The organism is Cellulomonas iranensis NBRC 101100 = JCM 18110 (genome assembly GCF_001552375.1).
GTDB lineage: Bacteria > Actinomycetota > Actinomycetes > Actinomycetales > Cellulomonadaceae > Cellulomonas > Cellulomonas iranensis.
In genome coordinates this window covers 1-42,210 of sequence record NZ_BCRB01000027.1, presented here as the reverse complement: position 1 = coordinate 42,210, position 42,210 = coordinate 1, and the positions used below count along the sequence as shown (strand labels likewise).

At 76.0% G+C, this 42,210-nt stretch carries 35 protein-coding genes; 25 read left to right on the top strand and 10 right to left on the bottom strand.

The window, feature by feature from the left end:
- Both CS2_RS07980 and CS2_RS07975 read right to left on the bottom strand, forming a co-directional pair.
- The coding region (locus tag CS2_RS07980; protein WP_070319560.1) for an MFS transporter at nucleotides 1-1,507 on the bottom strand (1,507 nt) is incomplete at its 3' end.
- The gene (locus CS2_RS07975) at nucleotides 1,504-2,121 is read right to left on the bottom strand and encodes a class I SAM-dependent methyltransferase (protein ID WP_070319559.1); all 618 of its coding nucleotides are present in this window, start codon (nucleotides 2,119-2,121) and stop codon (nucleotides 1,504-1,506) included. The genes CS2_RS07975 and CS2_RS07980, both read right to left, overlap by 4 nt.
- 110 nt (nucleotides 2,122-2,231) lie before the next feature.
- Here CS2_RS07975 and hflX point away from each other — a divergent pair, with 110 nt between their 5' ends.
- The 4 genes from hflX to CS2_RS07955 all read left to right on the top strand — a co-directional run bounded on the left by hflX (nucleotide 2,232) and on the right by CS2_RS07955 (nucleotide 9,254).
- Entirely contained in the window at nucleotides 2,232-3,749 is a 1,518-nt protein-coding gene (gene hflX / locus CS2_RS07970) for a GTPase HflX (protein ID WP_046528160.1), read from the top strand.
- Between the two features lie 80 nt (nucleotides 3,750-3,829).
- Complete coding sequence (locus CS2_RS07965; protein WP_070319558.1) at nucleotides 3,830-5,857, top strand: S9 family peptidase; 2,028 nt, start codon at nucleotides 3,830-3,832, stop codon at nucleotides 5,855-5,857.
- Nucleotides 5,858-5,926: 69 nt separating this feature from the next.
- The gene (locus CS2_RS07960; RefSeq protein WP_082739965.1) at nucleotides 5,927-8,173 is read left to right on the top strand and encodes an ATP-dependent DNA helicase; all 2,247 of its coding nucleotides are present in this window, start codon (nucleotides 5,927-5,929) and stop codon (nucleotides 8,171-8,173) included.
- Nucleotides 8,174-8,252: 79 nt separating this feature from the next.
- Nucleotides 8,253-9,254, top strand: coding sequence for an L-lactate dehydrogenase (locus tag CS2_RS07955; protein WP_046528162.1), 1,002 nt, complete (start codon nucleotides 8,253-8,255; stop codon nucleotides 9,252-9,254).
- A 73-nt stretch (nucleotides 9,255-9,327) separates the two neighbouring features.
- On the opposite strand, the gene CS2_RS07950 is transcribed toward CS2_RS07955, so the two are convergent.
- Together CS2_RS07950 and lexA are read right to left on the bottom strand one after the other, a co-directional pair.
- On the bottom strand, nucleotides 9,328-9,600 hold the full coding sequence (locus CS2_RS07950; protein WP_070319557.1) for a Rho termination factor N-terminal domain-containing protein: 273 nt from the start codon (nucleotides 9,598-9,600) through the stop codon (nucleotides 9,328-9,330).
- Nucleotides 9,601-9,689: 89 nt separating this feature from the next.
- The gene (gene lexA, locus CS2_RS07945) at nucleotides 9,690-10,448 is read right to left on the bottom strand and encodes a transcriptional repressor LexA (RefSeq protein WP_046528164.1); all 759 of its coding nucleotides are present in this window, start codon (nucleotides 10,446-10,448) and stop codon (nucleotides 9,690-9,692) included.
- Nucleotides 10,449-10,772: 324 nt separating this feature from the next.
- On the opposite strand from lexA, the gene CS2_RS07940 reads away from it, so the two are divergent.
- From CS2_RS07940 to CS2_RS07930, 3 genes are all read left to right on the top strand, one after another.
- The gene (locus CS2_RS07940) at nucleotides 10,773-11,156 is read left to right on the top strand and encodes a LysM peptidoglycan-binding domain-containing protein (protein ID WP_070319556.1); all 384 of its coding nucleotides are present in this window, start codon (nucleotides 10,773-10,775) and stop codon (nucleotides 11,154-11,156) included.
- Nucleotides 11,157-11,483: 327 nt separating this feature from the next.
- Nucleotides 11,484-11,984 carry a transcriptional regulator NrdR gene (nrdR, locus tag CS2_RS07935; protein WP_046528166.1) on the top strand — a complete coding sequence of 167 codons (501 nt, stop codon included), beginning with the start codon at nucleotides 11,484-11,486 and terminating at the stop codon, nucleotides 11,982-11,984.
- 116 nt (nucleotides 11,985-12,100) lie between these two features.
- Nucleotides 12,101-12,289, top strand: coding sequence for a DUF5302 domain-containing protein (locus CS2_RS07930; protein ID WP_046528167.1), 189 nt, complete (start codon nucleotides 12,101-12,103; stop codon nucleotides 12,287-12,289).
- An 89-nt stretch (nucleotides 12,290-12,378) separates the two neighbouring features.
- On the opposite strand, the gene serA is transcribed toward CS2_RS07930, so the two are convergent.
- Both serA and CS2_RS07920 read right to left on the bottom strand, forming a co-directional pair.
- Complete coding sequence (gene serA, locus CS2_RS07925) at nucleotides 12,379-13,578, bottom strand: phosphoglycerate dehydrogenase (protein ID WP_070319555.1); 1,200 nt, start codon at nucleotides 13,576-13,578, stop codon at nucleotides 12,379-12,381.
- A 107-nt stretch (nucleotides 13,579-13,685) separates the two neighbouring features.
- The gene (locus CS2_RS07920) at nucleotides 13,686-15,935 is read right to left on the bottom strand and encodes a HelD family protein (protein ID WP_070319564.1); all 2,250 of its coding nucleotides are present in this window, start codon (nucleotides 15,933-15,935) and stop codon (nucleotides 13,686-13,688) included.
- Nucleotides 15,936-16,150: 215 nt separating this feature from the next.
- Between CS2_RS07920 and CS2_RS07915 the strand changes: the two genes are divergently transcribed.
- The 5 genes from CS2_RS07915 to CS2_RS07895 all read left to right on the top strand — a co-directional run bounded on the left by CS2_RS07915 (nucleotide 16,151) and on the right by CS2_RS07895 (nucleotide 20,974).
- Nucleotides 16,151-17,365 carry a PP2C family protein-serine/threonine phosphatase gene (locus tag CS2_RS07915; RefSeq protein ID WP_070319563.1) on the top strand — a complete coding sequence of 405 codons (1,215 nt, stop codon included), beginning with the start codon at nucleotides 16,151-16,153 and terminating at the stop codon, nucleotides 17,363-17,365.
- Entirely contained in the window at nucleotides 17,362-18,960 is a 1,599-nt protein-coding gene (locus CS2_RS07910; protein ID WP_233421111.1) for a sensor histidine kinase, read from the top strand. The genes CS2_RS07915 and CS2_RS07910 overlap by 4 nt, the downstream gene beginning before the upstream one ends.
- The gene (locus CS2_RS07905) at nucleotides 18,961-19,398 is read left to right on the top strand and encodes a response regulator (RefSeq protein ID WP_046528170.1); all 438 of its coding nucleotides are present in this window, start codon (nucleotides 18,961-18,963) and stop codon (nucleotides 19,396-19,398) included. It begins immediately after the preceding gene.
- Between the two features lie 119 nt (nucleotides 19,399-19,517).
- Nucleotides 19,518-20,456 carry a proteasome assembly chaperone family protein gene (locus tag CS2_RS07900; RefSeq protein WP_070319553.1) on the top strand — a complete coding sequence of 313 codons (939 nt, stop codon included), beginning with the start codon at nucleotides 19,518-19,520 and terminating at the stop codon, nucleotides 20,454-20,456.
- A 314-nt stretch (nucleotides 20,457-20,770) separates the two neighbouring features.
- Nucleotides 20,771-20,974, top strand: coding sequence for a cold-shock protein (locus CS2_RS07895; RefSeq protein WP_046528172.1), 204 nt, complete (start codon nucleotides 20,771-20,773; stop codon nucleotides 20,972-20,974).
- 67 nt (nucleotides 20,975-21,041) lie between these two features.
- Here the strand turns inward: CS2_RS07895 and CS2_RS07890 are convergent, their stop codons facing one another.
- Nucleotides 21,042-21,896, bottom strand: coding sequence for a spermidine synthase (locus tag CS2_RS07890; protein ID WP_226235841.1), 855 nt, complete (start codon nucleotides 21,894-21,896; stop codon nucleotides 21,042-21,044).
- 195 nt (nucleotides 21,897-22,091) lie between these two features.
- Here CS2_RS07890 and CS2_RS07885 point away from each other — a divergent pair, with 195 nt between their 5' ends.
- The 3 genes from CS2_RS07885 to CS2_RS07875 all read left to right on the top strand — a co-directional run bounded on the left by CS2_RS07885 (nucleotide 22,092) and on the right by CS2_RS07875 (nucleotide 23,478).
- Nucleotides 22,092-22,532 (top strand): SAV_6107 family HEPN domain-containing protein, encoded by a 441-nt coding sequence (locus tag CS2_RS07885; RefSeq protein WP_226235839.1) that lies wholly within the window; start codon nucleotides 22,092-22,094, stop codon nucleotides 22,530-22,532.
- Between the two features lie 151 nt (nucleotides 22,533-22,683).
- Nucleotides 22,684-23,088: an SCO2097 family morphological protein gene (locus tag CS2_RS07880; RefSeq protein ID WP_046528173.1), complete on the top strand. Its 405-nt coding sequence runs from the start codon at nucleotides 22,684-22,686 to the stop codon at nucleotides 23,086-23,088.
- Between the two features lie 81 nt (nucleotides 23,089-23,169).
- Nucleotides 23,170-23,478 carry a putative quinol monooxygenase gene (locus CS2_RS07875; protein ID WP_046530468.1) on the top strand — a complete coding sequence of 103 codons (309 nt, stop codon included), beginning with the start codon at nucleotides 23,170-23,172 and terminating at the stop codon, nucleotides 23,476-23,478.
- Here the strand turns inward: CS2_RS07875 and CS2_RS07870 are convergent.
- Genes CS2_RS07870 through CS2_RS07860 form a run of 3 tightly spaced genes read right to left on the bottom strand, consistent with a single transcriptional unit; the run spans nucleotide 23,465 to nucleotide 28,079 of the window.
- Nucleotides 23,465-25,828 (bottom strand): transglutaminase domain-containing protein, encoded by a 2,364-nt coding sequence (locus CS2_RS07870; protein ID WP_070319552.1) that lies wholly within the window; start codon nucleotides 25,826-25,828, stop codon nucleotides 23,465-23,467. The genes CS2_RS07875 and CS2_RS07870 overlap by 14 nt on opposite strands.
- Nucleotides 25,825-27,081: a DUF58 domain-containing protein gene (locus CS2_RS07865; protein ID WP_070319551.1), complete on the bottom strand. Its 1,257-nt coding sequence runs from the start codon at nucleotides 27,079-27,081 to the stop codon at nucleotides 25,825-25,827. Before CS2_RS07865 ends, CS2_RS07870 begins: the two co-directional genes overlap by 4 nt.
- Nucleotides 27,081-28,079, bottom strand: a complete 999-nt coding sequence (locus CS2_RS07860) for an AAA family ATPase (RefSeq protein WP_046528176.1) — start codon at nucleotides 28,077-28,079, stop codon at nucleotides 27,081-27,083. The genes CS2_RS07865 and CS2_RS07860 overlap by 1 nt, the downstream gene beginning before the upstream one ends.
- A 497-nt stretch (nucleotides 28,080-28,576) precedes the next feature.
- Here CS2_RS07860 and mraZ point away from each other — a divergent pair, with 497 nt between their 5' ends.
- The 10 genes from mraZ to murC all read left to right on the top strand — a co-directional run bounded on the left by mraZ (nucleotide 28,577) and on the right by murC (nucleotide 42,172).
- Entirely contained in the window at nucleotides 28,577-29,050 is a 474-nt protein-coding gene (gene mraZ, locus CS2_RS07855) for a division/cell wall cluster transcriptional repressor MraZ (protein ID WP_046528177.1), read from the top strand.
- Nucleotides 29,051-29,280: 230 nt separating this feature from the next.
- The gene (rsmH, locus tag CS2_RS07850; RefSeq protein WP_070319550.1) at nucleotides 29,281-30,279 is read left to right on the top strand and encodes a 16S rRNA (cytosine(1402)-N(4))-methyltransferase RsmH; all 999 of its coding nucleotides are present in this window, start codon (nucleotides 29,281-29,283) and stop codon (nucleotides 30,277-30,279) included.
- Nucleotides 30,276-30,695 carry a cell division protein FtsL gene (ftsL, locus tag CS2_RS07845; RefSeq protein WP_070319549.1) on the top strand — a complete coding sequence of 140 codons (420 nt, stop codon included), beginning with the start codon at nucleotides 30,276-30,278 and terminating at the stop codon, nucleotides 30,693-30,695. Before rsmH ends, ftsL begins: the two co-directional genes overlap by 4 nt.
- 116 nt (nucleotides 30,696-30,811) lie before the next feature.
- Complete coding sequence (locus tag CS2_RS07840) at nucleotides 30,812-32,677, top strand: peptidoglycan D,D-transpeptidase FtsI family protein (protein WP_233421110.1); 1,866 nt, start codon at nucleotides 30,812-30,814, stop codon at nucleotides 32,675-32,677.
- 23 nt (nucleotides 32,678-32,700) lie between these two features.
- Complete coding sequence (locus tag CS2_RS07835; RefSeq protein ID WP_070319547.1) at nucleotides 32,701-34,263, top strand: UDP-N-acetylmuramoyl-L-alanyl-D-glutamate--2,6-diaminopimelate ligase; 1,563 nt, start codon at nucleotides 32,701-32,703, stop codon at nucleotides 34,261-34,263.
- A complete protein-coding gene (locus CS2_RS07830; protein WP_070319546.1) occupies nucleotides 34,260-35,690 on the top strand; it encodes a UDP-N-acetylmuramoyl-tripeptide--D-alanyl-D-alanine ligase in 1,431 nt (476 codons plus the stop codon). Before CS2_RS07835 ends, CS2_RS07830 begins: the two co-directional genes overlap by 4 nt.
- Nucleotides 35,687-36,769, top strand: coding sequence for a phospho-N-acetylmuramoyl-pentapeptide-transferase (mraY, locus tag CS2_RS07825; protein WP_070319545.1), 1,083 nt, complete (start codon nucleotides 35,687-35,689; stop codon nucleotides 36,767-36,769). The genes CS2_RS07830 and mraY overlap by 4 nt, the downstream gene beginning before the upstream one ends.
- Nucleotides 36,770-38,239, top strand: coding sequence for a UDP-N-acetylmuramoyl-L-alanine--D-glutamate ligase (murD, locus tag CS2_RS07820; protein ID WP_070319544.1), 1,470 nt, complete (start codon nucleotides 36,770-36,772; stop codon nucleotides 38,237-38,239). It abuts the gene before it with no gap.
- Nucleotides 38,236-39,504 carry a putative lipid II flippase FtsW gene (gene ftsW, locus CS2_RS07815; protein ID WP_082131333.1) on the top strand — a complete coding sequence of 423 codons (1,269 nt, stop codon included), beginning with the start codon at nucleotides 38,236-38,238 and terminating at the stop codon, nucleotides 39,502-39,504. The genes murD and ftsW overlap by 4 nt, the downstream gene beginning before the upstream one ends.
- Entirely contained in the window at nucleotides 39,497-42,172 is a 2,676-nt protein-coding gene (gene murC / locus CS2_RS19720) for a UDP-N-acetylmuramate--L-alanine ligase (protein WP_070319543.1), read from the top strand. Before ftsW ends, murC begins: the two co-directional genes overlap by 8 nt.
- Nucleotides 42,173-42,210: the final 38 nt, after the last annotated feature.

Below are 42,210 nucleotides of genomic sequence, written 5' to 3'. Positions count from 1 at the left end.
CCGGCGGGGTGGCCGCACCGGGTGTCGGCCGGCGCTCGGTCGGCGGCACGCCGACGCGCGGCGCGACGGCCGCGGCGCCGAGCGCGAGCAGCGCCGTCAGGGCGAACGCCGCGACGAACGGCCCAGGCCCGACGTAGCCGTCGCCGCCGCCCACCGACACGACGACGACACCCGTCAGCGCGAGCGCGAGCGACGCACCCACGGAGTCGCCGATGTTGTGGGCGGCGGAGTTGCGGCCCTGGTCCTGCGGGGCCGACCAGCCCAGCACGAGGACGTTGAGCCGCGACGACGCCATGCCCATGCCGGCGCCCGCGGCGGTCCACACCGCGACGACCGCCCACGCGGGCAGGCCCAGCACGGTGACGACCGTCGCCCCGACCACGGCGACCGCCACGAGCGCCGTGCCGATCCGCACCGCGGTGCGGCTGGGCAGGCGGTGCCCGAGGCGCCCCTGGACGATCGACGACGCCGACCAGGCGAGCGCGGCGGTCGAGAGCCCGAGCCCGCTCGCGGACGTCGACCACCCGTCCCGGTCGACCAGCAGGTACGGCACGTACACCTGGGCGCCGAAGAACGCGCCCGACACCAGCACGCGCGTCGTGATCACGGACGGCAGGCCGGCCCGCGCGCGCAGCGTGCCGCGCGGCAGCAGCGGGCGGGCCGCGGCGAGCGCTGCGACGGCCGCGACCACGGCGACCGGCGCGGACCACGCGCGCGGCAGCTGTGCGGCGACGTTGAGGGCCAGCACGGCGGCCGCGACGAGCACGGCCCACAGGACGCGCCGGGCGGCGTCGTCACGGCCTGCGGGCGGGGCCTCGCGCGTCGCCGGCGACCCCTCGGCCGGGTCGGCGCGGGCGGGGTCGTGCCGTGCCGGGCCCAGGCCGCGGACGGCGCCCAGCAGCGGCACGGTCGCCGGCACGACGAGCAGCGCGACGCCGAGGAACACCCAGCGCCAGCCGGCGAGCTCGGCGAGGAACCCGGCGACCGCGGGCCCGACGATCGACGGCAGCACCCACGCGGTCGAGAACCACGCGAACACGCGCGGGTGCAGCACCGCGGGGTAGGCGCGCGCGACCGCCACCAGCAGCGTGACGTTGACGACGCCGCCGCCGAGGCCCTGCGCGAGCCGCCCGGCGACGAGCACGGGCATGCTCGTCGCGGCGCCCGCGACCACGAGCCCGGCGACGAACACGAGCGTGCCCGCGGCGAACGGCGCGGCCGGTCCGCGACGGTCCGCCCACGCACCCGCGACGACCATGCCCACGACCCCGGTCGCGAGCGGGCCGGCGAACGCGAACGCGTACAGCGCGCGCCCGTCGAGGACGGCCGCGACCTCGGGCATCACGGTCGTCACCGCGAACGACTCGAACGCGACCAGCACGACGAGCGCGAACATCGCGAGCGACGTCGTGCGGCGGGCGCGCCAGAGCGCGTCGGGCGAGGCCGGCGCGTCGGGCGAGGCCGGCCCGTCGGTCGCCGTCCCGCTGCCGTCGACGCTCCCGCTCACGGCGCGACCCGCAGCACGCGGTAGCCCTTGGCGCTCGCCTCGCGGGACGTGGGCAGGCCGGCCTCCTGCGTGAGCCAGCGCTGCAGCGGGTCGGCGCCGAGGTTCTTGCCGACCACGAGCCACGCGTCGCCGCCCGGCGCCAGCCGGGGCAGCCAGCGGCGCAGCAGGTCGTGCAGCGCGGGCTTGCCGACGCGCACGGGCGGGTTCGACCAGCACGTCGCGAAGCGCACGTCGTCCGGCACGTCGTCGGGCAGCGCCGCGACCACGTTGCCGAGGCCGAGGCGCGCGGCGTTGCGGCGCACGAGGTCGAGCGCGCGCTCGTTGACGTCGACCGCCCACACGCGCGCGTCGGGCGACGTGAGCGCGAGCGTCAGCGCGATCGGCCCCCAGCCGCACCCGAGGTCCAGCAGGTCGCCCGCGGCGGGCGGCTGCGGCACGGTGCGCAGCAGCACCTGCGTGCCGAGGTCGACGTGGTCGGGGGAGAAGACGCCGCCCGCGGTCTCGACCTCGACGTCGCGGCCGGCCAGGCGGACGTGCCGCGTGCGGCGCTGCTCGGCGGAGGCCGGACGGGCCGTGAAGTAGTGCTCACCCTGCGGGTCGTCGGTGCCGGTCACCCGCCGAGGCTAGCGGCCGGGCCGCGCTGTGCCCGCAGCGAAATCCCGTCGCGGCGCTCGTACGTGCGTGCGATCCTGGACACACCCCGATCCCGGACGAGAGGCCCCGCGTGGACGACCGAGAGCACACCACCGACGTGACGCCGCAGGCGTCGGCGCGCAGCGCGCAGGAGGTGGCCGACGACGTCGTCGCACGGGTGCTCGCACGGGCCGGGACCGCTCTGCAGGCGGGCGGCACCGACCACACGACGTTCGACGGCGACCAGCTGGACCTCGAGGAGCGCACGTCGCTGCGGCGCGTGGCGAACCTGTCGACCGAGCTCGAGGACGTCACCGAGGTCGAGTACCGCCAGCTGCGCCTCGAGAAGGTCGTGCTCGTGGGCCTGTGGGGCGCCGGCACGGCCGAGGAGGCCGAGATCTCGCTGCGCGAGCTCGCGGCGCTCGCCGAGACGGCGGGCTCGCAGGTGCTCGACGGCCTGCTGCAGCGCCGTCGGACGCCCGACCCGGGCACGTTCCTCGGCTCGGGCAAGGCCGCCGAGCTCGCGACCGTGGTCGCGGCGGTCGGCGCCGACACGGTCGTCGTCGACGGCGAGCTCGCGCCCTCGCAGCGGCGCGCGCTCGAGGACGTCGTCAAGGTCAAGGTCGTCGACCGGACCGCGCTGATCCTCGACATCTTCGCGCAGCACGCGAAGTCCCGTGAGGGCAAGGCGCAGGTCGAGCTCGCGCAGCTCGAGTACCTGCTGCCGCGCCTGCGCGGCTGGGGCGAGTCCATGAGCCGGCAGGCGGGCGGCCAGGTCGGCGGCGCGGGCGCGGGCATGGGCTCGCGCGGCCCGGGCGAGACGAAGATCGAGCTCGACCGTCGGCGCATCCGCAACCGCATGGCCAAGCTGCGCCGCGAGATCGCGGCGATGGCGCCCGCGCGCGAGACCAAGCGCGCGTCGCGGCGGCGCAACGCGATACCGTCGGTCGCGATCGCCGGGTACACCAACGCCGGCAAGTCGTCGCTGCTGAACCGGCTGACGCACGCGGGCGTGCTCGTCGAGAACGCGCTCTTCGCGACCCTGGACCCGACCGTGCGCCGGGCGGAGACCACCGACGGGCGCGTCTACACGCTGGCCGACACGGTCGGGTTCGTGCGCGCGCTGCCGCACCAGCTGGTCGAGGCGTTCCGCTCGACGCTCGAGGAGGTCGCCGACGCCGACCTCATCCTGCACGTCGTCGACGCGGCGCACCCCGACCCCGAGGGCCAGATCGCGGCCGTGCGCCACGTGTTCGCCGACATCCCGGGCGCGATGGACGTGCCCGAGATCATCGTGCTCAACAAGGCGGACCTCGCGACGCCCGAGGCGGTCGCGCGGCTGCGCTCGCGCGAGGTGCACTCGGTCGTGGTGTCCGCGCACACGGGCGAGGGCGTGGCCGAGCTGCAGGAGCTCATCGCCGACCAGCTGCCGCGCCCGGGCGTGAGCGTCGACCTGGTCGTGCCGTACTCGCGCGGCGACCTCGTCAGCCGCGTGCACGAGCACGGCGACATCGACCACGAGGAGCACACGCCCGACGGCACGCTGCTGCGGGCACGCGTCGACGAGAGCCTCGCGGCCGAGCTCGAGGCGGCGTCCCGCACGGCGTGAGCCCCGCGGTGCACCGACGTGACGCGACCCCGGCACGTCGGTGCGTCGCGACGCCCGCGCGGGACGCCTAGGGTCGAGGGGTGCTGCCCACCGACCTGGACCTGCTGACCACCCCCGGCGCGCCCGCGCTGCTGCCTGACGGCTCGGCGGCCGTCGTCGCCGTGACCCGGCCCGACCTGGCCGCGGACGCCTACCGCGGCGAGCTGTGGCTCGTGCCGCTCGCCGCGCACGACGACGCCGCGGGCACGGGCTCCGCGCGTCGCCTCACGCACGGCCACCGCGACGCCGAGCCCGAGGTCTCGCCCGACGGCCTGTGGGTCGCGTTCACGCGCGCGCCCCTGACCGGCGGGCCGGGTCAGGTGCACGTGCTGCCGCTCGCGGGCGGTGAGCCCGCGCGACTCACCGACGCGCCCCTGGGCGCCGCGTCGCCGCGCTGGTCGCCCGACGGCACCCGCCTCGCCTTCACGGCGCGCGTGCCCGAGGCCGGGCGCTACCTGCCCGGCGGCGACCCGTCCGCCGAGGCACCCCGGCACATCACGACGTTCTCCTACCGCGAGGACGGCGCCGGGTTCGTGTCCGACCGCCCGCGGCACGTGCACGTGCTCGACGTGCCCGCCGACCCGGGCGGGGCGCCCGACGTGCCCGCGGCCGTGGCGCTCACCTCGGGTCCGCTCGAGGTCACGGACGCCGCCTGGGCCCCGGACGGCCTGGCGCTCGTCGCGACGTGCGCGCGGCACGCGACGCGCGAGCGCGACGTGCGCCGGGACGCGGTGCTCGTCGCCGCGCCGCGCGGCGCGACGGGGCCGGCGGCGGTCGTGCCGCTGACCGACGCCGACGCGGGCAGCACGCTGCGCGTCGACGCCGTGCGGGTCGACGGCGACACGCTGTGGCTGCTCGCCGCGGACCTCGGGCCGGACGGGACGGACACGGTCGCGGCCCTCACGGGCCTCTTCCGGGCGCCCCTGACGGGCACCGGCGCCGCGCTGCGGACGGCCGCGACGCCCGAGCGGCTCACCGACGCCGAGCGCACCGACCTCGGCGGCGTCCTCCACCCGACGCGCGGCGGCGTGCTCGTGACGCTCGAGGACCGTGGCGCCGTCGTCCTCGCGCACGTGGCCGCGGACGGCACCACGACGCGCCTGCTGGACGCGCCGCACGTCGTGCTCGGCGCCGCGGCCGTCGTCCACGACGGCGACCTGCGCGTCGTCGCGAGCGCCGCGACCCCGACGAGCGCGGGAGCCCTGCTGCGCGTCGACGACGACGGCCGGGTCCTCGCCGACTGGTCCGGCCCGCTGCGCGCGACCGGCCGCACGGTGCTGCCGACGCCCCTGACGGCCACGTCGCCCGACGGCTACGAGGTGCACGGCTGGCTCGCGCTGCCCGACCCCGCGCGCCACGGCGCGGGTCCGCACCCGACGCTGCTGATGATCCACGGCGGCCCGTTCGCGCAGTACACGCACGCGCTGTTCGACGAGGTGCAGGTGCTCACGGGCGCGGGCTACGCGGTCGTGCTCGGCAACCCCCGCGGGTCCTCCGGCCGGGGGCGCGCGCACGGCCGCGCGATCCGGCGGGCGATGGGCACGGTCGACACCGACGACGTGCTCGCGCTGCTCGACGCCGCGCTCGAGGCCCACCCGCAGGAGCTCGACGCGGCACGTGTCGGCGTCCTCGGCGGGTCGTACGGCGGCTACCTCACGGCGTGGCTGACGACGCGCACCGACCGGTTCGCCGCCGCCGTCGTCGAGCGCGGGTTCCTCGACCCCGTGAGCTTCACCGGGTCGGCCGACATCGGATGGTGGTTCGGGCTGGAGTACGTCGGCGACCACGCGGTCGACCCGGCCGCGGTCGAGGCGCAGTCGCCCATGGCGCACGTCGGGCAGGTCACGACCCCCACGCTCGTCGTCCACTCGGAGCAGGACTGGCGCTGCCCCGTCGAGCAGGGGCAGCGCTGGTACGTCGAGCTGCGACGCCGCGGCGTCGAGGCCGAGCTGCTGCTGTTCCCCGGCGAGGGGCACGAGCTGTCCCGCTCGGGGCGGCCGACGCACCGGCGCGCGCGGTTCGAGCACCTGCTCGACTGGTGGGCGCGGCACCTGCCCGTCGGCGGCTGAGCCCGGGGCGTGCCGACCCGCCAGGTCGCGGGTGCCGGGGGTGTCGGGGGGCGCGACTACGCTGTCGCGGTGCCCGACCCCGACCCGACCCCTCGCCCGGCCGACCCGGCGCAGGGCGCGTCGACCGTGACCGCACCCGGCCGCGACGCGCAGGAGGTCGCCGAGGTCGGCGAGCTGCTCGACCTCGCGGTCGGTGCGCTGGGCGGCGGTCGCCGCGAGGGTCAGCACACCATGGCCGTCGCGGTCGCCGAGTCGCTGCGCACGGGTGAGCACCTGCTCGTCCAGGCGGGCACCGGCACGGGCAAGTCGCTGGGCTACCTCGTGCCGGCGGTGCGGCACGCGGTCCGCGCGGACGAGCGCGTCGTCGTCTCGACCGCGACGCTCGCGCTGCAGCGGCAGGTGCTGACGCGCGACCTCCCGCTCGTCACCACCGCGCTGGCGTCCCACCTGCCGCGGCAGGCGCAGATCGCGCTGCTCAAGGGCTGGCACAACTACCTGTGCGTCCACAAGGTCGCGGGGGGCTACCCGTCCGACGAGCAGGGCACGCTGTTCGACGTCCCCGAGCGGCCGGGCGCCGCGGAGCACCCGCCCGAGGAGACCGAGTCCGGGCGCGAGTCCCTCGGCGACCAGGTCGTGCGCCTGCGCGAGTGGGCCGAGGAGACGACCACGGGCGACCGCGACGACCTCGTCCCCGGCGTCTCCGACCGCGCGTGGCGGCAGGTCTCCGTGACCGCCATGGAGTGCCTCGGCGGGCAGTGCCCGATGCTCGCGCAGTGCTTCCCGGAGGCCGCACGTGCGCGGTCGCGCGAGGCCGACGTCGTCGTCACGAACCACGCGATGCTCGGCATCGCGGCCTCGGGGTCGCCGAACGTGCTGCCCGAGCACCAGGTGATCGTCGTCGACGAGGCGCACGAGCTCGCCGACCGCGTGACCGCGCAGGCCACCGCGGAGCTGTCGCTGCCGACCATCGAGCACGCCGCGCGGCTGGCCCGCCGGCACGGCGGCGTGCCCACCACCGACCTCGACACCGCCGGCCAGCACCTCGCGAGCGTCATCGTCCCGCTGCCCGAGGGGCGCTTCCCCCAGGGGCTCCCCGAGGACGTCCGCACCGCTGTCGCGACCGTCCGCGACGCCGCGCGCACCATGCTCACGGCGCTCAAGCCCGAGGGCGGGTCGCGCGACGCGGCCGACGGCGGCCGCAAGATGGCGACCTCGGCCATGCTCGCGCTGTTCGAGGTGGCCGAGCGCATGGCCGCCGACCCCGAGCAGAACGCCGCGACCGTGCTGTGGTGCGCGCGCGGCGAGGACCGCCGCGGCGTCCCGACGACCCGCCTGCACGCCGCCCCCCTCGCGGTCGCCGGTCTGGTCCGCACGCACCTCCTGGCCGGCCGGTCCGGGGTGCTGACGTCCGCGACCCTGACGCTCGGCGGCTCGTTCGACGCGACCGCGCGCGCCGTCGGCCTGGTGCAGCGCCCCGACGCCGCACCCGTCGGCCCGACGACGCTCGAGGGCGCGCACGACGAGCCCGACGCCGGCACGGCGGGACCGACGGGACCGACGGGACCGGCGGGGCGCGCGGCGCCGTCCGCGGACGCGGGCCCGGCGACCGGTGACCGCCCGCGGCGTCCCGAGGCCGACGAGCCGCCGCGCTGGCGCGGGCTCGACGTCGGCAGCCCGTTCGACTACCCGCGGCAGGGCATCTGCTACGTCGCCAAGCGCCTGCCGCCGCCGGGCCGCGAACCGGCCACCGAGGCGCAGCTCGACGAGATCGCGACCCTCGTCGAGGCGGCCGGCGGGCGCACGCTCGGCCTGTTCACGTCACGCCGCGCCGCGACCGTCGCGGCCGAGGCGATGCGCGCGCGGCTCGACGTGCCCGTGCTGCTGCAGGGCGACGACCAGCTGCCCACGCTCGTCGCGCGCTTCGCGGCCGACGAGCCGACCTGCCTGTTCGGCACGCTCTCGCTGTGGCAGGGCGTCGACGTGCCCGGCCCGGCCTGCCGGCTCGTCGTGATCGACCGCATCCCGTTCCCGCGGCCCGACGACCCCGTGCGGTCCGCGCGCTCCGACGCGGTCGCCCGCGCCGGCGGCAACGGCTTCATGTCGGTGTCCGCGACGCACGCGGCGCTGCTGCTCGCGCAGGGTGCGGGCCGGCTCGTGCGGTCCTCGCAGGACCGCGGCGTCGTCGCCGTGCTCGACCCGCGGCTCGCCACGGCGCGGTACGGCGAGTACCTGCAGCGGTCGATGCCGCCGTTCTGGCGCACCACGGACCGCGACGTCGTGGTCTCCGCGCTACGTCGGCTCGCCGGATCCGACTAGCCTCGTGCAGGGGAGGTGCCGCACCGGGCGGGCCCGTCCCGCACCACCGGTTCCGCGCCCGTGACGAGGGGAAACGACCATGGTCGACGCCATCGAGGGCGACGAGTACGCCTTCAGCCCGACGCCGTCCGTGCCGCGGCGCACGTCCAAGCTCGGGATCGTGGGGGCGGGTGCGGTCGGCTCGACCATGGCCTACGCGGCGCTCATGCGCGGCGCGGCGCGCACGGTCGCGCTGCTCGACGTCAACAAGGCGAAGGTCGAGGCCGAGGTCCTCGACCTCTCGCACGGCATCCAGTTCATGTCGATGGCCGAGGTCATGGGCTCCGACGACGTGTCGGTCATGGCCGACTGCGACGTCGTCATGTTCACCGCGGGCGCCAAGCAGAAGCCGGGGCAGTCGCGGCTGGACCTCGCGGAGGCGACGATCTCGCTCGTGCAGAAGGTGCTGCCGGGCATCGTCGAGGTCGCGCCGAACGCGGTGTACGTCATGGTGACCAACCCGGTCGACGTCGTCACGTACGCGGCGCTCAAGATCTCGGGCCTGCCGCCGTCGCAGCTGTTCGGCTCGGGCACGGTGCTCGACTCGTCGCGCCTGCGCTACCTCATCGCGCGCCACACGGGCGTCGCGGTGCAGAACGTCCACGCGTACGTCGCGGGCGAGCACGGGGACACCGAGCTGCCGCTGTGGAGCTCGGCCACGATCGGTTCCGTCCCGATCCTCGAGTGGGCGAGCGGTGACGGCGGGCCGCTGACGCGCGAGGTGCGCGACGCGATCGCGCGCGAGGTCGTCGAGTCCGCCTACCGGATCATCGAGGGCAAGGGCGCGACGAACTACGCGATCGCGCTCGCGGGGTCGCGCATCATCGAGGCCGTGCTCAAGGACGAGCGCCGCATCCTGCCCGTGTCGTCGCTGCTCGACGGCTATCTCGGCATGTCCGACGTGTGCCTCAGCGTGCCGTCGATCGTCGGGTCGTCAGGCGTGCGCGAGCGGCTCGAGGTGCCGATGTCCTCCGACGAGCTGATGGGCATGCGCCGCTCGGCGGAGGCCGTGCGCTCCGTCGCCCGGCGGTTCGGCTTCTGACGAGGTCGGCGTGCGACGAGGGCCGGACGGGGACTCCCGTGCGGCCCTCGTGCCGTCCGCGGTCGCGGGAGCGTCAGTGGTGGCGCAGCGCGTCGATGAGCTCGCCCTTGCGCATGCGTGACCGACCCTCGATGCCGATCTCCGCGGCGCGGCGGCGCAGGTCCTCGACCGTCCACTCCTCGTAGTCGCGCGAGCGCGCGCCGGACCGGCCGACGGACGACCGCCCGCGTGCCGCCGCCGCGTTCGCGATCCGCGCGGCCTTCTCCTTGCTGCTGCCCTGGTCGCGCAACGACTCGTAGAGCTCGGGGTCCTTGACGCTGGGGCCGGGGTCACGTCGTGCGGGCATGCGGCGCCTCCTCACCGGTGACGGCGCCGGCGGCTCCGGCACCGGCGACCAGCGTCGCGCGGCGGGCAGCGCCCCGCACGCGCTCGGCGTCACAAGGCGCGCAGCACGCTCACGACCCGGCCCAGCACGGTCGCGCCGTCGCCGTCGATGGGGGAGTAGGCGGCGTTGTGCGGCAGCAGCCACACGTGGCCGTCGACCCGCTTGAGCGTCTTGACCGTCGCCTCGCCGTCGATCATCGCCGCGACGATCTCGCCGTTCTCGGCGACGGGCTGCCGGCGGACGACCACCCAGTCGCCGTCGCAGATGGCGGCGTCGACCATGGAGTCGCCCGCGACCTTGAGCAGGAAGAGCTCACCCTCGCCGACGAGCTGGCGCGGCAGCGGGAAGACGTCCTCCACCACCTGCTCGGCGAGGATGGGGCCGCCGGCGGCGATGCGCCCGACGACGGGGACGTACGAGGGCGTCGGGGCGCCGTCGCGCTCCGCGGCGTCGCCGTCGCCGAGCGCCACGCCCGCGCGGTCGCCGAGCGCCGTGACGGTCCGCGCGTCGTCGGGCTGCACGACCTCCATCGCGCGCGGCCGGTTCGGGTCGCGGCGCAGGTAGCCCTTGCGCTCGAGCGCGGTCAGCTGGTGCTTGACGCTCGAGGGGCTGGTCAGCCCGACCGCGTCGCCGATCTCACGCATGCTCGGCGGGTACCCCCGCCGCTCGACCGAGGACCGGATGGTCTCGAGCACGAGCCGCTGCCGGGACGTGAGGCCGTCGCCCGGGACCTCCGCGACCTCGGGCGCCGCGGTCCCCGCGGCGCGCGTCCGGTCGGTGCCCGTCGTCGAGCGCTCCTGCACGTCCACTGCGCCTCCTGCTGTCGCGTCGGCGCGGGCCGGGGGGCGCGCGCCCAGCGTCGCCCCGCCGCGTCGAGGCCCGGACCCGCTGGTCGTGCGGGAACGGCGCCCCTGCGCACCGACGTCGCCCGGGGGAGATGTCGGTGGTCGGTGGTGCACTCGCTGCAGCAGCCACCCTAGGCGGGCGGCCCGGGCGGATCAAACATCTGTTCGAGCGTGTCTCGACGGATGTCGGTCGGCTCTGGTAGACATCGTACAGACGTTCGACGAACAGGCGTTCGAGTCCGAGCGGCTCCGGTCGGTCCGGGGCTCGTGCGGCGAGAGGGGTACGACATGAGCGCGATCACCATCGCACCCGGTGCGTTCCGCGGTGGACGCACGCCGTCGGCGGCGGGTGCGCGGCGGCGGCCCGCGCCCCGGGCCGAGGCTCCGCTGCGCCTCACGACGCGCGGGCGGGTCGTCGTGTGGGGCCTGGCCCTCCTGATCGCCGCGGGCGCCGGGGGTGCTGCCGTGTCGGCGCACGCCGACGGCCCGCGGTCCGCGATGGAGGTCGAGCGCGTGGTCGTGGCGCCCGGGCAGACGCTGTGGGGCATCGCGTCGGAGGTCGCCGCGCCCGGAGAGGACGTCAGGGACGTGGTGCTGCGCCTGCAGCGGCTGAACGAGCTGCCGTCCGCCGGGTTGACGGCGGGGCAGGCGCTCGTCGTCCCCGTGGGTTGAGCGTGGACGCGGGTTGTCAGTGTCGACGCCTCCGGCTAGGTTAGCCTTACCTCATTCGGCAGGCTGGGGGGCCAGCCGGAGGTGTGTGCGGCGATCCGGCGCGTCCGGGTCCGCCAGCGCGCAGCAGCAGGTGGCGCCGAGGCGAGTCGGCGCCACGAAGGGACGGGGGCGTCCCGGCGAGGGTGGCCGTCGCACGGCGGCCGCCCTCGCGCTGCCGAGGCACGCGATGTTGCAGTTGCGCCTGCGACGTCCTACCGTCGCGTGCGTCCGTCCGGCGCGTGTCGTGGCGGGCGCCGTCCCGTGATCGGCAACGCCGAGAGGTTCGTTGTGCACTGTCCCTTCTGCCGGCACCCCGACTCGCGCGTGGTGGACTCCCGCACGTCCGACGACGGGTCGTCGATCCGTCGGCGGCGCCAGTGCCCCAGCTGCCAGCGGCGGTTCACGACCATCGAGACCGCGAGCCTGTCCGTCGTCAAGCGCTCCGGCGCGACCGAGCCCTTCAGCCGCACCAAGATCGCGAACGGCGTCCGCAAGGCCTGCCAGGGCCGGCCCGTGAGCGAGGACGACCTCGCGCTGCTCGCGCAGAAGGTCGAGGAGAACCTGCGGACCGCGGGCTCGGCCGAGATCGACGCCGGCGACATCGGCCTGGCGATCCTGGGCCCGCTGCGCGAGCTCGACGAGGTCGCGTACCTGCGGTTCGCCTCCGTCTACCAGGCGTTCGACTCGCTCGACGACTTCGAGTCGGCGATCCGCACGCTGCGCGCCGAACGTGCCGAGACGGCGGCCGGTACCCCGCAGGCCGCGGCGGTGACCACGGCCGAGGGCTGATCCGGCCGAGCCGGCCCGCCCGAGGCCGGTCGCACCAAACCGTTTGGCGTCGAGCCCTCGCGTCCACCACGCTGGGGGAGCCCGACGACCACGTCGCGAGAGCGGAGGACCATCGCATGACGCAGGACGAGAAGCCGTCGGCAGTGAGCGACGAGACCAGGGAGAAGTTCCGCGAGGCGCTCGAGCGCAAGAGGTCGAGCGGTCACCGGACGGCCGACGGGGGCCGGAACACCGGGGCCGTGCACGGGTCGGAGACCGCCGGGCCCGTGCAGCGACGCTTCCAGCGCAAGTCCGGCTCCGCCTGACACCACGCACGACGAGGGCCGCGCAGCACGTGCTGCGCGGCCCTCGTCGTGCGTGCGCCGGGACGCGCGGCGCCCCGGCGCGACGCCGGTCAGTCGAGCAGGCGCAGGCGCAGCGACTCGGGTCGCTCGGTGAGCGCGTCGGCGACGGCCGCGGGCACGGGCGACGCGACGTCCGTGACCACGTAGCCCAGCTCGCCGCGCGTCGCGAGCAGCTGGCCCTCGATGTTGACGCCGTGCTCGGCGAGCGTCGCGTTGATGGTCGCCAGGACGCCCGGCACGTTGCGGTGCAGGTACGCGACGCGGTGCGCATCGGGCCGCTGGTCGAGCGCGAGGTTCGGCAGGTTCACCGACAGGTTCGTCGATCCGGTCGCGAGGTAGTCGCGCACCTTGTGCGCCACGAACTGGCCGATGGCCTCCTGGGCCTCCTCGGTCGAGCCGCCCGTGTGAGGCGTGAGGATGACGTTGGGCAGGCCCTGCAGCTCGGAGACGAACGGGTCGCCCTTGCGCTTGGGCTCCTCGGGGAAGACGTCGACCGCCGCTCCCGCCACGTGACCGGCGAGCACGGCGTCGCGCAGCGCGGCGTAGTCGACGACGAACCCGCGCGACAGGTTGAGGAAGATCGCACCCGGCTTCATGCGGGCGATCTGCTTGGCGCCGAACATGCCGGCGTTGCCCGCGCGCCCGTCGACGTGCAGCGTCACGACGTCGGCCGTCTCGAGCAGCTCGTCGAGCGTGCGCATGCGCCGCGCGTTGCCGAGCGCGAGCTTCTCGGCCGTGTCGTAGAAGACCACCGACATCCCGAGGTTCTCGGCCAGGACCGACAGCTGCGTCCCGATGTTGCCGTAGCCGATGATGCCCAGCGTGCGTCCGCGGACCTCGTGCGCACCCGTGGCGGACTTGTTCCAGACACCCGCGTGCATCTCCTTGTCCAGTACGGTCTGGCGCCGCGTCAGCGAGATGATGTCGGCGATCGCGATCTCGACGACCGAGCGCGTGTTGGAGAACGGCGCGTTGAACACGGCGATGCCGCGCCCGGCCGCCGCGTGCAGGTCGACCTGGTTGGTGCCGATGCAGAACGCGCCGACGACCTCGAGGTCACGCGCGGCGGCCAGCACGTCGGCCGACACCTGGGTCTTGGAACGGATCCCCAGGACCTGCACGCCGGACAGGGCCTCGACGAGCTCGTCCTCGTCGAGCGCGCCGGTCCGGGTCACGACGTCGAAGCCCGCGGACTCGAGGATGGTCCGGGCGTGGGGGTGGAGGTTCTCGAGCAGCAGCGCGGTAGGCACGCCCCATGGTGCTCCCGGTCCGCGGGGCGGACCAAAGCCGTCCCGAGGGACGGGACGGCGTGCCCGGCGCAGGTGCGCCGCGCCGCCGGAGGGCGCCGGGCGGCCCGTCAGGACCGCTCGACGAAGCCCCGGGGGAGGTCCTGCGCGTGCACGACGTGCAGCGCGTGGGTCGGGCGGGTCATCGCGACGTAGAGGTCCCCGGCCGAGGCCGCGAGCACGTCGGCGGGCTCGACGAGCACGACGACGTCGAACTCGAGCCCCTTGGCCTGACCGGGCGTGAGCACGACGAGCGTCTGCTCGAGGTCGGGCAGCTCGCCGCCCGGGGCGTCCTCGGCGGTGCCGTCCAGCGCGCGGCGCACCGCGGCCGCGTGCGCGGGCGTCGCGACCACCGCGACGCGCCCCGCACCGCCGGCCTGGCCGACCGTGGCCGCCAGCTCGCGTGCGGTCGCCGCGGCGGCCGTCGTGACGTCGCCGCCGGCGACCCGGTGCAGACGCAGCGCGTCGGGCACGTCCCGCGCCGACGTCTGCGGGCTCACGGGCAGGCCCGCGGCCAGCGCGACCCGCCGCGCGGCGTGCGCGACGGTCGCGGGCGTGCGGTAGTTGACGGTGAGCTCGGCCAGCCGCCAGGACCCGCGCAGCAGCGGCCCGAGCATCGCCTCCCAGTCGTGCGTGCCCCCCGCGGACGACGTCTGCGCGACGTCCCCGACGATGGTCAGCGACCGCGTCGGCACGCGCCGCAGCAGCGCGCGCCACGCCATCGCGGACAGCTCCTGGGCCTCGTCGACGACCACGTGGCCGTAGGTCCACGAGCGGTCCGCGGCGGCCCGCTCGGCGGTCGTCAGCGACGGCCCGCTGCTCGCGAACCGGTCGGCGAGCGCCTCGGCGGACACGAGGTCCCCGGCGCCGGTGCTCTGCAGCACCTGGCGCGCGTACTCGAGCTCCTGCGTGCGCCGCTCGGCGTCGGCCCGCGCCTGCGCGCGGGCGGCCTGGTCGTCCTCGCCGAGCAGCTCGGCGGCCTCGTCGAGCAGCGGCACGTCGGCGGCCGTCCACGGGGCGTCCGCGGGCCGGGCCAGCAGCGCGCGTTCGCGGTCGGACAGCTCGGGCGCGGCGGCCGCGAGCCGGTGGGGCTTGGTCCACAGGTCGGTGAGCAGGCCCTGGGGCGTGAGCGGCATCCACGCGAGGTTGAGCGCGATGCGGATCTCGCGCGTCGTGCGCAGGTCCTCGACGATCTCCGCGCGGTCCTCGGGCGGCACGTCCCACGCGAGCTGCTGCACGTACTGGTCGGCGAGCCGCGCGAGCATGTCGCGCACGAACGTCACGCGCGCGAGGTTGTGCGGCTTGTTCTGCCGGCGGGCGCGTGCGATGGCCCCCGCGACGTCCTTGGGTCGCACGACGACCGTGCGGCCGTCGATCCGCACGCTGGTGGGCTGCGCGGGCACGCGCTGCCGCTGGCGCACGGCCCGCGCGACGACGCGCGCCATCAGCGCCCGCCCCTTGATCTCGGCGACGGCGTCGGGCTCGGTGCCGCGCGCCTCGACGCCCGGGTACAGCTCGGCGAGCGTCGCGGTGACGACGCCGGTCTCGCCGAGCGAGGGCAGCACCTGGTCGATGTAGCGCAGGAAGGTGCGCGACGGGCCGACGAGCAGCACGCCCGAGCGCTCGAGCAGGCGGCGGTGCGCGTAGAGCAGGAACGCGGCGCGGTGCAGCGCGACGGCGGTCTTGCCGGTGCCGGGGCCGCCCTGCACGACGAGCGCGCCCGCGAGCTCGGAGCGGATGATCGCGTCCTGCTCGGCCTGGATGGTCGCGACGATGTCGCCCATGCGGCCGGTGCGCGCCGCGCCGAGCGCCGCGAGCAGCGCACCCTCGCCCGAGACGCCCGCGAGCGAGTCGGGGTCGACGCCCGCCGCGGCGAGCGCGTCGACGTCGAGCACGTCGTCCTCGAGGCCCGTGACGCGCCGGCCGGCCGTGACGAGGTGGCGGCGGCGCGCGACGCCGTCCGGGTGGGCGGCGGTCGCGCGGTAGAACGCCTGCGCGGCCGGTGCGCGCCAGTCGGTCAGCAGCGGCGTCTGCTCCTCGTCGGTGAGCCCGAGCCGTCCGATGTAGCGGCGCTCGCCCTCGCGCAGGTCGAGCCGGCCGAACGCGAGCCGGTCCTCGACCGCCTCGAGCTGCGCGACCCGGTCCTCGTAGAGCGTCGCGAACGCGTCGCGCTCCGAGCGGTTCTGCGGCGAGCCCGAGGGTCCGGCGCGGCGCACGGACGCGAGGCGGCGACGCGCCTGCGCACGCAGCTCGTCGAGGCGCGCGTACAGCCCGTCGACCACCCGCTGCTCGCCGTCCAGCTCGCTGTCGATCCCTGCCACCAGCCCGTCCACCCCCGTCGTGCCGGGCGCGAGCCCGGTCGTCGGCGCCGTCGGGACCCGCCCGACCGCCCCCGCCCGTCGCGGGCGGCCGTCCATTATCCGCTCGTCGCGGGGGTGCCCGGGCCACGACGCGCGCGACGACCCGATCGACGCCGTCGTCGCACGTGCGTGACGGTCCTGCCTTACAGTGCGTGCACACCGACGGGAAGGACCCCATGCACGGCTCTGCTGCACGCGAGGCCGAGGCGCCCCCTGCCTCCACCGCGGACGACCTGCCGTTGCGCATCCTCGTGGTGGAGGACGACGAGGGGGACGCGGTCCTGGTGCAGGAGCACCTGCAGGACGCGGGTCTCGTGCACGAGACCGTGTGGGCCCGCTCGGTCGACGAGGCGCTCGAGAACCTCGACGTCGACTGCGTGCTGCTCGACCTCGGTCTGCCCGACGCGATGGGGCTGAGCGCGCTGCAGCGCGTGCTCGACGCGGGCGCGCCGCCCGTCGTCGTGCTCACGGGGCTGACCGGCACCGACGCGGGCCTCGAGGCCGTCGCGGCGGGCGCGCAGGACTTCCTCGTCAAGGGGGACGTGCACCCCGACGTCCTCGCGCGTTCCGTGCGGTACGCGGTGCAGCGCCGCCGCCTCGAGGACACGGGCCGGGCGCTCTACCGCAGCCTGGTCCGTGCCGCGGAGACGACGCGCCTCGAGCGCGCGCTGCTCCCCACGCCGCGCGTGACCGACGAGCGCCTGGAGGTCCGCGTCGGCTACCGCGCGGGGCGCGACGGCCTGCTGGGCGGCGACTTCTACGACGTGGTCGAGCGTCCCGACGGGACGGTGCTCGTGATGGTGGGGGACGTGTGCGGGCACGGCCCCGACGAGGCGGCGCTCGGCGCGACGCTGCGCACCGCGTGGCGCACGCTCGTGATCGCGGGGACCCCGGCCGACGAGATCCTCGGGCTGCTCGAGCGCGTGCTGCAGGCCGAGCGCTCGCGCCCCGAGGTGTTCACGACGGCGACGATGCTCGCGATCCACCCCGACCGGCGCTCGGCCGACCTCTACCTCGCGGGCCACCCCGTGCCGCTGCTGGTGGGCGACCCGTCGTCGCTGCTGCCGGCCGACGCGCGCGGCCGCGCGCTCGGCATCCCCGTGGGCGGCGGCTGGCCCGCGCGCCGCCTCGACCTGGGGCCCGCGTGGCGCGTGCTGCTCTACACCGACGGCCTGCTCGAGGCCACGGTCGCCGCCGACGGCACGCGGCTGGGCAAGCCGGGGCTGCTCGAGCTCGCCGACCGGACGCTGCCCGCGGCGCCGGACGACGGTGCCGCGGTCGCGCCCGACGAGGACCCGGTGCTCGGCCGGCTGCTGTCGGCGGTCCGCGAGCGCCACGGCGGCGACCTCGTCGACGACGCGGCGGTCGTGCTGGTCGGGTGGCCCGCGTGACGGCGTCCGCGCGCCCCGGCCCGCCGCGCGCGACGCTGCGCCGCCGGCTCGGCGTCCTGCTGGGCGTCGCGGCCGCGGTCCTCGGTGCGGTGCTCGTGCTCACGGGGTACGTCGCGGCCCGCTCGTCGCAGGCGCAGGAGCTCGTCACGCAGACGTACTTCGACGCGGTCACGCGCGCCGACGCCGCGTACATCCGCCTCGTCGACGCCGAGACCGCGGTCCGCGGCTACGCGCTGACCGGTGACGACGTCACGCTCGAGCCATACCACCGCTCGCGCGAGCAGGAGGACTCGATCACGGACGTCGCGCAGCGCGTCGAGCGGACCTCGCAGGACGAGGTGCTCGTGGCGAGCGCGCGCGCCGCGCGCGACGCCGCCGACCGCTGGTACGACGAGTTCGCCGAGCCCACGATCGCGGCCGTCGCCGCGGGCGGGCCGACGGCCGTCGACCCCGCCGCGATCGAGACGGGACGCGTGCTGTTCGACGAGACGCGCACGGCCGTCGAGGTCTACAACGCCGAGCTGCGCGCCAACCGGCTCGAGGCCGTCGCGGCGGTCGAGCAGTGGCAGCGGCTCACCGCCCTGATCATCGCCGGGCTCGTGGTCGCGGCGCTCGCGGTCGGGACGACGCTGTGGGTCGTGCTGCGGCGCTGGGTGCTCGCGCCCGTGGACGAGCTCGCGGCCGCGAGCCGCGCGGTGTCCTCGGGCGACCTCAGCCACGTCGTGCGCGTCGACGGGCCGGGGGAGATCGAGCAGCTCGCGGCCGACGTCGAGGCGATGCGCGTCGGGCTCGTGACGCAGCTCGCGGCGCTCGAGGAGTCGCGGCGCGAGATCGCCGACGCGCACGACCGGCTGACCGAGCAGGCCGAGGAGCTGCGGCGCTCCAACCGTGACCTCGAGCAGTTCGCGTACGTCGCGTCGCACGACCTGCAGGAGCCCCTGCGCAAGGTCGCGAGCTTCACGCAGCTGCTCAAGAAGCGCTACGGGGGTCAGCTCGACGAGCGGGCCGACCAGTACATCGACTTCGCGGTCGACGGCGCCAAGCGCATGCAGCGGCTGATCCAGGACCTGCTGGGGTTCTCGCGCGTCGGTCGCGTCGGGGGCGAGGTCGTCGACGTCGACGTCGCGCAGGCGCTCGACCGCGCGGTCGACCAGCTCTCGGAGCGCGTCGAGGAGACCGGTGCCGTCGTCACGCACGGCGGCCTGCCGGTCGTCCGGGGCGAGGAGCCGCTGCTGGTCCAGCTGCTGCAGAACCTCGTCGGCAACGCCGTGAAGTTCCGGCACCCGGACCGGGTCCCGCACGTCCACGTCAGCGCGACGCGTGTGGAAGACTCCTGGGAGTTCGAGTGCCGGGACAACGGCATCGGCATCGACCCGCAGTACGCGGAGCGCGTCTTCGTCATCTTCCAGCGGCTGCACGCCAAGGACCTGTACGAGGGCACCGGGATCGGGCTCGCGCTGTGCAAGAAGATCGTCGAGTTCCACGGCGGTCGGATCTGGATCCCGGAGACCGCCGGGGACGGCACCAGCATCCGCTGGACGCTGCCGGCGGCCGAGGACGACGCCCCGCCCGCCGGGGTCGAGGGGCAGGCCTGAGTGTCCGTGCAGAAGCCGATCGACGTGCTGCTGGTCGAGGACGACCCGGGCGACGTGCTCATGACGCGCGAGGCGTTCGAGCACAACAAGGTGCGCAACCGCCTCTCGGTGGTCGCGGACGGCGTCAGCGCGCTCGAGTTCCTGCGCAAGGAGGGCGAGCACGCCGACGCCCCGACGCCCGACCTCGTGCTGCTCGACCTCAACCTGCCGCGCATGGACGGCCGCGAGGTGCTCGAGGCCATGAAGTCCGACGCGACGCTGCGCGCGATCCCCGTCGTCGTCCTGACGACGTCGGAGGCCGAGGAGGACGTCCTGCGCTCCTACTCGCTGCACGCCAACGCGTACGTGACCAAGCCGGTCGACTTCGACCGCTTCATCGACGTGGTCCGGCAGATCGACGAGTTCTTCGTCGAGGTCGTGCGCCTGCCCGGTCACTGACCGCGCCGGCCCCCACGGTCCTCCCGCGCGGTGCCGCGCAGGTCACGGCGCCGCGCGGGAAGAGTCCGGGCGGGTCCGGCGTTGCACCTCTCGACCGCACGACGAGAGGCGAGTGAGCGATGCTGGACCCCCGGGACATCTACGACGTGGACGTCGACGTGGCCGAGCGCGTGGACGCGGCGACGCGCGACGGCGGTGCCGGACCCGTGCTGGTGCACGCGGTGCGCGGCTTCGTCGACGCCGGCCACGCGGGTCAGGTCGCCGTCGACCACCTCGTGTCGGGCGGGCCCGCGCAGCGGCTCGTGACGTTCGACGTCGACCAGCTGGTCGACTACCGCTCGCGCCGCCCCGTCATGACGTTCGACGAGGGCTGGACGGGCTACGACGCGCCCGAGCTCGTCGTGGACCTCCTGCACGACGCGCAGGGCACGCCGTTCCTGCTGCTGCACGGGCTCGAGCCCGACGTGCAGTGGGAGCGCTGGGTCGCCGCGGTGCGCCAGGTCGTCGAGCGGTTCGACGTGCCGCTGGTCGTCGGGCTGCACGGCATCCCGATGGGCGTGCCGCACACGCGGCCGATCTCGGTGACCGCGCACGCGACGCGCGCCGACCTCGTGGCGGACCACACGTCGTTCTTCGGAACCGTGCAGGTGCCGGCCAGCGCGTCGGCGCTGCTCGAGCTGCGTCTCGGCGAGGCGGGTCACGACGCGATGGGCTTCGCGGTGCACGTGCCGCACTACCTCGCGCAGTCGCCGTACCCCGCTGCGGGTCTCGCGGGTCTGCGGCACGTCCAGCGCGCGGCCGGGCTCGACCTGCGGCTCGCCGACCTCGAGCCCGCGGCCGCCGAGGCGACGCGCGAGGTCGAGCGTCAGGTCGAGGGGTCGAGCGAGGTCGCGGCGGTCGTGCAGGCCCTCGAGGAGCAGTACGACGCGTTCACGCGCAGCGTGGGGCGGACGAGCCTGCTGGCCCAGGCGACCGACCTGCCGACCGCCGAAGAGATCGGCGCCGAGCTCGAGCGCTTCCTGGCGACCCAGGTGGACGAGGGCGGGGACGAGGGCTGACCCGTCCGCCGCCGTGCCGGTCGCCCGCGCGCGAGCGCTCGGTGCCGGGGGCGTCGTGACCGGATCGTTGCCGTCCCGCGGGGGACGAAACGGCCCGTTCCGTGGCGTACGCCACACCGGCGTGAAAGGATCGCGAGCGTTGCAGTGACGTACGGACGCTCGACCGGTCTCGCGCCGTGACCTCGGTCGCGGTGGCATGAGGTTCCGCCCGTCCCCGTGGGGACCGGACCGCCCGGTGCAGGACGTGAGGCATTGCGGCGCGGTGCGGGCAGTCGGCGCGCACCGTCACACGGTGGGACAGAAGGATGCGGGACATGGCACAGGGCTCGGTCAAGTGGTTCAACGCCGAGAAGGGCTTCGGGTTCATCGCGCAGGACGACGGCGGTGCCGACGTCTTCGTGCACTACTCGGCGATCGACACGCAGGGCTACCGCTCGCTCGACGAGGGGCAGCGCGTGGAGTTCGACATCACGCAGGGTCAGAAGGGTCCGCAGGCGGAGCACGTCCGCCCGCTGTGACCCGCGTCCCCGGCGCGACGCCGGGGCGCCGATGCGGGGCCGCACCGTCCGACGGTGCGGCCCCGCGTCATGCCCGGGGGGTCGGGGCGCCCGGCGCGCGCCCGACCTCGCCCGCGCCGCCCGCCGTCCCCTCGGCGGGCGTGGGCGGGTCGTGGCGCGGCGTCGCGCGGCCCGCGAGCACGCGCGTCTCGCCGTCGGTCAGCAGGCGCGCCGGCACCGGCAGCGTCCGCAGCGTCCGGTCCAGGCCCGGGTCGTCGAGCAGCGAGGGGTCGTCGGTGCCGACCAGGACGAGGTTGCCGTAGCGCCGCCCCCGCAGCAGCGCGGGCTCGGCGACGACGCCGATGCGCGCGAACGCCGCCGCGAGCGTGGCGAGCTCGGCGCGCGCGAGCGCCAGCGGCGGACGGTCGGCGCAGTTCGCCAGGTAGACGCCGCCCGGGCGCAGCACGCGCGCCACGTCGCGCGTGAGCTCGAGCGTCGTGAGGTGGTCCGGGGTCCGGTCGCCCGCGAAGACGTCCCGCACCACGACGTCGAACGACGCGTCGGGCAGCGTCGCGAGCTCGGCGCGCGCCTCGCCCGTGCGCAGGCGCAGGTGCGGCGCGCGGGGGAGGGCGAACCACTCGCGCGCCAGGCGGGCGAGCTCGCCGTCGAGCTCGACGGCGAGCTGTCGGACGTGCGGGTGCCGGTGCGCCAGCGCGCGGGCGAGCGCGCACCCGCCGGCGCCGAGGTGCAGCACCGACAGGTCGGGGCGGGTGGCCGCGACCACGTCGATCACGGCGGCCGCCTGCTGCATGTACTCGAAGTCGAGCAGAGCGGGGTCGTCGAGGTCGACGAACGAGCTCGGCACGCCGTTGACCAGGAGCGTCGCGGCGCGGGGGCGGCCGGGCTCGGGGACGACCTCGGCCGTGCCGGTCGTGATCGGCACGGGGCCGTCCGGCCAGGTCGGCGCCGTCGCCGTCGATGTCGGTGGTCGGCGGGACGATGCATCACGACGTCGGGCAGCCACGCGCACACCGTACGTCGTGGCGGCTGCTGTGGGCGGCAGCTGTTGACGGAGTCGAACACGTGTTCGAAGATGGACCGGTGGCGGGAGTCCCGCCGGTCGAGGGAGGTGGCGGTCGTGAGCGCTGAGGTCGTCGTGCTGCACCCCGGGTCGCTGCCCCCGCAGACGAGCGAGCTGCTCGGGCGTGCCGACGCCGAGCTGCTCGCGGCGCAGTTCTCGGGCGAGCCGTGGGAGATGTTCTCGCACGCGCACATGGCCGCCCTGCGCGCCGGTGCGGCCCTCGTCGCCGCTCGCGGTCGCCCGACGGGCCGGGGGGCGCCCCGGACCGTCTGGGGCATGCTGGACGTGGTGGCCCCCGAGCTCCACGCCCAGGCGGCCTTCTTCGCGCACGCGGCGACGCTCCGGTCGGCGGTGGACGCGGGGAGGTTCGAGCTCGTGACCCCGGCGCGTGCCGAGCGGACGTTGTGCGCCGCGGAGGACATGGTCGACGCGGTCCGCGCCGTCCTCGTGCGTGACGCGGCGGACGGGGGTGAGGTGCGTGCGGTGGCGGGCAGGTGAAGCCTCGGTGCGCGACACGCCCGGCGGTGGCGCTCGCACAGGTTCGTGACGCATGATGATCGCCCTGCCGCAGGGACTGCTCGACTACCACGTTGGTGTGAGCCGATCTATCCTGAGGCGAAGAGTCCATTGGAGTGCGACGGGGGTCGGGATGCCACTCTCCGAGTACGAGCAGCGCGTGCTCGAGCAGATGGAGCGTCAGCTGACGTCTGACGACCCGCGGCTCGCCAACACGCTCACCCAGCGAGGTGGGCGACGGCCCGTCGTGCGCTACGTCGTCGCCGGAGTCGGCGCGGTCGTCGGCCTGCTGCTGCTGGTCGTGGGCGCCGCGACGTCGCTCCCGTGGCTCGGCGCCGCCGGGTTCGTCGTGATGTTCGCCGCGGTCGGGTTCGCGTTCGCGGGGCCGCACGGCACGCCTCGCGGCCCCCAGGGCACCGTGGCCCCGGACGGGACCGTCCGCCCCGCCCCGGGTCGCACGGCGGCGAAGAAGAAGCAGGGCTTCATGTCGCGCTTCGAGGAGCGGTGGGACCGGCGCCGCGACGGCGACGGACGCTGACGACGCGCCTCGACGTGCGCGGACGGTGACGGGGACGTCCGTCCCGACCGCTGGGGCGTGCCCGGTGGCACGCTCGGCCGCGTGATCCATCTCTACCTGCACGCTCGTGCGCTCCCGGGCGCGCGGCCCGCGGTCGAGTCGTTCCTCGCCGAGGCGCGCGCCGTCTACGAGGAGCCCGACGGCGTCGCCGTGCGGCTGCAGTGGTCGACCACCGACCCGGACGCCTTCGTCGAGATCATGGAGTACGCCGACGAGGCGACCTGGCGTCGTGACCAGGAACGCGTCGAGCACGATCCGCGCATGCGCGCCCTGATCGAGCGGTGGCACGGCCTGCTCGCCTCCGGTCCGGTCGTGTCGACCTACGAGGACGTGCCGATCACCGTGCCGTGACCTGCTCCCGGCGGCGCGCCGTCGACGACGCGACCGCCTCGTCGACGCCCGCGCGGACCGCCAGCCGCCACGCGTCGAGCTCGCCCGGCCGGACCGGCGCCGGCGTCGGTGCGTACCGCGCCTGCTCGACGGCCGTCGCGAGGTGCTCGAGCGCGGCGAGCGGCGCCCCCGCCAGCGGGACCCCGGTGCGCTCCTCGAGCGTGGTGCGCACCCGTCGCACCGCGGCGCGAGGACTGTCGGAGTCGGACCAGCGCAGGTCGGCGCGCGCCAGCTCGCGCCGCAGGAGCGTCCACGCGTGCTCCGGGGAGGCCGCGGACGCGCGCCGCCGCCGGGCGACGAGCACGAGGGCGCCCGCGCCCAGCAGCAGGACGGTGCCCACGGCGGTGCCCACCGCGACCGGCACCCACGGGGTGCTCGCGTCGTCCACGGACGACGGCGGGGTCGACGGTTGCGCGGTCGGGGCCGCGGACGGGGCTGCGCCGGGCTCGACGGCGTCGAGGTCGTCCTCCGGGACCTGGTCGGTCGCCGTCGTCGCCGCGAACGGGTCCGCCCAGACGGGTGGCGGGCCGGTCTGCGACGCCGGCGTCGGCTCGAACCGCACCCATCCCTGACCGTCGAAGTACAGCTCGGGCCACGCGTGCGCGAGCCGGCCCGTGACGACGTACTCGCCGTCCCGGTTCCGCTCGCCGGGCAGGAACCCCACGCCGACGCGGGACGGGATGTCGAGCGTGCGAGCCATGATCGCCATCGCGGTCGCGAACTGCACGCAGTACCCGCGCCGGTCCTCCAGGAAGTCCCACACGGCGTCGGACGACCGTGCGGGGGGCACGCGCGTGTCGTACGTGAAGTTGGCGATCGAGCGCAACCAGGTCTGCAGCGCGAGCGCCTGCTCGTACGGGCCCTGCGCGTCGGCCGTCAGCTCGGCGGCGAGCGCCGCGATGTCGTCCCGGTGCTGCGTCGCGGGCACCGCGGTGTACAGCTCCGCGTCCTCGGGCACCCCGACCTCGGCCCCGCGGAGGTCGGCCGCGCTGAGCGACGGCACCTGCACCTGCATCGCGTAGGTGAGGCCCTCGCGCGTCGCGCGCTCGCCGACGACCTCGTCGCGCTGCTGGTCGTACGCCCACGCTCCCTCGACCGTCAGCGTGCGGGCGAACGTGCTCAGCGGCAGCCGCCGCTCCCGCAGCGCGCCGACCGAGACGTCCACCTGCGCGAGCGTGCCGGCCTCGGGCGACGGCGGCACGCCGCGCAGGGCGGGGTCGGAGGACAGCAGCAGCGCGGGGTCCCAGTCGGTGAGACGGTCCGAGTCCGTGCGCTCCCAGAGCCGGCCGTCGAACGTCGCGAGGGTGAAGGCCCGGAGCGGGCCCACGAGGCGCGCGTCGACGGCGGGCGCCGCCGCTGCGTCGTCGCCGGCGTCCTCGGGGACGGGCGGCCCGGTGGCGTCGTCGTCCGCGTCCTCGGGGCCCGGCGCCCCGGCGGCGTCGTCGTCCGCGCCGGGGTCGTCCGCCGCCGCGTCGGGCCCGGCGGTGGGGTCGACGACCCGGTACGTCAGCACGACCTGCCCCGAGCGCTGGCCGAGGCTGTCACGCAGGTCGAGGTCGTCGCTGAGCTCGAGCGGCCCGACCGCTCCCGACCCGAACGTCGGCAGCGAGACGCTCGCCCAGCCGGGCGCGTCCATCAGCGGCGGGCCGGCCACGACGGTCAACCCGGCCAGGGCCGCCGCCGTCACGGCGGCGACGACCGCGCGGGGCGCGCGCCCGGCGTGCACGTGCAGGGGTGCGGCGCCGTAGGCGAGCAGCGCGAGGTAGGCGGTGGCGGTCCAGAAGACGGCCGTGGCGCCTGCGGGGAAGCCGAGCACGACGGCGGGCACCCAGAGCGCGAGCAGCGGGGCGCCGGCCAGCGCCGGCACCCGGAGCGCGAGCACCGCCGCGTCGACGAGCAGGAGCACGGCGACCGCGCCGACGACGACGAGCATCTCGCCCGGACGCACGTCCGGCATCGGCACGAAGGAGTCGTTCACGACCGCCACGCCCTGCTGCGCGGTCGCCCACGCACGGCGCAGCGCGTCGAGGTCGGGCAGGAACTGCGGTCGTCCCGGTGGTGCGCCGTAGCGCAGGACGAGCCCCACGACCGCGACCGCGGCACCGGCGGCGGTCGGCACCCACCACCGGCGGGTGAGCGCCCGGGTCAGCGCGGTCGTCGCGCCGACGACGAGCACCGCGGCCCCGGCGACGACGAGCCACCGCGTCCCCACGATGAGCCCCGACAGCGCGAGCAGCGCTGCCCAGGTCGCGAGGACGCCCAGCGCGGCGCCGAGCCACGCGCGCGCGCCCTGCTCGGGGGTCGGCGTCATCGTGCGCCCCCCAGCAGCTCGAGCCAGCAGGTCTGCAGGTCCGTGCCCGTGGTGACCTGCACGGCGCGCCATCCCGCTCGGCGCAGCGCCAGCACCGTGGCGTGCGCGTCGCGTGCGTCGCCGGAGGTCCGGCCGTCCTCGCGGACGACCGCCCACGCCTGCGCGGCGTCACCGAGGTGCGCGAGGCCGGCCCGAGCCCCCGGGGTCAACGGTCCGAGGGCCGCGAGCACGATCTCGCCGCCCGTCTGGCTGGTGCCCAGGACGCGGACCGCGTCGACGAGCGCGGCCTCACCCTCGGGCGCCGACCGGGCCGGCTCGAGGTCGATCGTCAGGTCGAGCAGCGCCGCGCGCGACTCCGGGCCGCTGCGGGCGTGGACGAACGGCGACGCGCCCGACCCCCCGCCCGGTGCGACGCCGGCACCCGCCAGGCGCACGGGGTGCCCGGCGTCGAGCATCGCGAGCGCCATCGACGCGGTCAGCGAGATCGTCCACTCGGCCGCGCTCGCGCGCACGGGCAGGTCGAGCAGCACGGTCACCGGGCGCAGCCCGGCACGCTCGTCCGAGCGCACCAGCAGCGAGCCGCGGCGTGCGCTCGAGCGCCAGTGCACGCGGCGCAGGTCGTCGCCCTCGCGGTAGTCGCGCAGGTGGGCGTCGTCGGTCGACGGGGTGCGCGCACCGAGCGCGACGCGGTCGGGCTCGCCCACCAGGACGTCGGAGGGGGCGGGGAGGGCCGCGACGGCGGGCCACACGGCCACCTGGGTCTCGTCGCCGAGGGTCGCGCGCGAGCGCACGACGCCGAAGGTGTCGACGCGCGTCACGACCAGCGGCCCCAGCGGCCAACGACCCCGCCGGCCGGCGCGCACGGTGTAGCGGACGCTGGCCGTCTCCGGCCGGCGCACGACGCGCGCGCGCAGGGCCCGACCGCCCGAGAGCTCGACCGCCGCCTGCTCCGAGAACCGCAGACCCGCGAGGCGTGCGCGGCCCGCGCGGTCGGTGGCGCGGACCTCGACCTCCACCTGGGACTCCTCACCCGCGTGCACCGGGTCCGGCAGCACGGACCGCCGGACGGCGAGTCCCCGTCGTCCGCGGGCCGCGTCGACCGCGACCGCGACCGCGAGCGCGACCACGGGCAGGGCCAGCAGCAGGACGCCGATCCGGACGAGGTCGAGCGAGCCGAGGCCGATCCCGACCTGCAGCGCGACGAGACCCGCCGCGGCGAGCGCCCAGCCCCGGGCGGTCGGACGCTGACGCATCAGCCCGCGGTCTGCCGGGCGGGTGCGGCGGTCGTGGCGACCGGCAGCGGCGTGCGGGCGACGACGGCGGCGACCACGTCCTGCGTCGTGCGTCCGGACAGCCGCGCCTCGGTGCTCGGGAGCAGGCGGTGCGCGAGCACCGCGACCGCGAGCTCCTGCACGTCGTCGGGCAGCACGTGGTCGCGTCCCGCCATCGCGGCGAGCGACTTCGACGCCCGCAGCAGCTGGATCGCGGCGCGCGGCGACGCGCCGAGCCGCAGGCCCGGGTCCTCGCGCGTCGCGGTCACGAGGTCGACCACGTAGCGCTTGACGGCGGGTGCCGCGTAGAGCCGGCGCGCGACGTCGACGCAGCGCTGGACCTCGGCCGCGTCGGTGACGGGTCGCAGCCGCGCGAGCGGGTCCGCGGTCTCCTGCGCGTCGAGCATGTCGAGCTCCGCCTCGACGCTCGGGTAGCCGACGGTGAGTCGTGCCATGAACCGGTCGCGCTGCGCCTCGGGGAGCGGGTACGTGCCCTCCATCTCGACCGGGTTCTGCGTCGCGACGACGAGGAACGGGCGGGGCAGGGGGTAGGAGCGGCCGTCGACCGTGGCCTGCGCCTCCTGCATGCACTCGAGCAGCGCGGACTGCGTCTTCGGCGACGCGCGGTTGATCTCGTCCCCGATGACCACGTGCGCGAAGACGGGCCCGGGCCGGAACTCGAACTCGTGGGTCTGCGCCCGGAAGATGTTGACGCCCGTGAGGTCGCTCGGCAGCAGGTCCGGCGTGAACTGGATCCGCCCCACCGAGGCGTCGATGCTGCGCGCGATCGCCTTGGCGAGCGTCGTCTTGCCGACGCCGGGCACGTCCTCGAGCAGCAGGTGGCCCTCGGCCAGCAGGACGGCGAGCGACGTGCGCACGAGCTCGGGACGGCCGGTCACGACGGACTCGACGTTCGCGCGCAGGCGGGTGGTGACGGCGACGAGCGCGGCGAGCTCGTCCGGGGTCGGCGGTGTCGACATGTGTACGGCTCCCTCGGCGGACTGGGACGAGCGTACGCATGGCGCGCGCGCCGCGGGTGGCCTTCGTCGCCCGGGGTCGTCCGTCCGTGGTCGCCCGCGTCGTGCGCGGCCGTGCGGCCCGCGTCCCTCCACATCGCCCCACCCGGGTGCCGCGCCGGGGCCGCAGGGGGGCGCCGGTGGCGTCCGAGCGCCCGTGGCGGGGTCGTATTGCCGGGGTTGGCCCCGGTTCGTCCGGCGTCCCGACCGCGCGCGACGCACCGCGGCGCCACCGGGCGCGTCCGGGCCCTCCACTTCGCTCCACGTGTCTGACCTGCGTGAACGCGGATCGAACGGGTGAACTTCCCGCATTCAAAAGATGCGGGTGGAGGGAAGTGGAGTACCGTGGAGGCACGTGGTGAGGGCTGGGGGAAGCTGGTCCGCACCGCTGCGGAGCGAGGGTCGGTGAGGCCCTCGCGCCGGGGTGGTCGACCGGTCGGGGCGCACGGGAGGGGAGTGAGGTGTCGTATGAGTCGTCCGGCGCCTTCGGCTCCTTCGCGCCCTTCCTCGGGACGTACACGCCGCGCCTGGACGACAAGGGGCGGCTCATCCTCCCGGCGAAGTTCCGGCCCCAGCTCGCCGGTGGGCTCGTGATGACGCGCGGGCAGGAGCGCTGCCTCTTCGTGCTCCCGATGGACGAGTTCCGTCGGATGCACGACCAGCTGCGCACCGCGCCCGTCACGAGCAAGCAGGCCCGCGACTACTTGCGCGTCTTCCTGTCCGGTGCGAGCGACGAGCAGCCCGACAAGCAGGGGCGCATCTCGATCCCGCCGATGCTCCGGACCTACGCCGGGCTCGACCGGGACGTGGCCGTGATCGGCACCGGCACCCGCGTCGAGATCTGGGACCTCCAGGCCTGGGAGACGTACCTGGCGGAGCAGGAGGCCGGGTACGCCGACACCACCGAGGAGGTCTTCCCGAACGGCCCCTTCTGACGAGCAGCACCCGCCCGAGACCGCCCGACGACCGCTCCGCCCGACGAGACCTCCTCCCGTCCGCTCTGACGCCACTTCCCCGGCGCCAGAGGGTCGGTGGGGGATCTGGCCGGACGGAGGAGGGACCGTCCGGCCATCCACGGGCACGACCGGCACCACCACACCGAGCACCGCACGCACCGCGACCCGCACGAGCGGACGGCCGCGGCGAGACCAGCAGGGGAGGGCAGATGGACGAGCAGCACGACGCCGCGACCCGGCACACGCCGGTGCTCCTGCAGCGGTGCCTCGACCTGCTCGCGCCCGCGCTCGCCGCCCCCGGTGCCGTGATGGTCGACTCGACGCTCGGCATGGGCGGGCACACCGAAGGCGTGCTGCGCGCGTTCGACCACGTGCGCGTCGTCGGGATCGACCGCGACCCGCAGGCGCTCGCGCTGGCCTCGGCGCGGCTCGCGCCGTTCGGTGACCGGTTCACGGGCGTGCACGCCGTGTACGACGAGATCCGCGACGTCCTCGACGACCTCGGCATCCCGGCGGTCCAGGGCGTCCTCATGGACCTGGGTGTGTCGTCGCTGCAGCTCGACGAGGTCGAGCGCGGCTTCGCGTACGCGCACGACGCACCGCTCGACATGCGCATGGACCCGACCACCGGCCCGACCGCGGCCGACGTCCTCAACACCTACGACGAGCGGGCGATCGCCCGGGTGCTGCGCGAGTACGGCGAGGAGCGCTTCGCCGCGCGGATCGCGCGCGGCGTCGTGCGGCGTCGCGAGCAGCGGCCGCTCACGCGGACCTCGGAGCTGGTCGACGTCGTCCGCGCGGGCGTGCCGGCGGCCACCCGGCGCACGGGCGGCCACCCCGCCAAGCGCACGTTCCAGGCGCTGCGTATCGAGGTCAACGGCGAGCTGGCGGCCCTCGAGCGCGCGCTGCCCGCGTCGGTCGAGGCGCTCGCGGTCGGCGGGCGGATCGTCGTCGAGTCGTACCAGTCGCTCGAGGACCGCCTCGTCAAGCGCACGCTCGCCGCGGGTGCGACGTCGAGCGCACCGCCCGACCTCCCCGTCGAGCCCGCGACGCACGCGCCCTACCTGCGGCTCCTCACCCGGGGCGCCGAGGAGGCCGACCTCGACGAGCTCGCGCGCAACCCGCGCGCGCAGTCCGTCCGCCTGCGAGCCGCCGAGCGGCTGCGTCCCACCCCCGACCACCTGCGCACCCCGAGGAGAGCCGCATGAGCGCCCTGCCCCTGGCCGCCGCCCGCACCGGTTCCGCGCGGGCCTACCCGCAGCCGGCACGCCCGGCCCCGGCGCCCCGCCCGCGGCTGCGCGTCGTCCGCGCGCCCGCGCAGTCCCGGTCCCGCGTGCCGTTCGTGCTCGCCTGCATGGCCGTGCTGGGCGGTGCGCTGCTCGCCGCCCTGCTGCTCAACACGCAGGTCGCGTCGCTCGCGTTCGAGCGGTACGAGCTGTCCAACGAGCTCGGGCGGCTGCGGCAGGACCGCATGGATCTCGTCGCGCAGCTCGACGCGAAGTCGTCGCCGACGCAGCTCGCCGAGGCGGCGCGCGCGCTCGGCATGGTGGAGGCCAACGGCACGGGGTGGCTGCGGCTCGCGGACGGCAGCGTCCAGGGAGCCCCCGCCCCCGCGGCCGGATGAGCGCCCAGGCGCCCGGCGGCGCGTCGCGGGTGCGTCGCGCGCCGCACGCGCGCTCGGGGGCAGCCGCCCCGCGCGCCGCAGCGGATCGTCGCGCGTCGCGTGGCACCGTGGGCCGCGTGAGCGAGCGCACGGGCACCGTCCCGCGTCGTCGGCCCGGCACGGGCGGCCCGACGCGTGACCGCGTCGCCGCGCGCCCGGTGACGGGCGCCGTCCGCGCGGGCGGACGCCTGCCCGCGGGCGACGCCGCGCCGCGCACCGTCGTGGCGTCGCGCGGGCGCATGGTCGCGCTGGTGGTCACGCTCGCGCTCGTGCTGTCGGTGTTCGTCGGCCGGCTGGTCTACGTGCAGGGCGTCGCCGGTCCCGAGATCGCGGCGCAGGCGCGCGCGGCGCGCATGACGCAGGTCTCCACGCTGGGCGCGCGCGGCGAGATCACGGACGCCGACGGCGTCGTGCTCGCGTCGTCCGTCGAGCGGTACCGCGTCGTCGTCAACCAGAACCAGGTCGCGGCGTACAAGGGGCGCGGGTCGGCCGACGCGCTGAGCGGGGCCGCGGGCGTCGCGTCGCAGCTCGCGCCGCTGCTCGGCACGAGCCCGGCCGAGCTCGGCGGGCGGCTCGTGGGGGACCGCGGCTACGTCGTCGTCGCCAAGGACGTGCTCCCCGAGGTCGCACGCGAGATCCGGGCCCTGCGGCTCGACGGCATCGTGGTCGAGCGCGTCGCGGACCGCGTGTACCCGAAGGGCGCGGTGGGCGGCAACATCGTCGGCTTCGTCAACTCCGAGGGCGTCGGGCTGCAGGGGCTCGAGTACGCGCTGGACGGCGAGCTGCAGGGCACCGCCGGCCAGGAGAGCTACGAGCGCGGGCGCGGCGGGCAGCCCCTGCCCGGCGGTGCCGGCGAGCAGACCCCCGCGCGCGACGGCCGGTCGGTGCGGCTCACGCTCGACCTCGACCTGCAGTGGAAGGCCGAGGAGGCGCTGCGCAACCAGGTCGCGGCGACCGGTGCCGAGACCGGGACCGTCGTCGTGATGACGAAGGACGGGCGCGTGCTCGCGCTCGCCGACTCCACGGCGTTCGACCCGAACGCACCGGGCGACGCCGCGGCTGACGCGCTGTCACGCAGCGTGTCCGACGCGTTCGAGCCCGGCTCCACGAGCAAGGTCGTGACCATGGCGGCGGCGCTCGAGGAGGGCGTCGTGCAGCCGACCGAGCGGTTCCAGGTCGCGGACCGGTGGCAGACCCCCCAGGGCGAGACGATCAAGGACTCGCACGACCACCCCGTGCTCAAGCTCACGGCCACGGGGATCTTCGCGGAGTCCTCCAACGTCGGCACGGTCGAGTTCGGCCAGCGGCTCACGAAGCAGCAGCGGTACGACTACATGGCCAAGTTCGGGTTCGGGCAGCGCACCGGGATCGAGATGCCCGGCGAGACGCCGGGCAGCCTGCGCACGCCCGACAAGTGGCAGGGCCGCGACGAGTACGCCGTCATGTTCGGGCAGGCCGTGTCGGTCAACGCCCTGCAGGCCGCGAGCGTCTTCGCGACGATCGCCAACGGTGGCGTGCGCGTGGCGCCGCACATGGTCGCGGGGTACACCGACGCCGACGGCACCTACGTCGCGAAGGACGCCCCCGAGGCCACGCGCGTCGTCTCCGAGCAGACCGCCGCGAGCGTGCTGTCGATGATGGAGAGCGTCGTCGACGACGGCACGGGCACCAACGCGGCCATCCCGGGCTACCGCGTCGCCGGCAAGACCGGCACCGCGCAGCGCTTCAACCCGAGCGGCTACACGTCGTCGTTCATCGGGGTCGCCCCGGCCGACGACCCGCAGATCGTGACGGCGGTCATCCTGCACAACCCCCGCACGTCGACGTACGGCGGCACGGTCGCCGCGCCCGTGTTCGCGGACGTCACGGGATACGCGCTGCAGCAGCTGGGGATCGCGCCCTCGGGGGCCGCTCCGACGCTGTACCCGGCGACGTGGGAGTGACCGACCGGGGTAGATTCCTCCCCATGACGTCCCCCCTGGGCCGGCTGCGCCCTGAGCACCCGCCGGCCCGCAGGGTCGACGACCTCGTCGCGGCGTTCGCGCTGCGGACCACCGGCCCCGACGCCGCCGGGACCACCTTCACGGGTGTGTCCATGGCGAGCGGCGACGTGGCGCCGGGCGACCTCTTCGTCGCGGTGCCGGGCCTGAAGGTCCACGGCGCACGGTTCGCGGCCGACGCGGTCGCGCGCGGGGCCGTGGCCGTGCTGACCGACGACGAGGGCGCCGCGCTCGTGCCCGCCGGCACGCCGGTGCTCCTCGCCGACGACCCCCGGCTGCTGGCCGGGCCGGTGGCCGCGTGGGCGCTGGGCGACCCCGGCGAGCGCCTCGTGACCGTCGGCGTCACCGGCACGAACGGCAAGACCACGACGACGTACTTCGTCGACGCCGCGCTGCGGGCCGTGCACGAGCGCACCGCCGTGCTGGGCACGGTCGAGCTGCGGATCGGCGACGACGCGGTCGAGAGCCCGCGCACGACCGTCGAGGCGCCCGTCCTGCAGTCGCTGCTCGCGCTCGCGCGCGAACGCGGCGCGACGGCGCTGACGACCGAGGTCTCGTCGCACGCGCTCGCCCTGGGGCGCGTGCTCGGCACGCGGTTCGACGTCGTGGGCTTCACGAACCTGCAGCGCGACCACCTCGACTTCCACGGCGACATGGAGGGGTATTTCCGCGCGAAGTCGCGGCTGTTCTCGCCCGAGCAGGCGCGCCGCGGCGTCGTCGTCGTGGACGACGTGTGGGGCCAGCGTCTCGCCGAGGAGGCGCCGATCCCGGTCGAGAGCGTCGCGACGCGCGCGGGCAGCCCGGTGTGCGCGGGTGCCGACTGGGTCGTGGTCGACGCCGACGTGGGCCTCGACGGCGTGGGCTCGCGGTTCTCGCTGCGCGGGCCCGACGGCCGCGTGCACGAGGCGCACAGCCCGCTGCCGGGTCTCGTCAACGTGTCGAACGCCGCCCTGGCCGTCGTGCTCGCGCACGCCGCGGGCGTGCCGCTGGGCGCCGCGATCGACGCGGTCGGGCGCGCGCACGCGATCCCGGGACGCATGGAGCGCGTCGTCGAGCGCGGCGACGGCTGGCCGCTGTGCCTCGTCGACTACGCGCACACGCCCGACGCGCTCACGCTCGCGCTCGAGGCGGTGCGCCCGATCACGCCGGGCCGGCTCGTGCTGGTCTACGGGTCCGACGGCGACCGCGACCGCGGCAAGCGCCCGATCATGGGGCAGGTCGGCGCGCGGCTGGCCGACGTGCTCGTGGTCACCGACGAGAACCCGCGCTCGGAGGACCCCGCGTCCATCCGGGCCGCCATCCTCGAGGGCGTGCGCGACGTGCGCCCCGACCTGGCCGACGTGCACGAGGCGACCAGCCGCGCGCAGGCCATCCGCGACGCCCTTCGTCTGGCTGGTCCGGACGACACCGTGATCGTCACGGGCAAGGGCCACGAGCCGACCCAGGAGATCGCCGGGGTGTTCCACCGCTACAACGACCGTGACGTGTTCCTCGCCGCCCGCGCCGAGCGCCGGGAGCAGCACGCGTGATCGCCCTCACCGCCGCGGAGATCGCGGCCGCGACCGGCGGCACGCTCGCCGGCGTCCCCGCGCACCAGGTCGTCACCGGCCCGGTCGTCGTCGACTCGCGCGAGGCGCTGACCGGCGGCCTGTTCGTCGCGCTGCCCGGCGAGCACGTCGACGGGCACGACTACGCGCCCGCGGCCGTCGAGGCCGGCGCCGCGCTGGTGCTCGCCTCGCGCGCCCTCGACGGCGTCCCGTGCGTCGTGGTGCCCGACGTCGAGCGCGCGCTGGGCGACCTGGCCCGCGACGTGCTGGTGCGCCTGCGCGAGGCCGCGGCGGCCCCCGGCGGCAGCGGCCTGCGCGTGCTGGGCGTCACCGGATCGGTCGGCAAGACCACGACCAAGGACCTGCTCGCGCAGCTGTGCGGCGCGGCGGGCCCCACGGTCGCGCCCGTGCGGTCGTTCAACAACGAGATCGGGCTGCCGCTCACGGTGCTGCGCGCCGACGAGGCCACGCGGTTCCTCGTGCTGGAGATGGGCGCGAGCGGCCCCGGCCACCTCACGTACCTCACCGACGTCGCACCCCCCGACGTCGCCGCTGTCCTGCTGGTGGGCCACGCCCACCTGGGCGGCTTCGGCGGCACGGTCGAGGACGTCGCGCGCGCCAAGGCGGAGATCGTCGCGGGGCTCGTGCCCGACGGCACGGCCGTGCTCAACGCCGACGACCACCGCGTGCGCGCGATGGCCGCGCAGGCCCCCGGCCCGGTCGTGCTGTTCGGCGTCGCGCCCGACGCGCAGGTGCGCGCGGCGGACGTGCGTCTCGACGGGCTCGGTCGCGCGTCGTTCACGCTCGTGCACGCCGTGGACGGCGCGACCCACGAGCGTCGCGTGGAGCTGCGGCTCGTGGGGGAGCACCACGTGCACAACGCGCTCGCTGCCGCGGCGTGCGCGCTCGCGGTCGGTCTCGACCTGGACGACGTCGTCGCGGGCCTGTCCGCGGCCGACGCGCTGTCGCCGCACCGCATGCACGTCGTGGACCGCCCCGACGGCGTGACCGTGGTCGACGACTCGTACAACGCCAACCCGGACTCGATGCGCGCCGCGCTCAAGGCGCTCGCGGTCATCGCCGGGCGTGAGCGTCGCTCGGTCGCGGTGCTCGGCGAGATGCTCGAGCTGGGCGACGAGCACCGCACGGCGCACGACGCGATCGGACGGCTCGTGGTGCGCCTCAACATCGGGCTCACGGTCGTCGTCGGCGAGGGCGCGCGTGCGATCCGCGACGGGGCCAACCACGAGGGGTCGTGGGGCGACGAGGTCGTGCTGGCCGACGACGTCGACGCCGCGGCCGCGTTCCTCGCGGACGAGCTCCGCGCGGGCGACGTCGTGCTCGTGAAGTCGTCGTACGGCGCCGGCCTGTGGCGCCTCGGCGACGTGCTGACGGGGGCCGACGCATGAGGGCCGTCCTGATCTCGGGCGGCATCTCGATGCTGCTCGCGCTGCTCGGCACGCCGCTGTTCATCCGGTTCCTGGTCCGTCGTCAGTACGGTCAGTTCATCCGGCAGGACGGGCCGACCGCGCACTTCACCAAGCGTGGCACGCCCACGATGGGCGGCGTCGTCATCATCGGCGCGACGCTCGTCGGCTGGGCGCTCGGCCTGCTGCTGACGGGGACCCGTCCGAGCGCGTCCGCGCTGCTCGCGCTGTTCCTCATGACCGGGCTGGGGGTCGTCGGCTTCCTCGACGACTTCATCAAGATCTCCCGGCAACGGTCCCTCGGGCTGTCGCCGCTGTGGAAGATCGTGGGCCAGGGCGTCGTGGGCGTCGTGTTCTCGGTGCTCGCGCTGCAGTTCCCCAACGGGCAGTTCCGCACGCCCGCGTCGACGCGCATCTCGTTCATCCGTGACACGAACCTCGACCTCGCGTTCGCGGGCGTCACGGTCGGCCTCGTGCTGTTCGTGGTCTGGGCCAACTTCCTCATCACCGCGTGGTCGAACGCGGTGAACCTCACCGACGGCCTCGACGGCCTCGCGACGGGCGTGTCGCTCATCGTGTTCGGCGCGTACGTCCTGGTCGGGGTGTGGCAGTTCAACCAGAGCTGCCAGGCGATCCTGTCCGCAGGGCCACGGTGCTACGAGACGCGCGACCCGCTGGACCTCGCGGTGGTCGCCGCAGCCATCACGGGAGCGCTGTTCGGCTTCCTGTGGTGGAACGCCAGCCCCGCGAAGATCTTCATGGGCGACACCGGCTCGCTCGCGCTGGGCGGTGCGCTCGCGGCTCTCACGATCCTCACGCGCACCGAGATCCTCGGCGCGATCATCGGCGGGCTCTTCGTGCTCATCGTGCTGTCGGACGTCATCCAGATCGGCTTCTTCAAGATGACCGGCAGACGGGTGTTCAAGATGGCGCCGCTGCACCACCACTTCGAGCTGTCGGGGTGGGGCGAGGTGACGATCGTCATCCGGTTCTGGATCATCGCCGGGCTGTTCGTGGCGCTCGGCGTCGGGATCTTCTACGCGGAGTGGGTGGCGCAGTAGGTGGACGCACGTTTCGACGGTCGCACCGTGCTGGTCGCGGGCCTCGGGGTCTCGGGGCGCGCAGCGGCGCAGGTGCTGGCCGACCGCGGCGCCCGCGTCGTGACGTACGACGACCGCGCGCCGGAGGCGGACGCGCACGACGTCGCGGTCCTGGTCGCCGACGGTCTCGCCGGCGCGGACCTCGTCGTCGCGTCGCCGGGCCTGCCGCCGCACCACGCGCTGCTGGTCGCGGCGCGCGAGCGCGACGTGCCCGTCTGGAGCGAGGTCGAGCTCGCGTGGCACGTCCGCGTGCCGCGCGACGGCGGCGACGGCCCCGCGCCGTGGCTCGCCGTCACGGGGACGAACGGCAAGACGACGACCGTCGGGATGCTCGAGTCGATCCTGCGCGCCGCCGGTCGGCGCACGCTCGCGGTGGGCAACGTCGGCACGCCGGTCGTGCTCGCGGCCGTCGACCCCGCGCTCGACGTGCTCGCGGTCGAGCTGTCGAGCTTCCAGCTGCACCACACGTCCTCGATGTCGGCGCAGGCCGCGGCGGTGCTGAACGTCGCCCCCGACCACCTCGACTGGCACGGGTCGCTCGAGGCGTACGCGGCGGACAAGGGTCGCATCTACGAGCACGCGCAGGTCGCGTGCGTCTACGACGCGAACCAGCCCGTGACCGAGCGGCTCGTGCGCGACGCGGACGTCGTCGACGGCTGCGTCGCCGTCGGTTTCACGCTCGGCACGCCCGCCGTGGGGCAGGTGGGGCTGGTCGACGACGTGCTCGTCGACCGGGGCTTCGCGCGGCTGCGGCACACGCACGCGGCCGAGCTCGGCACGCTCGCGGACCTGGCGCAGCTCGCCGGGCCGGGCGGCGTCGTGCCGCCGCACGTCGTGCGCAACGCCCTCGCGGCGGCCGCGCTCGCGCTCGCGCACGGCGTCGAGCCCGCGCACGTGCGGGACGGGCTGCGGGCGTTCGCGCCCGGGGCGCACCGCATCGTGACGGTCGGCCGCGTCGACGACGTCGCGTACGTCGACGACTCGAAGGCGACCAACGCGCACGCCGCGTCGGCCTCGCTCGCGGCCTTCGAGCCCGGGTCGGTCGTGTGGGTCGCGGGCGGCCTCGCCAAGGGCGCGGAGTTCGACGACCTCGTGCGCGAGCGGCGCGACCGGCTGCGCGGCGTCGTGCTCGTCGGCGTGGACCGTGCGCCGCTGCGCGACGCGCTCGCCCGACACGCGCCCGACGTCCCGGTCTTCGAGGTGGACGCCGGTGACACTGAACCGGTGATGGACCGCGCCGTGACCGCCGCGCGCCGGCTCGCCGCCGGTGCGCCGGAGGGCGTGCCCGTGACCGTGCTGCTGGCGCCGGCCTGCGCGTCGATGGACCAGTTCACCTCGTACGCCGCGCGCGGCGACGCGTTCGCCGCGGCCGTCCACCGCCTCGGGGGCGACGACGCCGGGCAGGAGCGGCGCGCGGACGGCGCGCCGTGACGCCCGGCCCCGACGCGCGCCCGCGCAGCGCACCGACCCGCGCGGTCACGCCGCCCGGCGGCACGCCCGAGGTGCGCGAGCCCGCGTTCCTCGGCACCTGGAACTCCGCCGTGACGAGCTACTACGTGCTGCTCGGGGCGACGCTGCTGCTCGTCGCGATCGGGCTGGTCATGGTGCTTTCGAGCTCGAGCGTCGAGTCGCTCGCGGCCGGGAAGTCGCCGTACGCGGTGTTCTTCAGCCAGGCGCAGTACGCGCTCATGGGGCTGCCCGTGCTCCTCGTGCTGTCGCGGGTGCCCGTGCGTCTCATGCGGGCGGCGGCGTGGCCGCTGCTGGGGTTCGCCGTGGTGTTCCAGCTGCTGGTGTTCACGCCGCTCGGGTGCGGTGCGGGCGGCAACCGCAACTGGGTGTGCGTGCCGGGCTTCACGGCGCAGCCCTCGGAGGCGGTCAAGCTCGCGCTCGTGGTGTGGCTCGCGGCGGTGCTCTCGCGCAAGCTGCGGCTGCTGCACGAGTGGCAGCACGCGCTGGTGCCCGCCGTCCCGGTGGCCGGCGTCGCGATCGGCGTGGTGCTCCTCGGGCACGACCTGGGCACCGCGATGGTGATGGTGCTGCTCGTGGCCGGGGCGATGTTCGTCGCGGGCGTGCCCCTGCGGATCTTCGCGGTCGCCGGCGCGGTGGCCGCGGCGGGCGTCGCGGCGCTCGCGATCGGCAGCGAGAACCGGATGGCGCGCATCATGTCGTGGCTGTCGGCGGACTGCGACGTGCAGAACGAGTGCTACCAGACGCTGCACGCGGGCTACGGCCTGGCGACGGGCGGCTGGAGCGGCGTCGGCCTCGGGCAGAGCGCCGAGAAGTGGTCCTACCTGCCGGCCGCCCACAACGACTTCATCTTCGCGATCCTCGGCGAGGAGCTCGGCATGGTCGGCACGCTGCTCGTGCTCGCGCTGTTCGCGCTGCTCGCGTTCGCGATGGTCCGCATCATGCGCCGTCACCCGGACCCCTTCGTGAAGATCGCCACCGCGGCCGCCTTCGCGTGGATCGTCGGGCAGGCGCTGGTCAACATCGCCGTCGTCATCGGACTGGCCCCCGTCATCGGGGTGCCGCTGCCGCTCGTCTCCGCCGGAGGTTCCGCACTCATCATGACCATGGCCGCCCTGGGCATGCTGCTCTCGTTCGCCCGTTCCGAGCCGGGCGCCGCCGAGGCGCTCGCCGCTCGACCCTCGGTCGTGCGGCGTTCGCTCGCGGTGATCGGGCGGACCCGTGGCTGACGCGCCGGGCGTCCTGCTCGCGGGCGGCGGCACCGCGGGGCACGTCAACCCGCTGCTCGCGGTCGCCGACGAGCTGCGCCGCCGGCACCCGCACGGGCGGATCGCGGTGCTCGGCACGGCCGAGGGCCTGGAGTCCCGGCTCGTGCCCGAGCACGGCTACGACCTGCACGTCGTGCCGCGCGTGCCGCTGCCGCGCCGTCCCACGCCCGACTGGCTGCGGCTGCCCGGGCGGCTGCGCGCCGCGGTGCGTGCCGCGCAGGACGCGATCGACGCGGTCGACGCGCACGTGGTCGTCGGGTTCGGCGGGTACGTCGCGACGCCCGCGTACCTCGCGGCGCGCCGGCGCGGGATCCCCGTCGTCGTGCAGGAGCAGAACGCCCGCGCGGGCCTCGCGAACCGGCTGGGTGCGCGGTGGGCGGCCGCGGTCGCCGTGACGTTCGAGGGCACCGCGCTCCCGGGTGCGCAGGTGACCGGCCTGCCGCTGCGCACCGCGGTGCAGGACCTGCTCGCGGCCCGCGCCGTCGACGCCGCCGCGACGCGCCGCGAGGGTGCCGCGGCGCTCGGGCTCGACCCCGAGCTGCCGACGCTGCTGGTCACCGGCGGCTCGCTGGGTGCGGTGAGCGTGAACCGTGCCGTGGCCGGTGCGGCCGCCGACCTGCTCGCGACGGGTGCGCAGGTGCTGCACCTGACGGGCCGCGGCAAGGCCGACGAGGTGCGCGCGGCGCTCGAGGGCGTGCCGGGCGCCGAGCGCTACCACGTGGTGGAGTACCTCACGGCCATGGACCGCGCGCTCGCGGTCGCGGACGTCGTCGTCGGCCGCGCGGGCGCCGGCACGGTCTGCGAGCTCGCCGCGCTCGGGATCCCGGCGGTCTACGTGCCCCTGCCGTTCGGCAACGGCGAGCAGCGGCTCAACGCGGCGGGCGTCGTCGCCGCGGGCGGCGGGGTCCTCGTGGACGACGCCGACCTCACGCCGGCGTGGGTCCGCGCCCACGTCCCGGTGCTGCTGGGCTCGGGGGACGCGGCGCAGACGCGCGCGCGCATGGGCGCGGCGGCCGCCGCGGTCGGCGTCCGCGACGCCGCCGCGCGCGTCGCGGACCTGGTCGACGCGCAGCTGCCCGCGCACCTGCGGGCCACGGCACCGGCGGCCGTCGGGCGCCGGGCGCACGTCCCCGCCGTCGCGGACCCGGGGGAGCGCGGGCCGGTGGCGCTGGCCGACCTCGGCCGTGTGCACCTCGTCGGCGTGGGCGGTGCGGGGATGTCGGCGGTCGCGCCGCTGCTCGCGGCGCGCGGCCTGCGGGTCAGCGGGTCCGACGCGCACGACGGCCCGGCGCTCGCGCCGCTGCGGGCCGCGGGCGTGACGGTGCACGTGGGGCACGACGCCGCGCACGTCGAGGACGTCGACACGCTCGTGGTCTCGTCGGCGGTGCGCGACACCAACCCCGAGGTCGCCCGGGCGCGCGAGCGCGGCGTCCCGGTGCTGCACCGGTCCGAGGCGCTGGCCGCGCTCATGGCGGACCGCGACGCGGTCGCCGTCGCGGGCGCGCACGGCAAGACGACGACGTCGGGCATGGTGGCCGCGGCGCTCGTGCACGCGGGCGCCGACCCGTCGTTCGCGATCGGCGGGGTCGTGCGCTCGACCGCGGGCACGCTCGGCGGTGCGCGGCACGGCGAGGGGCCGTTCGTCGCCGAGGCCGACGAGTCCGACGGCTCGTTCCTCGCCTACGAGCCGCTCGTCGCGGTCGTGACGAACGTCGAGCCCGACCACCTGGACCACTACGGCACGCAGGAACGCTTCGAGGCCGCGTTCGAGCGGTTCGCCGACCGCGTGCGCGACGGCGGGCTGCTCGTCGCGTGCGCGGACGACGCGGGGTCGGCGCGCCTCGTCGCGGCCGTGCGCGACCGGCTCGCGACGCGCGGTGTCGAGGTGCGCACGTACGGCACGGCCCCGGACGCGGACGTGCGCGTCGGCGAGAGCACGGCGACCGACGACGGCCGGTGGCGCGTCGAGCTGACGCCGCGCGACGAGCCGCCGGTGGTGCTGCACCTGCGCGTGGCCGGTGCGCACATGGCGCTCGACGCGGCCGCGGCCTGGTGCGCGTTGCGTCGGCTGGGCGTCCCGGGCGAGGAGGCCGCGGCCGGGCTCGGCGACTTCGTCGGGACGGGTCGCCGCTTCGAGGACCGCGGCAGCGCGGACGGCGTGCGCGTGGTCGACGACTACGCGCACCACCCGACCGAGGTCGCGGCGCTGCTGCGGACCGCGCGCCAGGTCGCGGGCGAGGGTCGCGTCGTGGTGCTGTTCCAGCCGCACCTGTTCTCCCGCACGCGCACGTTCGCGCGCGAGTTCGGCGCGGCGTTCGACCTCGCCGACGCGGTGGTCGTGACCGACGTGTACGCGGCGCGCGAGGACCCGGACCCCGAGGTGACGGGTGCGCTCGTCGTCGCGCACGTGCCGACGCCCGGCAAGGCCGTGTTCGTGCCGGGCCGCCAGGACGCCGCGCGGGCCGCGGCCGCGCTCGCGCGCCCCGGCGACCTGCTGCTGACGGTCGGGGCGGGTGACGTGACCGACCTGGGCCCGGTCGTGCTGGCGGAGCTGGCGGCCCGCGCCGAGGTCGCGGGCGCGGAGGCGACGCCGGCCGACGGTGGTGCCGCGGGTGGTGCCCGGCCGTGAGCCCGCAGCGCCCGCCGGCACCGCGACGCCCGGCGGCG

Coding starts and splice junctions, on each gene's coding strand:
- ftsL (WP_070319549.1), top strand. CDS start 30,276: ATGAGCGCCCTGCCCCTGGCCGCCGCCCGCACCGGTTCCGCGCGGGCC.
- CS2_RS07860 (WP_046528176.1), bottom strand. CDS start 28,079: ATGTCGACACCGCCGACCCCGGACGAGCTCGCCGCGCTCGTCGCCGTC.
- rsmH (WP_070319550.1), top strand. CDS start 29,281: ATGGACGAGCAGCACGACGCCGCGACCCGGCACACGCCGGTGCTCCTG.
- CS2_RS07835 (WP_070319547.1), top strand. CDS start 32,701: ATGACGTCCCCCCTGGGCCGGCTGCGCCCTGAGCACCCGCCGGCCCGC.
- CS2_RS07865 (WP_070319551.1), bottom strand. CDS start 27,081: ATGCGTCAGCGTCCGACCGCCCGGGGCTGGGCGCTCGCCGCGGCGGGT.
- CS2_RS07950 (WP_070319557.1), bottom strand. CDS start 9,600: ATGCCCGCACGACGTGACCCCGGCCCCAGCGTCAAGGACCCCGAGCTC.
- mraY (WP_070319545.1), top strand. CDS start 35,687: ATGAGGGCCGTCCTGATCTCGGGCGGCATCTCGATGCTGCTCGCGCTG.
- CS2_RS07870 (WP_070319552.1), bottom strand. CDS start 25,828: ATGACGCCGACCCCCGAGCAGGGCGCGCGCGCGTGGCTCGGCGCCGCG.
- CS2_RS07900 (WP_070319553.1), top strand. CDS start 19,518: ATGCTGGACCCCCGGGACATCTACGACGTGGACGTCGACGTGGCCGAG.
- CS2_RS07930 (WP_046528167.1), top strand. CDS start 12,101: ATGACGCAGGACGAGAAGCCGTCGGCAGTGAGCGACGAGACCAGGGAG.
- CS2_RS07940 (WP_070319556.1), top strand. CDS start 10,773: ATGAGCGCGATCACCATCGCACCCGGTGCGTTCCGCGGTGGACGCACG.
- CS2_RS07895 (WP_046528172.1), top strand. CDS start 20,771: ATGGCACAGGGCTCGGTCAAGTGGTTCAACGCCGAGAAGGGCTTCGGG.
- CS2_RS07955 (WP_046528162.1), top strand. CDS start 8,253: ATGGTCGACGCCATCGAGGGCGACGAGTACGCCTTCAGCCCGACGCCG.
- CS2_RS07880 (WP_046528173.1), top strand. CDS start 22,684: ATGCCACTCTCCGAGTACGAGCAGCGCGTGCTCGAGCAGATGGAGCGT.
- CS2_RS07915 (WP_070319563.1), top strand. CDS start 16,151: ATGCACGGCTCTGCTGCACGCGAGGCCGAGGCGCCCCCTGCCTCCACC.